Here is a 56,467-nt window from a genome sequence, read left to right as displayed (position 1 = left end):
CGAGGCCAGCGTGCCGCTTTCCACGGTGCGCCCCGACCTGATGATGGTCACCCGCTCGCACAGCACCTCCACTTCCGACAGGATGTGGCTCGACAGCAGGACCGTGACCCCACGTTCGGCGGCCTCGGCCACGCAGTCACGGAACACCTGCTCCATCAAGGGATCCAGGCCCGAGGTCGGCTCATCGAGCAGCAGCAGTTCGGCGTTCGACGAGAACGCCGACACCAGCGCGACCTTCTGCCGATTGCCCTTCGAATAGGTGCGGGCCTTCTTACGCGGATCGAGTTCGAATCGCTCGATCAATTCGGCGCGCCGAGCGGTATCGATACCGCCGCGCATCCGCGCGAGCAGGTCGATCGTCTCGCCACCGGACAGCGACGGCCACAACGTGACATCGCCTGGCACATAAGCGATCTGGCGGTGCAGCTCGACCGCGTCCACCCACGGATCGCGGCGCAGCAGCCGAACCTCACCGGAGGTGCGCGCCAGCACACCGAGCAGGATGCGGATGGTGGTGGATTTGCCGGCACCGTTGGGCCCGAGGAAGCCGTGCACCTCGCCCTGGTTCACTTCCAGGTCCAGCCCGTCGAGCGCACGGACCTGGCCGAAGTGTTTGTGCAGATCCCGGACGTGGATTGCCGATGTCATGGGAACTCCTGAGGAGATCTAGGTATCTGGACTCGGTTGATCGAGCAGGGCGTCGAGCATCATCGGGCCGGTCAGCAGTCCGTTGGTGAACAGCTCGACGCCGGGGAGAAGCATCTGATCGGCGTAGGCGCGCAGAGCCTTGCCGTAGTCGAGGGGGCCGTCGTGTTCGGCGGCATACAGTTGCAGGAAGAGCATCAATCCGCCGCCGTTGTTCAGCGCCAGATAGCGGGCCGTCGCGTGCAGATCGCGGGGGGCGCGGATCGTGCCCGCCGCGATGCCGACGCGCAGATACTGCTCGACGTCGGACACCATGTGCTCGAACAGCAGGCCCGCCAACGCGCCGCCCGCCTGAAAACTTCGGACGATATAGGCGATGACCGGACCGAAGCTTTCGATCTCGGCGAGCTGACCGAGGATGTTCGACGGCGCCGGACGCTCGACCGAATCCAGCTTGGCATCGCGGATGACCTTGCGTACGTAGTCGTCACATTCCTCGCGCAACCCGTCTTTCGATCCGAAATGGTGATTGACGAGGCCCGGCGAGACGCCGGCTGCGGTGGCGATGGCACGTACTCCGACGTTGAACCCCTGCTCACCGAAGACGGTGATGGCGGCGTCGCGAATGCGTGCACGAGTGCTCAGATCCGGGGCGGATCCTTCCGGTACGGCTGGTCGGTTAAACACATGTTCAATATACTAAACACTCGTTCAATCGGCCGTCAATGGCTCCCTAGCCACGGGAGGCGCAGAGCAGCCCGTCACCCACCGGAATCAACACGCTGGTCAGGTTCGGGTCCTCGGCGATGGCCCTGGTCGCCGCGCGCACCGCCTGCGTTGCCGCGTCGCGCTGCGCCGGATCGGGCACCCGCCCGCCGAGCAGTGCGTTGTGCAGCAGAATCGCTCCACCCTCGCGCAGCAACCGCACCCCTTCGGCGACGTACTGCGGATGCTCGACCGGCGCGGCATCGATGAACACCAGGTCGTAGGCGCCGTCGGCCAGGCGCGGCAGCACATCGAGGGCGCGGCCGTTGATCAGCCGGGTGCGCGCGAGCGGGATATCGGCGGCCCGGAACGCCTCTTTGGCCGCGCGCTGATGCTCCGGCTCGGAATCGATCGTGGTCAGCGTGCCGTCCTCGCGCATACCGTCCAGCAGCCACAGGCCGCTGATCCCCGCGCCGGTGCCCACCTCGACCACGGCCCGCGCGCCGAGCATCTGGGCGTACATGCTCAGCAACGCACCCACCGACGGAGCCACCGGCGCGGCGCCCAGCTCGGTGGCCCGTTCCCGGGCGCTGACGAGGATCTCGTCCTCCACGACGGATTCCTCCACGTAGGCGAGATTTCGCTCCAGATTCGATGCCACGCCCATGAGGCTATGCCAAACCGTGACCAGCGGCCCGAAACATTCTCAGGTGTCCCTCAGGATCTCCATACACAGGCCATATCGCGACAGGAAAGAGTAGGCAGCACGCAAGACCAGCCGACCGGCGGCGTCAGAGCCAGAACACCGGGTCGGGAACAACCGGACACCTTCTATCGGTTGTACCCGACAGCGACGGTCCGTGGACCCGGACCGCTGCTCGAACTCCGACGCCTCGGTCCCGAGTAGGAGGTATTTCCCATCCACATGGTCGATGCGGCGCGCGAGTACGCCACCCTGCCCGAGCTGCCGACGCAGCGCGAGGTCACCGCACTGGAACTGGCCGAGGTCGCGGAGGTGGCCGAGGACGAACTGACCGGCACCGCGGCCTTCGATGCCACCGGCGATCGCTCCGTCATGCCCACCTGGGACGAACTGGTCCGCGAACACGCCGACCGGGTCTACCGGCTGGCCTACCGTCTCTCCGGCGACGCCCAGGACGCCGAGGATCTCACCCAGGAGACCTTCATCCGGGTCTTCCGCTCACTGTCGAACTATCAGCCGGGCACCTTCGAGGGCTGGCTGCACCGCATCACCACCAACCTGTTCCTGGACATGGTCCGCCGCCGCAGCCGCATCCGGATGGAAGCGCTGCCCGAGGACTACGACCGGGTGCCGGCCCAGGGCCCAGGACCCGAGCAGGTCTACCACGACGCCCGCCTCGACCCCGACCTGCAATCGGCGCTGGACGCGCTGGCGCCGGAGTTCCGCGCCGCGGTCGTGCTGTGCGATATCGAGGGGCTGTCCTACGAGGAGATCGGCGCCACGCTCGGGGTGAAACTGGGCACCGTCCGCAGCCGGATCCATCGCGGCCGTCAGGCACTGCGCGAGCACCTTGCGCATAATGGAACCCAGGACCGGTTCGCCGACGCGGCGAGCGAGTCCTGAACCAGCAAGAACGGGTGATCTCCGGCCGTGGCGCCGCGCCCGGCCGTGATCGAGTCGGTTGGAAGGATGAGCACCGAATGGTTGGCGACTCCGGTACGTCAGGTCGTTCACCGCGTTTCCGTTCCACCGAGCATCTGGCGAGTGAGGCCGTCGCCGCCTATGTGGACGGCGAACTGCGGATGAACGCGTATCTGCGTGCCGCCCAGCACATTTCCGTCTGCCCCGAATGCGCGGCCGAGGTCGAAGCCCAGCAGCAGGCGCGCATCGCATTGCGCCGGGCCGCCCAGATCTCCATCCCGCACGGACTGCACGACAGCCTGACCCGCATTCCGCTCGGCGAACTTCCCGGCACCGATCGTTCCGCCGCCGCGGCGCGCAATTCCCGTGACGAGGCCGTTTCCGGTTTCCTCGGTGCGTCTTTCGCGGCGAGCTTCGACAGTAGGCGGTGGACAACGTGGTGGCGCAAGTAGAGTTTGGCGCGTGACCACCGAATCGACGAACACCGGATCGGCCGACACCTCGGATTCGGCGGCCAACAGGGGGAACCTGCGGCCGCCGGACGCGCCCGTGCTCGGGCCGCGCCCGGTATACCGCCCGCACGTGGATACCCACACCGCTCGCGCCTTCCGCCGCCCCAACGGCCAGGCCGGATCCTTCGCACCGCGCCCCGGAACGGCCACCGCCGCCCAGGGCCCCGACCCGGTGCAGAACCGGCCGCCGGACGCCGTGCTGGCCGAGGCGTTCGGCCGCCCGGAAGGCTCCGACGAACTCCTCCAGCGCGATCCAGACGCCGTCACCGGCCAGACCGAGATCGCAGGCCCCGCCGATCCGTGGCGTGACCCGGAATCCGGCGCCCGCCTCGGTGCGCCCGCCCTGCCCACCCCCGCGGCCCGGACGCAGGCCGAAGCCACCAAGCTGTCGGCGCGCGAGGTGCTGTTCGGTTCCCGGGTGGCACCGCGCGCGCTGGCGCTGCTGGCCGCCATCGCCTTGGTCATCGGCCTGATCGGCGGCCTCGTCGGCCGGCTGACCGCGGAGACGGCCTCCACGCTGACCTCACGCAAGGTCGCCCTCGAGCAGACCGGAGATCCCGAGCAGCCGCACGGTCAGATCGCCCAGGTCGCCGATGCGGTGCTGCCCTCGGTGGTCTCGATCCGCACGACCGTCGGCGACAACGGCGCCACCGGCTCGGGTGTGGTCATCGACGGCAACGGCTACATCGCCACCAACAATCACGTCATCTCCATGGCCGCCCAGGACGGTTCCGGCAACGCCAAGATCCAGGTGATGTTCTCCGACGGCACCCGGGTGCCGGCGAACATCGTCGGCCGTGACACCAAAACCGACCTCGCGGTCTTGAAGGTCGATGTGAAAAATCTCACTGTCGCTCAGCTCGGTAAATCCGAGGACGTCCGCGTCGGCGACGCCGTGCTGGCGATCGGTTCCCCACTGGGACTGAGCAAAACGGTCACCTCCGGCATCGTCAGCGCCTTGCATCGCCCGGTGAAGCTCGAGGGCGAGGGCAGCGACACCAAGGCCGTCATCGATGCGGTGCAGACCGACGCCTCGATCAACCCCGGTAACTCCGGTGGCGCGCTGGTGGACATGGAGGGCCGGGTCATCGGCATCAACACCGCCATCCGCAGCGAGACCGGCGGTTCGGTCGGCCTCGGCTTCGCCGTGCCGGTGGACGTGGTCACCGACGTCGCGCAGACCCTGATCCGCGACGGCGTCAAGCATCATCCGGTGATCGGCCTGAGCGCCCGCACCAAGGCCGTCGCCAACGAGGCGATGAGCGGCGCCGAGGTGGCCGATGTGGCGCCGGGCGGGCCCGCCGCGCGGGCGGGCATCGTGGAGGGCGACGTCGTCGTCAAGGTCGGCGATCGTGAGGTGACGGGGCCGGAAGAGCTGGTCGTCGCGGTGCAGGCGAACAAGATCGGTGAGACGGTGACGGTGCGGTTGATCCGGGAAGGCCGGCAGGTGGACGTTCCGGTCACCCTGGAATCCGACTGATCCGGCGGCCCCGGCGCGCGGTAGCCTGGTCTGGTGTTCAGCAACATCGGGTGGAGCGAGATGGTGATCCTGCTCGTGGCCGCCCTCGTCATCCTCGGCCCGGAGCGCTTGCCCGGTGCCGTGCGCTGGACCACGCGCAGTCTGCGGCAGGTGCGCGATTACGCCAGTGGCGCGACAGCGCAGTTGAAGCAGGAGCTCGGGCCCGAATTCGAGGATCTGCGTAAGCCGCTCGCCGACCTGAACGAGCTGCGCGGCATGACCCCGAAGTCGATGGTGACCAAACACCTTCTGAACGGTGACGATTCGCTGTTCAGCGATATCGGCAAGGCCATGCCGGACAAGCAGGACCTCTACGGCACCAATAGCGGTATGCCGGGTTACCCAGCGCCGAAGCCGGAGAAACCGTTGGAGCGCAACGAACGTCCGCCGATCGACACCGACGCCACCTGATCTGTCAAGCGAACTAGACACCCGTCCGGCTTACGCTGTCTACACTTCGCACATGTCGGCCGATGACGTGGCGCGGGTGTTCGCGATCGAGGACAAGGTCGAGCGCCTCAAGGCAGCCACTGACGGTGTCGCGGCGGCGCAGCAGACCATCAACGAGCTCACGCGAATTCGTCGCGCGGTGATCCGTGAATTGCATGCCGAGGGCTGGACGTTCGCCAGAATCGGTGCGGCGGCCGGGCTTTCCCGGGCGCGCATCCATCAGGTGAGCACGCAGGGCCCGGCGCCGGAGGGCTTGTTCTTCGGGCACGGCGCGCTCACCGTTCTCACGCCCCGGGTGCGTACCGGCCGGTTGATCGGCGCCCCCGATCCGGCCGCGGCGCCGCGGCTGGCGGATCTACTGCGGGAGCTGGGATTCGCGGTCACCGTCGAACAGTTCCCGCCGGGACATCCCCTCGATCTCAACCGCGACGGGCTGATCGTGCTCGGCGGGCCCGAACTCTCGCCGAGCCTGCGTCAGCTGATCGCCGCCGATCCCCGGCTGCGGCGCTCGGTGGCCCGTGCCGGCGACGGCCGTCGCGGTATCGAGGATCGAGCCGCGCGGCGGGTGTATCGGCCCTCCGGTCCCGACCCGCACGACATCGCCTATCTCGCCCGGCTCCCGCGCCCCGACGGTCAGGGCTCGATCCTGGTGATCGACGGCCTGCATCCGCCCGGCTCGCTCGGTGCTGTCCGGCTGCTGGCGACTCGGCTCGCCGGGCTGCACGAACGCGCGGGCACCCGACGGTTCTCGGTATTGATCGCGGTGCGCTTCGACCGCGCGACCGGTGAACCGCTGGAGGCCGAGATGCTGACGCCGGTGTATCGCCATGAGCCGGCCGAGGTGCGGCCGCAGGCGCTGCGCACCCGCCGCTGAATTCCGCCCGCTGCTGAATCCCGGCGGCGAATCCATCCCGACACAGATCCGGGCACGTCGGTGCATTCGGCCGCAACGGCTTGGCATCCGGCGACGCCTTGTGCTTGAACGCTCACCCTCGACCGCACACCGCACCGCCGCATGCTTAGATAGCCAGGAAGTAACCATTCGACGGCGCCGACCCTGTTCGGTCCCGGTTTTCCGGCAATCACATGACGCGGAGGCACAGGTGAATGTGATGACGATCATTGCGATCGCACTGATCGCAATCGGATTGCTGGTGACCATCGCCATCTTCATCCGCAAGCCCGCCGAGCACCGCCGCGCCCACGTCACGGTGGCCGAATTGCAGGCCCGGCTCGCCGACGAATCCGGGCCCGAACATCTGCGCTCCAACGATGCGTCGGCGGCCGCCGAGCCGAGCGGAATCGCGGACGACGCCGGGGCCGACGCGGGGCCCGGGCACCGTCGACCCGGCACCGGCGAGGGCGACCGTGGCGACTCCGGTAGGCAGACGTCCACCGACACGGACGAGCCGGCACCTGCCGTTACCGGCGGGACATCGCCGGGCGATGCCGAACCATTCTCCGAGCCCAGCACCCAGCCATCCCCCGCACCGCCGACGGCCGACGCCGACGGCCCGGCCGCGGAGTCACCCGCCGCCGACGACGACGAGCCAGGAGCACACTGACGGCTGGACCAACCCACAGCCGCGATTCCACCGCTGACATCGGCAGCGGATTCCACCGCTGTCGTCGGCGGCGACATGTTCGGCGCGAGGAATCAGGTCAGCGGTAGGTCCAGCGCCAGCCCTCGGCGGACAACGATGCCCGGTCTACCGCCGGCGCGAACCGGACAGCCCAACCGCTACCTACCGCTCAGGCCGCGACACTCTCCGGCCGCACCGTGTTCATCGGCGGACGGTCGGTCAGGCACACCTCGGTGCTGTGGGCGGTGAACTCGTCGCCGATCAACGGGAACTGGGTCAGCGCCGCACCGGAATCGCGGACGCCGCTGCGGCCGAGCACGGTGCCGAGGATCTGCCTGCTCATCACGCCGAGGTCGGCCAGCGGGCGATTGCGGTGGGTGCGCACGCCCAGGTTGACCTGGCCGATGGCGTCCAGGCCGAGCCGGTCGTAGGTGTCGAGCAGCAGCCCGATCTCCACGCCGTAGCCGGGGGCGAACGGCACCGAGGTGAGCAATTCCCTGGTGCCGGCGTATTCGCCGCCGAGCGGTTGCAGCACCTCCGAGAGGTCGGGGCGCAGCGCCGCCAGCAGCGGACGGGCCACCAGTTCGGTGACGCGGCCGCCGCCATGGGCCTCGACCGCGTCGCCCTGCCGCAGCGGCCTGCGGTAGTAGGCCTTGACCAGGTGCAGATCGTCCACCGTCAGCAGCGGGCCCAGCAGTTTGGGCACGAAGGCCGGATCGGGATCGATGAGGTCCGAGTCGACGAAGGCCACCAGGTCGCCGCTGGTCACCGCCAGCGAACGCCACAGCACCTCGCCCTTGCCCGGCACCGGATCGAGTTCCGGGACGGCCTGTTCCCGGCTGACCACCCGGGCGCCGGCCGCGCGGGCCCGCTCGGCGGTCGCGTCGGTGGAGCCGGAATCGAGCACCACCAGCTCGTCTACCAGACTGCCGAGCAGCGGCCGGATACTGGCCACCACCGCGGCAACGGTGTCCTGCTCGTTCAGCGCGGGCAGCACCACCGAGACGGTGCGGCCCGCCTTGGCGGCGACGAGTTCGTCTACCGCCCACTCCGGGGCATCCCAGGTATTCGTCATCGCCCAGCTGGGCTCACGGTGTTGGATGTTCATACCAGACCTCGCAGGGTTCGTGCGGGGGGCCGGATACCCTGTATCGCGGCAATCATGTCCACTACGCGCCGGGTCGCGGCGACTTCATGGACGCGGAAGACTCGAGCGCCTGCCGCCGCCGACCATGCCGTTGCTGCCAATGTGCCCTCCAGCCGCTCGGTGAGATCGACACCAAGAGTCTCTCCGATGAAATCCTTGTTGGAGAGCGCCATCAAGACCGGCCATCCGGTATTTACAAGATCGTCGGCTCTACGCAACAGTTCGAGCCCGTGGTAGGTGTTCTTTCCGAAATCGTGGGTCGGGTCGATCAGGATCGAATCGCGCCGCACCCCGGCGGCCAGCGCCGCCTCCGCCGCCCGCACCACCGTGGCGGTGACCTCGGCGACCACGTCGGAGTAGCGGACCCGGTGCGGTCTGGTGCGCGGTACGGCGCCGCCGGTATGGCTGCACACGATGCCCGCGCCCAGTTCGGCGGCGACCGCGACCAGATCGGGATCGGCGCCCGCCCAGGTGTCGTTGATCAGATCGGCGCCCTCGCCGATCGCTGTACGCCCCACCTCGGCGCGCCAGGTGTCTACGCTGATCAGCAGGTCCGGGTAGGCGGCGCGGATGGCGGCGACGAACGGGACCACCCGGCGGGTTTCCTCGGCGGCATCGACCACCTCGCCAGGCCCGGCTTTGACACCGCCGATATCGACCAGATCGGCGCCCTCGTCGACCGCGCGGGCCACGGCGTCCATGGCGGCGGCATCGGTGAAGGTGGCGCCCCGGTCGTAGAACGAGTCCGGGGTGCGGTTCACAATCGCCATGACCAGCGCCCGGTCCGTCGCCACCGGGCGTCCGCACAGGGTCGGCGACGGCGCGTCGGGGCGGAACATGGGGTCGACTGTACCGACTCGTGTAGTAACCGGTTTCGGGCGCGGACCCCGGTCAGTCCCGGGGCGCGCGCCCGGCCGCCACATCGGCGGCGTATCCCGGATAGGCCGGGATATAGCCGTCGGCGCGGCCGGCGAGAACGAACACGTCGGAATCATCGTCGGGCGAATACCCTTGTTTGCGCAGTTCTACCTTGCGGCTCTTGAACGTGGAGGTGGTCTCGAGTTCATCGACCACCCGGATGAACAGCGGCACCGCGTACCGCGGCAGCCGCTCATACGCCAGCTCGGCCAGCGCTGTTCCGTCGAATTCGGCGCCGGCTGCGAGGGTCACCGCCGCCATCCCGGCCTTGCCGTCGGTACCGGGGATGTCCACGCCGAACACCACGGCCTGGGAAATGGCCGGCGAGGCGCTCAGCGCCGCCTCGACCTCGGTGGTGGCCACGTTCTCGCCCTTCCAGCGGAAGGTATCGCCGAGCCGGTCGACGAAGGCGATATGGAACCAGCCCTGATCGCGCACCAGATCGCCGGTGTCGAACCAGACATCGCCAGGTCGGAAGCCGTCACGCACGAGTTTGGCCTCGGAGGCGGCCTCATCGGTGTAGCCGTCGAACGGCGTGCGGCCGGTGACCTTGGCCAGCAGCAGTCCGACGCCACCCGAACGCACGCGACGCAACCGGCCGTCCGGGCCGCGCTCGGGCTTTCCGGTGTCCTCGTCGTATTCCACGATGGCGTAGGGCAGCGGCCCGAAACCGGCGGTGCGGTCGACCCCGAAGGCGTTGACGAACGCGATATTGGCCTCGCTGGCGCCGTAGAACTCCACGATCCGCCCGATGCCGAAGCGCCGCCGGAATTCGTCCCACAGCTCCGGCCGCAGACCGTTGCCGACGGCCAGGCGCACCCGGTGCGTACGGTCGGTCGGCCGGGCCGGCTGGTTGAGCAGATACCGGCACAGTTCGCCGATGTAGATGAACGCGGTGGCGCGCTCGCCGATCACCTCGTCCCAGAAGCGGGATGCCGAGAACTGCCTGCCCAGCGCGAAGGTCGCACCGGCCGCAAGCACCGACGACAGCGCCACCGTGAGCGCGTTGTTGTGGTACAGCGGCAGACAGCAGTACATCGTGTCGTCACCGCGTAGCCGGACGCCGAGGCCACCGAGCCCGGACATGCTCTTGGACCAGCGCAGATGCGTCATCACGCTGGCCTTCGGCAGGCCGGTGGTGCCCGAGGTGAAGATCAGGAACGCCCGCTCCCCCGCGGTCACCTCCGCGCAGACCGGCGGATCGGACGGATCGCCGAGCTGGGCTTCGGCATGCAGATCCTCGGCGTACAGCAGCCGGGCCGGCGGCTCGGCCAGCGAATCGAGCGCCTCCTGGCATTCCGCACCGACGACGTTCACGACACTGCCGAGCAACCCGAAGCTGTGCGCGAGCACCCGATCGCGCTGATGGTGATTGAGCAGGCCGACGGTGGCGCCGAGCTTGACCGTGGCCAGCACCGTGAACAGGGTTTCCGGGCGGTTGGTCATCAGCACACCGACCACGTCACCGCGGCCGACGCCGTGCTCGGCCAGCACGCTCGCGTAGCGGTTCACCAGCGAATTGGCTGCGCCGTAGGTGTATTCGTGGCCCTCGAACCGCAGGAACGCCCGATGCGGATGACGGTGCGCCGCCCGCTGGAAATACCGGCCGACCGACGCCTTGTCACCGGGGCCGACCAGCATGCCGAAGGCATTGCGCAGCATGCCCGGCGCGTCCACCGCCATCCCGGGCAGGCTCTTGGCCAGGTCGAACACGCTGATGGTGGCGTCGTTGCGCACGGAATCAGTACTCCTCGATCGGATGCTGCTGGGCGGCAGCGGGATTGCCCACCGGCTCCGGAGTGCCGGGCTCTCGTCGCGCCGTACTCGGAACGAGTGCCTCGAATGCATCGTCGAAGTCGGCGACGACGCGCACCCGATCCAGCGCGGGCTGCGGGACGAAACCACGCGCGTGCAACTCGTCCACCCAGGCGAACAGCCCGCGATAATGCCCGTCCGGATCCAGCACGACGACGGGTTTGTCGTGTACGCCGAGGTAGGCCCCGGTCCACGTCTCGAAGAATTCCTCTAGCGTGCCGATGCCGCCGGGCAGGGTGAGGAAGGCATCGGCGCGGTCCTCCATCACCTGCTTGCGCTGGCGCATGGTGTCGGTGACGACGAGTTCGTCGGCGTCCACATCGGCCACCTCGCGGTGCACCAGATGCTTCGGGATCACGCCGATGGTGTTCGCGCCGCCGGCGCGGGCGGCCGTGGCCACCGCGCCCATCATCGACACGTGGCCGCCGCCGGACACCAATTGCCAACCGCGCCGGGCGATTTCGGTGCCGACCCGCGCCGCCAGCTCCAGCTGCGCGCCGTCGATGGTGCTGGCCGAGCAGTAGACGCAGACGGCGTGGGCGCGTTCGGCCGCGCTCACCACTTGTCCTCCGTGCCCATCGTTTCCAGATTCTCACGTTCGGCGGTGGCCTGCTCCAGAATGCGCACCACGTCCTCGACGCTGTCGGTGACGTAGAGCAGATCCACATCGCCCGGCGAGATCTTGCCCGCCCCCAGCAGCGAATCGCGGATCCAGTCCACCAGCCCGCCCCAGAACCTGGTGCCGAACAGGATGATCGGGAACCGGGTGATCTTGCGGGTCTGCACCAGCGTCAGGGCCTCGAACAACTCGTCCATGGTGCCGAAACCGCCCGGCAGGCAGACGAATGCCTGCGAGTACTTGACGAACATGGTCTTGCGGACGAAGAAGTAGCGGAAATTGATGCCGAGATCGACCCATTCGTTGAGCCCCTGCTCGAACGGCAATTCGATACCGAGCCCGATCGAATAGCCGCCCGCCTCACACGCGCCCCGGTTGGCGGCCTCCATCGCGCCGGGCCCGCCGCCGGTGATCACCGCGAACCCGGCGTGCGCCAGCGCGGAACCGATGGCGCGGGCGGCCTCGTATTCGGGATGATCGACCGGCGTACGCGCCGAACCGAACACCGACACCGCGCGCGGCACCTCGGCCAGCGCCCCGAAACCCTCCACGAACTCGGCCTGGATGCGCAGCACCCGCCACGGGTCGGTATGCACCCAATCGCTGTCGCCACGCCGATCCAGCAGATTCCGGTCGGCGGTGCCGACGCCGGGCTTGCGATCCCGGCGGAACATGATCGGCCCGCGGAATCTGGCTGTCGACTTCGGCTTGCTGTTGAGTGGCTCGGCGGCGTCGGTGGACATGGGGCTGAGTCTATTGGCGCCGCCTGCGGCGTCGCGGTTCGGTCTCGCTTCCCTCGAAAACGATGCTGACCAGCCTTTGCCTCGGTTCCGTCGGCCATCAGTGGTGGTCCGGCGGCGTCACGCAGCGCCGGTGAGATAGCTCCGCAGCATCGCCGTGACCTGGGTGATCTGGGCCAGCGGGACCCGCTCGTCACGTTTGTGCGCCAGGTTCGGATCGCCGGGGCCGAAGTTCACCGCGGGTACGCCACGGGCGGCGAACCGGGAGACGTCGGTCCAGCCGTACTTGGCGCGCACACCGGCGGCACCGTGCGCGTGCACGGTGGTGATCAAGTCCTTGGCCGCGGGGGCGGTGAGGCCGGGCAGCGCGCCGGGCGCCGCGTCGGTGACCTGGAAATCGAGCTCGAGACCGGCGAACACCTCGCGGACGTGCTCGGTGGCGTCGGCGGCGCTGCGGTCGGGCGCGAACCGGAAGTTCACGTCGACCTCGGCGGCGTCGGGTACCACATTGCCCGCCACCCCACCGGCGACCCGCACCGCAGACAGACCCTCGCGGTACACACAGCCGTCGATATCGACCTGGCGCGCCCGGTAGTCGGACAGCCGCTGCAATACCGGCGCCAACCGGTGGATGGCGTTGTCGCCCAGCCAGGCCCGCGCCGAATGCGCCCTGGTGCCCGCGGTGGCGAGCCGGACGCGCAAGGTGCCCTGGCAGCCGGCCTCGATCCAGCCGCCGGACGGCTCACCGAGGATCGCCAAGTCGCCGTCGAGCCATTCGGGGCGTTCCCGCTCGATCCGGGCCAGGCCGTTGAACTCGGCGGCGATCTCCTCGCAGTCGTAGAAGATCAACGTCAGGTCGTGCGCGGGTTCGGCGACGGTCGCGGCCAGATGCAGGAACACCGCGTCACCGGATTTCATGTCCACGGTGCCGCAGCCGTACATCACCGGCTCGCCGTCCTCGGTGTCCATCCGGCTCGGCACATTGTCGGCGATCGGCACGGTATCCAGATGCCCGGCCAGCACCACGCGGGTCGGCAGGCCGCGATCGGTGCGCGCGAGCACCACATTGCCGTCGCGCACGATCTCGAAGCCGCTGGTCTGGGTCCGCAGCGCGGCCTCCACCGCGTCGGTGACGGCCAGCTCGTCCCTGGACACACTCGGGATGTCGACGAGGGCGGCGGTGAGGGCAATCGGGTCGGCGCGCAGATCGAGGGTCACCGGTTCAGGGTAGTCAGCGGGTCTCCGGCGGCAGCAGCGACGAGGCGCAGGCGGCGCCGTGGGACGAGGCGAAGGGCCCGTGGATCGAGGCGAAGGCGCCGTGGATCGACGCGAAGGCCCCGTCGACCGACGCGAAGGCCCCGTCGACCGACGCGAAGGCCCCGTGGGGTCGACGCGAAGACGTTGGCGAGACAGTGCCGGCCCAGGGTGACTGGACGCCGACGCCGGGGCAAGTCGGTGCGACGGCGACAGGACGGCGGGCAGCTACCACGGGAACCGGCGACGGCCACGCACCGAATCACCCGCCGGCGATGCCGTGATCTGCGCGGCAGCCGGTGACGTGGCTGCACCACGGGAGCCGGACGGTCGGTAGGCTCTGCTGACGTGAGCATTCAGGGAGCAACTGCAGTCGGTATCGCCAATGTGACCGCGGACGGCACCGTCCTCGACACCTGGTTCCCGAATCCCCAGCTGGGTGAATTCGCCGAGACCGCGACCAAGCGGCTCGACGAGGTGCCCGCGGAATTCGCCGCGCTGGTCGGTCCCGACGAGGCCCGCGGCGTCGAGGTGATCGCGGTGCAGACCACCATCGCCGACCTGTCCGCCGCGCCCGTCGACGCGCACGACGTCTACCTGCGGCTGCATCTGCTCTCGCACCGGCTGGTTCGTCCGCACGAGGTGAGCCTGGAAGGCCAGTTCGGCCTGCTCAGCAATGTGGTATGGACCAACCACGGCCCCGCGGCGGTTGAGGGTTTCGAGACCACCCGCGCCAAGCTGCGTGCCCGCGGCCCGGTGACCGTCTACAGCGTCGACAAGTTCCCGCGCATGGTCGACTATGTGGTGCCCTCCGGCGTGCGCATCGGTGACGCCGACCGCGTGCGCCTCGGTGCGCATCTGGCCTCGGGCACCACCGTCATGCACGAAGGCTTCGTCAACTTCAACGCAGGCACCCTCGGCGCCTCCATGGTCGAAGGCCGCATCTCCGCGGGCGTCGTGGTGGGCGACGGCTCCGACATCGGCGGCGGCGCCTCCACCATGGGCACCCTCTCCGGCGGCGGCACCACCGTCATCTCCATCGGCGAACGCTCCCTGCTCGGCGCCAACTCCGGCCTCGGCATCCCGCTCGGCGACGATTGCGTCCTCGAAGCCGGCCTCTACCTCACCGCGGGCACCAAGGTCACCACCCCCGACGGGACCACCGTCAAAGCCGCCCAGCTCAGCGGCCAGAACAACCTACTGTTCCGCCGCAACTCCGTCACCGGCGCCGTCGAGGTCGTGCACCGCAAGGGCACCGGCATCGAACTCAACGCGGACCTGCACGCCAACGACTGACCGCGGTCGCGCGGTAGCCGCCCGGGCACTCGCGGCAGGTCCTGTCGGCCGTGAGTCCCTGGGGCGACACCATCGATGTGCGCCACCAGGCGGCCGACAACGCGCTGCTGGCCAAGTCGGTAACCGCGCTCGTTCGGCGCGGCGCCGCATCAGCCGAGCAGCTTCTTCTGCACCTTGCCCATCGCGTTCCGCGGCAACGTGTCCACGATGCGGATTTCGCGGGGGCGTTTGTGGATGGAGAGTTGCTGGGCGACGTGGTCGATGAGGTCGGGTTCGGCCGGTGCTTCCATACCGGCGCGAGGCACGACGAAGGCGACGATGCGTTGGCCGAGGTCGGGGTCGGGGAGGCCGACGACGGCGGCTTCGGCGACGGCGGGGTGGCCGAGGAGGGTGGTCTCGACTTCGCCGGCGCCGATGCGGAAGCCGCCGGATTTGATGAGGTCGACCGATTCGCGGCCGACGATGCGGTGGAAGCCGTCCGGGTCGATGACGGCGACGTCGCCCGTGCGGAACCAGCCGTCTTCTGTCCAACAGCCGGACGTCGCGTCCGGCCGGTTGAGGTAACCGTCGAACAGCATCGGCCCGCGGACCTGGAGTCCGCCGATGCTTTCACCGTCGTGTGGGACGGGGGCGCCGGATTCGTCGCGCAGCCGGGTTTCCACACCGCGCACGGGCAGGCCGACCCAGCCGGGGCGGCGTTCGCCGTCGGCGCGGGTGGACAGGGTGATCATGGTTTCGCTCATGCCGTAGCGCTCGACGGGCGCGTGGCCGGTGAGTTCGGCGACGCGTTCGAAGACCGGCACGGGCAGCGGTGCGCTGCCGGAGACCAGCAGCCGCGCGTCGGCCAATTGCTTCGCCGCGTCCGGGTTTTCCGCGATGCGTGACCACACCGTCGGCACCCCGAAGTACAGGGTGCCGCGAGCGGCGGCGTAGGCCTCCGGCGTCGGCTTGCCGGTGTGGACGAGCGGGCTGCCGACCCGGAGCGCGCCGAGCACACCGAGGATGAGCCCGTGCACGTGGAACAGCGGAAGTCCGTGCACCAGAACGTCGTCGGCGGTCCACGACCAGGCTTCGGCGAGGGCGTCCAGACCCGCGGCGATGGCGCCGCGACTGAGCATCACGCCCTTGGGCAGGCCGGTGGTGCCGGAGGTGTAGAGCACGAAAGCCGTTGCCGCCGGGTCGGGTTCGGGATAGGTGTGCCACGACCTGGCATGCAACCGGACCGGGACCACCGGAAGGTCGGTACCCTCCGGCGCTTCGCCGAGCCAGGCCTGCGCACCGGAATCGGCTAGGATATGGGCGGATTCGGCGGCGCCGGCATCCGGTGGCACCGGCACGACCGTCACGCCTGCGATCAGGCAGCCGACCACGGCCAGCACGGTGGTCGCGGTGGGCCGGGCCAGCACCGCCACCCGGTCGGCGCGGGCGATGCGCTCGGCCACCGACGTCGCGGCGCCGAGCAGATCGCTGCGCGAGAGGGTGACGCCGTCGATGGTGACGGCGTCCGGGATATCCGCGCCCGCGGCGACGGCGAGCGGGTCCAGGGAGCGGAGCAGCAGCGGCGGACCGTAGGGCATCCGCTCACGCTACCGCGCCCGGTCCGAGCGACGCGTCCGGAGGAGGCACCTCGGCGTCACCGCCGATGCACCGGGAGGGCCGCCCGAACCCACGGGTCCGGAGCAGGCAGCTCGCCCAGCAAGGCATCGGGAGCGACGCCCGCGTGCGGGGCGGGCGGCAGAAGCCGGCGTAGCGTCACCACAGCGGGCGGCGAAGCGTTGCCAACCCGATCCCGCGATGGGCCGGGCACCGTTGACACCCCCGATGACGCGGTGAGAAAGTAGTTGTACAACCTTCTCAACGGCGAGACGGGGTCCACGATGACCAGCACTGCACGCGCGAGCATCGACTCGCGCACCGGCGAATTCGATATCCGCCGCCATATCGACGGTTCCGCCGCGCTCTTCGGCGCCGCCGCCAACGTCATCATGCAGCTGAGCCACCCGAGCGTCGGCTACGGCGTGCTGGAGAGCCCGGTGGACAGCGGCAAGATCCTGCTTCATCCGGTCAAGCGAACGCGCACCACGCTCACCTATCTGGCCGTGGCGATGCTGGGTAGCGAGGACGAACGCGCCGCCTACCGCGCGGCCGTCAACGGCTCACATCGCCCGGTGCGCTCGACCAAGTCCAGTCCCGTGCAGTACAACGCCTTCGATCCGCGCCTGCAACTGTGGGTGGCAGCCTGCCTGTACTGGGGCGGGCGCGATCTGCACGACCGTCTGCACGGCCCGATGGACGACGCCGCCGCCGACGCCTTCTACCGCCACGCCGCCCGGTTCGGCACCACCCTCCAGATGCCGGAACACCTGTGGCCGCCCGATCGCGCCGCCTTCGAGCGGTACTGGACCGAGAACCTGGCCGCCACCTCCATCGATCCGCCGGTGCGTGCGATGTTGAACGCCATCGTCGACCTGAAGATGTTCCCGCGGCCGATGCGGTTGCCCGCGGTGCTGCGCTTCCACCGCTTCGTCACCGCCGGGCTGCTGCCGCCGCATCTGCGCGAACAGATGGGCATGTGCTGGAGCGAGCAGGATGAGCGCAGGCTCGGCCGTTTCCTGCGCGGGGTCGGCGCGATCGAAGCCAGGCTTCCGGTGGCGGTGAAGACCTTCCCGGTCAACGCTTTTCTGGCCGATATGCGGCTGCGCCGCCGCCTGGGGAGGCCGCTGGTCTGAGCGTTCAGGGAATTCGGAACGACACCACCACGTGGTCGCGGGCGAATTCCCGCGCCGCCGCGTCGTCATCGAGCGGGATCACCGTCTGCGGAGTGAGCGCCAGCGACAGCGCGGTTCTGGCGATCATCTCCGCCAGCGGCAGCGGGTCGTAGTCGGGCAGTTTGCCCTCACGCTGCAATCGGGTGATGAACTCCGCGACGTAATCGCGGCCGAGTTCGATCACCGGCGCACCCTTCACCGTCAGGTACGGCAACACGATCTCGGGTTCGGTCTGCAACAGCCGATCCAGCAGCTTGTTGCTGCGCAGGCCGGCGAGGAAGGCCACGAACAGCTCGACGATCTGATCCTCGGCGCCGGCGTCGCGCTCGATCTGGCGCTGCACCGCGGCGTCGACGCCGTCGATGAATTCGCGCGTCTGCTGTAACCCGACGGCCTGGATGAGGTCGGTTTTGCCCGCGAACCGCCGGTACAGCGTCGCCAGCGACAGTCCGCCGCGCCGCGCCACCTCACCCATGCTGGTGCGTTTGATGCCGAAGTCCAGGAACGCGAGCAGGGCCGCGGACAGCACGGTTTGATCCTGATCCTTGCGCTGGGTACGCACCAGCGGCAGCAGATCGGCCAGCGCCGCCATATCGGCACCTCCGCGAGAGTCGGCGAAACAATGACTGACCAAGCATTGCACAGTTTCATCGTCGATTGACACATAAGGTGAGCGAGTGAGAAGGTTTCCGCGTAACCTTCTCATCGGAAGTGAGGTCAACGATGACCGCTGTCGCGCCCGCCACCACCGGCGGACCCGTCCCGGCGCCACCGGCGGACTTCGTCGTCGAGGACTACATCGACGGCGTCTCCGCCTTCCTCGGCGGCACCGCCAACGTCATCATGCAGCTGGGCCTGCGCCCGGTCGCCTACGGCGTGCTGGAAAGCGATGTCGACAGCGGCAAGGTGATGGTGCATCCGCTCAAGCGGCTGCGCACCACGCTCACCTACCTCGCGGTCGCGATGATGGGCAGCGAGGCCGAACGCGCCGCCTACCGCGAGGCCGTCAACGGCTCGCACCGCAGCATCCGCTCCAAGCCGTCGAGCCCGGTGAAGTACAACGCCTTCGACCCGAACCTGCAACTGTGGGTGGCGGCCTGCCTGTACTGGGGCTTCGCCGACATGCTCGACAAACTGCGCGGCGGCATCGACGAGGACGCCGCGGACGCCTTCTATCAGCACAGCGTGCGCCTGGGCGCCACCCTCCAGATGCGTCCGGAGATGTGGCCCGCCGATCGCGCGGCCTTCGCCGAATACTGGGAGACCAACCTGGCCGCCACCGCGATCGACCCGGTGGTGCGCGACTATTTCAACGATCTGATCGACCTGAAGATGATGCCGCGGGTGGTGCAGGTGCTGTTCGCGCGGTTCCAGCGTTTCGTGGTCACCGGTGTGCTGCCGTGGCATCTGCGCCGGGAGATGGGCATGCGCTGGTCGGCGCGGGACCAGCGGCGTTTCGATCGGCTGATGCGGCTCATCGGCGCGATCGTCACCCGGCTGCCCGAGCCCGCCAGGATGTTCCCGTTGAACTTCTATCTCTGGGATCTACGCCGCCGCATGCGCAAGGGCCTGCCGCTGGTGTGAGCGGGCCGTGTCGCCGGCCGGTCAGCGTCCGGCCAGGGCACGCAGGAAGAAGCCGAGGTTGGCCGGCCGCTCGGCCAGCCTGCGCATGAGATAGCCATACCACTGGTCGCCGTAGGGCACGTACACCCGCATGGTGTTCCCGGCGGCGGCGATCCTGGCCTGTTCGTCCTCGCGGATGCCGTAGAGCATCTGATATTCGACATCGCCCGCACCGCGCCCGGTGTCGGCCAGCAGCCAGTCGGCGGCGGCGATCATCTCCGGATCGTGCGAGGCCACCATCGGATAGCCCTCGCCGCGCATGAGCACATCGAGGCAGCGCCGATAGGAGGCGTCGACCTCGTCGCGGTGCTGATAGGCCACCTCTTCCGGTTCTCGATAGGCACCCTTGCACAACCGGATCCGCGAACCGGGGCCGGCGAAATCCCGGCAGTCGGCCTCGGTGCGGCGCAGATAGGCCTGCAATACCGTGCCGAGCCACGGGAACTCCTCGCGCAGTTCGGACACGGTCGCCAGGGTGGCATCGGTGGTGGTGTGGTCCTCGGCGTCGACGGTGACCCAGATGCCCGACTGCACCGCTTTGGTGCACAACGTCCGCAGGTTCTCGGTAGCAATGGCGGGTCCGTCATCGGGCAGCGCCTGCCCCAGCGCCGACAGTTTCACCGATACCTCGAGCGGCGCCGCACCCGTGGGACCGAGCGAAACATCCAGTGCGGACAGGTCATTGAGCAGCGACAGATACTCCGCGACCGCCGCGTCGGCCTGCGCGCGGTCGGTGGTGTTCTCGCCGAGATAGTCCACGCTCACCGCGCGCCCGCTCGCGAGCAGCTGCCTGGCCACCGGGATCAGCTCGGCCCTGGTCTCCCCCGCCACGAATCGCCGCACGATGTCCGCGGTCACCGGCGTGCCGGTGACCAGCCGTTTCAGCCGCGGCGACCCGGCAGCGGCGAGGATGGCGGGCCGTAGCGGATTCACGCCTGCTGTCCCATATGCGGGTACCGGTGATCGTCGGGTGGGACGAAGGTCTCCTTGATCACTCGCGGCGCGACCCAGCGCAGCAGATTCAGCGGCGAGCCGGCCTTGTCGTCGGTGCCGGAGGCGCGCGCCCCGCCGAAGGGCTGCTGCCCGACGACCGCGCCGGTGGGCTTGTCGTTGACGTAGAAGTTGCCCGCCGCGAACCGCAACGCCGCCGAGGCCTGCTCGATGGCATGCCGGTCCTGGGCGAACACCGCGCCGGTCAGCGCGTAGGGCGCCGCCGACTCCACCTCCGACAGGATCGACGAATAGGCGCCGGGCTCGCCGTCGTCGTAGACGTGCACCGACAGGATCGGGCCGAAATACTCTGTGGTGAAGGCCTCATCGCGCGGATCGTCGGCCAGCAGCACCGTCGGCCGGACGAACCAGCCCTCACTGTCGTCGTAGCCGCCGCCGACCGGGATGCTCAGCCCGGCCGAGCGGGCGCGTTCGATGGCGGCCACGCTCTTGTCGTAGGCGCGCCGATCGATCAGCGCGCCACCGAAATTGGACAGATCGGCGACGTCACCGTAGGCGAGGTTCCGGGTCAGATCCAGGAAGTCGTCGCCCATCTGCCGCCACAGGGAACGGGGCAGATAGGCGCGGGAGGCCGCCGAACACTTCTGGCCCTGATATTCGTAGGCCCCGCGGACGAGCGCGGTGGTCAGGGCCGCGGGATCGGCCGAGGCATGCGCGACGATGAAATCCTTACCGCCGGTCTCCCCCACCAACCGCGGATAGCCGTGGTACTTGCCGATATTCGCGCCGACCTGACGCCACAGGAACTGGAAGGTCGTGGTGGAGCCGGTGAAGTGGATGCCGGCCAGCCGCGGGTCGGCCAGCGCCACCTCCGACAGATCGACGCCGTCGCCGGTGACCATATTGATCACCCCGGGCGGCAGACCCGCCGCTTCCAGCAACCGCATCGTGTAATACGCGGCCAGCGTCTGGGTGGGCGACGGCTTCCACACCACGGTATTGCCCATGAGCGCCGGCGCGGTAGGCAGATTGCCCGCGATGGCGGTGAAGTTGAACGGGGTGATGGCGTAGACGAAACCCTCGAGCGGCCGGTAGTCCATCCGGTTCCACACACCCGCGCTGGATCGGGGTTGCTGTTCGAGGATCTCGCGCGCGAAGGCGACGTTGAACCGCCAGAAATCGATCAGCTCGCACGGGGCATCGATCTCGGCCTGCTGCACCGATTTCGACTGGCCGAGCATGGTGGCGGCGGCGATGGTTTCCCGCCACGGCCCGGACAGCAGATCGGCCGCGCGCAGCAGCACCGCCGCGCGTTCGTCGAAGGGCAGCGCGCGCCAGCCGGGTGCGGCGGCGATGGCGGCATCGATGGCGCCGCTCGCTTCGGAATGGGTGGTATCGGTGTAGGTGCCCAGGATCTGGCGGTGCCGGTGCGGGGCGACGATCTCGTGCCTCGCGCCGATGCCCGGCCGGTGTTTACCGCCGATCACCAGCGGTATCTCGACTCTCTCGGCGGAGATGGCGGCCAGCTTGCTCGCCAGCCGCTCCCGCTCGGGACTGCCCGGTGCGTAGCTGTGCACCGGCTCGTTCGCAGGGGCAGGGACAACCGTGACAGCGTCCATAACCCAGGCTAACTCCGGTGTGGCGCGTGGCGCAGAAACCACGCCCACCTGCACCGAAGCAGTTTGCCGGTAGTGCAGGGAGCAGGGACGGGTGCGGCAGGCGCGCGGCGATGCGGCCGGGCCCGGCCCTCAGCCCGCGGCGAGCCGGGTGGCCGCTTCGGCGATCCGCTCGTCGGTGGCGGTCAGCGCGATGCGCACATGCTCGGCGCCGGCCGGACCGTAGAAATCGCCGGGGGCGGCGAGGATGCCGCGTTCGGCCAGCCAGTCGAGGGTGTCGCGGCAGGGTTCGTCACGGCTGGACCACAGGTACAGGCCCGCCTCGGAATGGTCGATGCGGAACCCCGCGGCCAGCAGTGCGGTGCGCAGCGTGTCGCGGCGGGCGCGGTACCGCTCACGCTGCTGGTTCTCGTGGGTGTCGTCGCCGAGCGCGGCCGTCATCGCGGCCTGGATCGGGAACGGCACCATCATCCCGGAGTGCTTGCGCACCTCGAGCAGTTCGGCGATGAGTGCGGCGTCGCCGGTCACGAAACCCGCACGGTAACTGGCCAGGTTCGACGTCTTCGACAGCGAGTGCACCGCGAGCAGACCGGTGTGGTCGCCGTCGCAGACCTCGGGATCGAGCACCGACACGGCCCGACCTTCCCAGCTCAAACCCAGGTAGCACTCGTCGGAGGCGACGATGGCCCCGCGTTCGCGGGCGAACGCGACGACCTTGCGCAGATGCTCGACCCCGAGCACCTTGCCGGTCGGGTTCGACGGCGAGTTGAGGTAGATCAGCGCGGGTGACTGCGGGCCGAGCTGGGTCAGCCCATCCGCGCGGGCGATCCGAGTACCGGCCAGCAGGGCGCCGACCTCATAGGTCGGGTAGGCGACCTCGGGGATCACCACCAGCTCGTCGGCGCCGAGGCCGAGCAGCCGCGGCAGTCCGGCGATCAGCTCTTTGGTGCCGATCACCGGAAGTACGGCCGCCGGATCGATCCCGCTGATCCCGTACCGCCGCCGCAACGCCGCCACCGCGGCCGCACGCAGCGCGGGGGTGCCGTGCGTGGTCGGATAGCCGGGAACCTCGGCGACCGAATTCAGCGCCGCGCGGATCAGCGGATCGACCGGATCGACCGGCGTACCGACCGAGAGGTCGACGATCCCACCCGGATGCGCGGCGGCTTTCGCCTTGGCGCCCGCGATGGTGTCCCACGGGAAATCGGGAAGCAGCGAACTGACCCGCACCCGGGCCGCGTGACCGGTACTCGACAACCCAGCGCTCACTCAGCAGCCATGGGCGGCAGTTCCTTGATGAACGGCGGGTCGTAATCGACCTTGCCCACCTTGGTCGCGCCGCCGGGCGAACCCAGCTCGTCGAAGAAGTCCACGTTGGCGTTGATGTAGCCGCTCCACTGATCCGGGGTGTCGTCTTCGTAGAAGATCGCCTCGACGGGGCAAACCGGCTCACACGCACCACAGTCCACGCACTCGTCGGGTTGGATGTACAGCATGCGAGCGCCCTCGTAGATGCAATCCACGGGGCATTCCTCGATGCACGCCTTGTCCTTCACGTCAACGCACGGTTCAGCGATGATGTACGGCACTGCCGTTCTCCTAGTCTGTCCTCACCTCGGGGGTACTGCGCCCGGCACAAGTATCCCTGGCGCCTCACACGTTACCCTCGGTCAGCCTGCCCTAACTTCGAGCGGTGGCTCAGTGGATGGATAGTTCGAGTCCCGCCACGGGCCCACGACCCGCCGGAACACCATAGGTGGTGGTGCGTTCGCGGACCGGGCGGCCGATGCCCGCGGCGATCTCGGCGAGTTCGGCCACGGTCTTGGCCGACCCGTGTTGCGAGCCGGCCATGCGGGAGATGGTCTCCTCCATCAGCGTGCCACCGAGATCGTTGGCCCCGCTCTCCAGCATCACCCTGGTGCCGGTGGTGCCCAGTTTCACCCAGCTGGTCTGGATGTTGTCGATGCGCCCGTGCAGCATGATCCTGGCCAGCGCGTGCACCGCCCGATTGTCCCGGTTGGTCGGCCCCGGCCGCGCCGCGCCCGCCAGATACAGCGGGGCACTCTGATGCACGAACGGCAGCGGCACGAACTCGGTGAAACCGCCGGTGCGATCCTGGATATCGCGCAGCACCCGCAGGTGCCCGACCCAATGCTTCGGGTTGTCGACGTGGCCGTACATCATCGTCGAACTCGACCGGATTCCGACCTCGTGCGCGGTGGTGATGACGTCGATCCAGGCCGAGGCGGGCAGTTTGCCCTTGGTGAGCACCCAGCGCACCTCGTCGTCGAGGATTTCCGCGGCGGTTCCCGGAATGGTGTCGAGCCCGGCTTCCTGCAGCGCCACCAGCCAGTCGCGCACGCTCTGCCCGCCGCGCGAGGCGCCGTTGACGATCTCCATCGGCGAGAAGGCGTGCACATGCATCGACGGCACCCGCGCCTTCACCGCCCGCACCAGGTCCGCGTACCCGGTGACCGGCAGATCCGGATCGATGCCGCCCTGCATACACACCTCGGTGGCGCCGTCGACGTGCGCCTCCCAGGCCCGGTCGGCGACCTCGTCGGTGCTCAGGGTGAACGCGTCGGCGTCGCCCTTGCGCTGGGCGAACGCGCAGAACCGGCAGCCGGTGTAGCAGATATTGGTGAAGTTGATATTGCGGTTCACCACGTAGGTGACCTCGTCGCCGCAGACCTCGCGGCGCAGGCCGTCCGCGAGTGCGGCGACCGCTTCCAGGTCGGCGCCGTCGGCGGTGGCCAGCGCCAGGTACTGCGCGTCGGACAGGCCGGCCGGATCGCGTTCGGCGGCGCGCAGCGCGTCGAGCACGTCGGCGTCGAGGCGTTCTGGGGTCGCGGCCAGGTCGCGGGCCTGTTCGCGCACGGTGTCCCAATCGCCGAAGGCGCTGCCCAGATCGCTGCGGGTATCGGTATTGCGGCCGTCGGTGTCGATGGCGGTGTTGAGGTCGACGCGCCCGGCCGACTCCCAGGATTCGTCGGGTTCCTGCCAGGGCAGTCCGACCGGAATGGTGTCCGGCCTCGCCAGGCCGGTTTCCGGATCGGTCAGCGCGGCCACGTGCGCCCCGATGCGCGGATCCACCCACGGGTTGCCCGCGAGCACGTACTTCGGATGCGCGGAGGTGCGTTCGACCAGCTCGAATCCGGCGGCGGCGGTGAGTTCGGCGAGGGTGTCGAGGTTGGGCCAGGGGCGTTCGGGGTTGACGTGATCGGGTGTCACCGGCGAAACCCCGCCCCAGTCGTCGATGCCCGCGCCGAGCAGCGCGGTGCACTCGGCCTGCGAGACCAGGTTCGGCGGGGCCTGCACGGGGACATCGGGGCCGAGCAGCAGCCTGGTCACCGCGATGGTGGCCAGGAATTCGTCGATGTTCGCGTCGGGGGCGTCGCGCATGGCGGTGTCGTCTTTGGCGCGGAAGTTCTGCACGATGACTTCCTGGATATGCCCGAATGCCTTGTGCTGCTTGCGGATCGCCATGATCGACTCGGCCCGCTCGGCCATCGTCTCACCGATGCCGACCAGAATGCCGGTGGTGTAGGGCACCGAGAGCCGGCCCGCGTCGGTGATGGCGCGCAGCCGCACCGCCGGATCCTTGTCCGGGCTGCCGTAATGGCAGTTGCCCTTCTCGGTGAACAACCTGGTCGCGGTGGTTTCCAGCATCATGCCCATGGACTGGGCCACCGGCTTGAGCCGCGAGATCTCCTCCCAGCTCATGACCCCTGGGTTCAGGTGCGGTAGCAGGCCGGTCTCCTCCAGCACCAGGATCGAGACCGCGCGCAGATAGTCGAGGGTGGAGTCGTAGCCGCGTTCATCGAGCCACCGGGCGGCCTCCGGCCAGCGGTCCTCCGGCCGATCACCGAGGGTGAACAGCGCCTCCTTGCAGCCCAGCTCCGCCCCGCGCCGCGCGATGTCGAGCACCTCATCCGGCTCCAGGAACATCCCGCGGCCCTCGGCGCGCAGCTTGCCGGGCACGGTGACGAAGGTGCAGTAATGGCATTTGTCCCGGCACAGGTGGGTGAGCGGGATGAAGACATTGCGCGAATAGGTGATCGTCCGGGGCCTGCCCGCCGATTCCAGGCCTGCATCACGCACCCGGGCCGCGCTGCGGCACAGATCGGCGAGGTCGTCGCCGGTGGCGTGCAGCAAGACCGTGGCCTCGTCGACATTCAGGGTCACCCCGTCGCGGGCCCGGCGCAGGGCCCGGCGCATGGCCGATGAGCTCGGCGGTGGGGACGGAACGGTCGGCTCGGGTAGGTCGATCACGCCCTCGATCATGCGCCACACATCCGGAACTGTCTCCCTCCAGGCTTGTGAGCGTTGACAACTCCCCGGCCTCGCGGGCTATTCCAGCCACGGCGTGCCACGATGGCAATCATGTCGCAGCCGCGCACGATCATGGCCGAGCCGGCCTGGCGTCCGAGTCCCAAAGCGAAACTGCTCTGGACCCTGCAATCGGTACTGGCCTGGCTCATCCCGCTGGTGGCGCTGCTGGTCTGGGCGGCCTTCGACTCGGCTCATCGTTCGCTGCAGGGCACGGCCACCGTGCTCGTCCTCGTGATCGCGGCGATCAGCATCGCCGTGGTGCCGTGGTGGCGCTACCGGGTGCATCGCTGGGAAGTCACCGATCAGGCGGTGTACACGCGGGTCGGCTGGCTGACCCAGGAGAGCCGGGTCGCGCCGATCTCGCGCATTCAGACCGTCGACACCGAACGCGGGCCACTGGAGCGTCTGCTGGGGCTGGCGACGGTCACCGTCACCACGGCGTCCTCGGCGGGCGCGGTGGAGATCAGCGGGCTGGAACAGCCGGTGGCCGAGCAGACGGTGACCCGGCTGACCGAGATCGCGGCGCTGCACCGCGGAGACGCGACATGAGCGCAGCACCCGGCGGTGGGCCCGGCGCCGACCAGTCGGGGCCGCAGGCCGAGCTATCGAGGCCGCAGGCCGAACTGCCCTGGCTGCGGCTGGACAAGCGGATGCTGCTGGTGCATCCGGTCAACGAAGTCGTCCGGTTCATCCCGGTGCTGCTCGGCACGCTGATCCTCGGCACCAGCAGCGGCAACCACGGGTGGAGCGTCATCCCGTTCGTCGCGATCGTCGGCTACGCGCTCACCCGCTGGTTCACCACCACCTACCGGGTCGGGCCGACCCACGTCGAACTGCGCACCGGCTTACTCCAGCGCAAGAAACTGGCGGTGCCGCGTTCCCGGATCCGGTCGGTGGATATCGAGGCCGACCTGCTGCACCGGATCCTCGGGCTCGCGGTACTGGCCATCGGCACCGGCCGGCACGCCGAATCCGGTGAGAAATTCCAGCTCGACGCCCTGGACGCGGACGTGGTGCCCGCGCTGCGCACCGAACTGCTCGCGCACACCAGGGATCCACACGTCGACGCCGACCGGCCCGAAGGTCCACCGCCGCAGGCCGAACTCGACGCCACCGGGCTCACCACCGACGCCGCCCGGGTGGATCGTGGCCGCGAGATCGGGCACTGGCGCGCGGCCTGGGTGCGCTACGCGCCGCTGTCGCTGACCGGTTTCGCCATCGTCGCGCCGATCGTCGGCGTCGGGTTCCAGTACGGCCTCGGCGAAGTGGTGTTCCGCTCGGACGCGGTGCATTCGGTCGAGGGTCGCGGCACGCTGCTGCTGATCCTGTTCGGACTCGGACTGCTGATCGCGGTCGTCCTGGTGACGAGCCTGGCCGCCTGCGCGCACTACCTCGCGACCTATTTCGGCCTACGGGTCACCGATAACGGCACCACCCTGCATCTGCGTTACGGCCTGTTCACCACCAGGCAGGTCACCCTCGATCTCGCGCGGTTCCGCGGTGCCACCGTCAACGAGCCGCTGCTGCTGCGCCTGGCCGGCGGTGCCGCGCTCGAGGCCATCATGACCGGGCAGAACCCGCGTCAGAAGATCCTGCCGCAGGCGCCGCGTGCCGCCGTCGACCACACTCTCGCGCACCTGCTGAGCCCGCATGCGGCGAAGTATCCGGCCGGGACCTCCCACGCCCGCGCCGCCGGGATGAGCGCTCCCGCGATCGTCGCGGCCGCGGCACCCGCGCGGGTGGAGCTCACCCCGCACGGCCCGGCCGCGCGGCGCCGCCGCTACACCCACGCCATGTGGCCGGTCCCCGTGGTCGCCGCCGTGCTGCTGCTCTCCGCCCTGACCGGTGCATCGATCTCCCCGTGGTGGTGGCTGCTTCCGGCCGCCCTGATCCCGCTCACCGCGGCCCTGGCCGAGGATCGCTACCGCGGCCTCGGACACGCCGTCCTCCCCGCCACCGCGACCGCACCCACCTGGCTGATCACCCGCTCCGGTTCCCTCGACCGCGACCGCGACTGCCTGGAAGCGCCCGGCATCATCGGCTGGACCGTCCGCCAGACGTTCTGGCAACGCCGCGCCGGCCTGGCCACCGTCACCGCCGCCACCGCCGCAGGCAAAAAGCGCTACCACGTCATCGACCTACCGCTCGATCAGGCATGGGCTCTCATCGAGACGGTGACACCGGGCCGGCTGGGAACGAAATAGCCCGAGACTCAACATAATCGCGCTACCGTGCGGAGTAGCCGACCCACCTGAGTCCCCGATACGATGTGAGGGTCGACACAGCACACCGGAGGGGCAGTGGCTGTTTTCATCAGCTATCACAGCAGCAAGCGCGCTGTCGTCGAACATATGGCGAACTACTTTGCCCGCCACGACATCTCCACCTGGTACGCGCCGCGCGATGTTCCGCCCGGTTCGAGCTGGGATGAGGCTATTTCACACGCAATCCGAGAGTCCACCGCACTTGTTCTGTTGTTCTGCGCCTCCGCCGATTCCAGTGTTCACGTCAAGCGGGAGATCCATCTGGCCGACAAAGCCAAGATCCCGATCTACTGGGTCCGGTTGGAGAAGGTGCAGCCCGAACGACTCGGGTACTACTTGGCCCCGACCCAGTGGGTCGACTGGCTCGATCAACGTGACAGCACGCTCGACGCCCTCGTCGGCGACCTCAAACGTCCGTCAGCGGAAGGCCGTGCCCTCGAACCGAAACGGGGAGCCACCCCCCACGAGAACGAGACTGTCAGCCCATGGCCTGCGACCACGATTGCCTTCGACAACGATCGGCTGGCTGCTGAAGCCGCAGCACACGTCTACTTCCGGATCGCACAGGATTCACCGGACCGAAGCCTGGTCCTGCCAACCGGCCGAACCGCCACACAGCTCTTCCGCGCAATGCACCGGACGGCACAGCAGTATGCACCGGATCCCTTCGGCGAGGCGAGAATCATCACCGACACGGAGACATTCGGTGTCTTCGAACGCCATCACACCTCGCGTACCAGGCATGTACTGGAGACGTTGATCGAACCACTCACCGAACGTGGGCTCGGGCCGCGCCCGGAGCAGCTGCATCTACTGTCCGGGCAGATCACCGACCGCGATCCGCTGGTCCAGGCGCAGCGGGTGATTCGGGTGTGGCCACCGGCTGTCCACGCCATCTCGATATCGCCGGCCGGTGAAGTACTCGGGTACGAGGTCGGGATGTACACCGACCCCGAGCACATCGTCGGTGACGGGTGCCGCATCGTCGAACTGACCGAACACGGGCGTAGGTATATCGATCCCAACCAACCCTCCAGGTCCGTATTGACGATCGGACTCGCGGCGGCGCTGGAATGTCCCGGGCTGATGGTGCTGGCACTGGACATGAGCAAGGCCAGAATCCTGCATCAGATGACACATCACCCGGAAACAGCGGGTGTGCCCGCAACTCTATTGCGCCGCAACACAACCGCGGCGATCGTGACCACACGATCGATCGCCGAGGCAGCAGCAATACGGGATTTCCGGACCCCGACATCGGCGGAAGAAGGTAGTGAATGGATTCTCGGCAGCTTCAACTGAAAGCGTCCCCCCGAATAGTGGTCGCCGGCATGGCCACCATCGATTACCTCTACGTGCTGGACAGTCATCCACTCGAAGACACTGAGAATCCGGTGCGACGACACTCGGTAGTCGTCGGCGGACCGGCCGGGCGGGGCGCCATCGCGGCTGCACGCCTCGGCATGGGCAACGTCCAGCTCAGTGCCATGTGTGGTGTGGGCGTGCACGCTGAAGTATTGCGGCAACAATTGGCGGAGGAGCCGATTGATACCACCTTTCACGAAACCGAGCAGCCCAGTCAGCATTCAAGCGTAATCCTGGCCGCGGACACCGGTAGCCGGACTACCATTTGGACCGCGCAGCCGCGGGCCGATGCGGCCATGCTGGCCTCATTACCCGACCTGTTCGTCGGCGCCGATGTCGTCCTGCTGGACTGCACCGATCCGGTTCTGAGCAAGTCCGCAATCTCAACGTGCCGCGCGCTCGGCATTCCAACTGTGATCGACACCGGCGGGTACAAAGAGTCCAGCGAGGAATTCCTCGCCGACGTGGACTACATCGTCTCGCCCGAGAAGTTCTTCACGCGCAGACATCCCGACCTCGATCTCCAGAGCAGTATGGCCAAGGCGTTCGCTGATTTCCAGCCGAAAGCGCTGGTATCGACTCGCGGGGCGGCGGGCGGTGTGTACCTGGATGGCAGGGGCACCGCCGAATACGACGCGCTGGCGGTCGATCCTGTCGATACCTGCGGCGCGGGCGACACTTTCCATGGCGCGTTCGCATGGGCGGTCGGCGCGGGCGCGGATATCGAGTGGACATTGCGGATTGCGGCGTGGTCGGCAGGGCGCAAGTGCGCGGTTTTCGGCAACGACGGCATTCCCGGGCGCGCGGAGCTGACCGAATGGCTGAACGCCGGCAACGTCCGGGTCGGGGAACCATGAGCGCAGCCGACGATCCGGTATGGGCAAGGCTGACCGATCAGATCAGCTGGTACAGCACGAGGAGCTCGCAGGCTCAGCGCGCCTACCGTCGGGTGAAGTTCGGCCAGATCGTCGTGGGCTCGACCGTGCCGGTCCTCGCGGCGCTATCGGCCCCCGCGACGGTCACCGCTGCGGTCGCGGTGACCGTCGTCGTCGCCGAGGGCGCGCAGCAGCTGTTCCAGTGGCACACCAACTGGATGCTGTATCGGTCCACTGCCGAAGCACTGAAACACGAGAAGTTCCTCTACCTCGCGAGTACTGGACCATATGCGGGTCCCGACGCTCGGGCAGTCCTCGCGGCGCGGGTGGAGAGTCTCGTATCCGACACCAACACCACATGGGCTGCTGAACACGAGCGGCAGGCTGGTAGCTCGGGCGGCCCGCCGGTGACGATTCCCGAGAGCCTCTGATTCTGGAGCCCGGGTCGGGTACCGACTGTGCGCGGTCGTCACCTCGACGGTGACGTCCGGGGTCGATTCGTCTGTAGATAGACATAGATCAGGGGTGGGGCCAGGCCGAACAGCATCAGCAGGAGGGTGCGGGCGTCGCTGCCGAGGGGGACGTCACCTCCCGGGCCGGAGCTCGCGGCGGCGAGGAACGACAGCGTCCACGCGACGATGGGGATGAGCATGACGATCGGGCGCGGGGAGACGGTGCGGGCGCCGAGCACCAGCAGTACGTTCACCACACCGGCGATGGGAGCCGCGATCGGGAAGGCGACGCTGCCCAGATACAGCGGCAGATAGAGCACCTCCAGAATCAGCGTGATCACCGCGTCGACGACCAGCGCGAGCATGATCAGCGCGCCGAGGGCGGCGTACACGGGCCGGGGCAGGCGCAGGCGGGACCGCGACGGGGCCGGCTTGCCCGCCTGGTCGTCCACGGCGGCCGTCACGCGACCGGCGGGTAGCCGAGCAGCGTCAGCAGATGGCTCTGCATATCGGCGAACGCGTACAGCACCGACATGTAGAGCTCGTGCTGATGTTGCGCGCCGGGACGCAGGCTTTCCACGAATGCCACGATGGCGTTCTGGAGCTCCCAGTTGTACATGCGATCGAGTTTAGGCGGGCGCGGCGAACAGATCGTGCTCACGCCCATCCGGGCCGAGCGGCCCGCGGACGCCGCGGACCAGCACGAAATGTTCCTCCGGCAGCACCGGCTGGGCGATGTTGTTCGACAGCGCGAACTCGCGCCCGGACGGCGCCACCGTCACCTGAGTGGCGTGCGCGCGCAAGGCCTCCCGCTTGGCCGCCAACACGTCCGAGACGTCGACGGTGGTGGTGACGGTGCTGCTCGGCACGCAGGCCAGCTCGCCTTCGGCGGGCAGGCGCCACCCGGCGGGCAGCGCACCGGGCAGCCCGTCCACCGTCCGGCGGGCCAGCGCCTCGGTGTGCAGTGCCAGCAGGTCGGCGTCGGTCACCGTCCAGTAGAACTTCGGTGTGTCCCAGCCACGTTCGGCCGCCGCATGCACCGCTTCGGTGGTGATCTGATGGGCCCGCACATGGTCGGGATGGCCGTAACCGCCCTCCGGGTCGTAGCCCACCACCACCCTTGGCCGCAGTTCGAGCACGATCTCGGTCAGCGCGTCGACCGCTTCCCGGCCCGACCGGACGAACGCGCGCGGATGCTCGGCGCTCGGGGTGCCCGCCATCCCGGAATCCCGCCAGCGTCCGGCGCCGCCGAGGAAACGCGGCGGCGCGGCGTCGAGCGCGGCCAGCGCCCTGGTGAGTTCGAGGATGCGGTAGCCGCCGAGCTGATCGGCGTGCTCGGCGCTCAGCTGCGCCCACTGCGCACCGATCACCTCGCCCTCTTCACCGAGGGTGCAGGTGACCACGGTGACCGGGATCCCCCGACGGCGATAGTGGGCGATGGTGCCGCCGGTGGTGATCGATTCGTCGTCCGGGTGCGCGTGCACCAGCAGCAGGCCGCCGGTACCGGTGGCGGGCCCGCTCATCCGACCCGCCGCCAGTTCGCCGCGTCGCCGAAGATGCCGACCTGGATGGCGCCGCTGAGCGAGGCGCCGTCCACCGACGGCCCCGAGGCCGCGACCACGTTGTCCTGCACGATCGGCAGTACCGTCGCCGCCGCCCACAGGCGTGGTTCGGCCTCGGCGAGCACCCGGGCGGTCTCGATGCCCACCAGCGCACCGTCGACGGCGGGCTGGGCGCCCGGATCGCAGATGCCCGACAGGTTGCTCGGCGCCAGCCGGACCACTTCGGCATCGGGGTCGGGATCGCCGTCCGGGCCGGGCGGTGTCACCGGCGGGCAGCCGTACCGGGAAGCCAGCACGGTGGCCGGGTCCGAACCCGCCACCTCCCAGCCGACGATGGCGTCGATGGTGCCCTCGACCAGCTCCTTGCCGTACAGCTCGTCACCGGCGACGCTGCGCACGCTGGCGTCGATACCCGCGCTGCGCAGCTGGTCGGCGGCGGTATGGGCGACGGCGAGCGCCGTGGGGTCGTTGGCGACGGCGCCGATCCGAATGGTCAGCGATTTGCCGTCCTTTGCCACCGGGCGCGGGCGCGGCGCGGGCGAGGTGGCCGAGACCACGGGCGGTGGTTCCGGGGCCCGCCCGTACCCGGATTCGGCGAGCAGGGCGAAGGCCTCGTCCTGGCTCGGGCGCGGCGGCGCGGTCGGCACATAGCCGGGATCCGACGGCGAGAGCACCTGCGCGCGCACCGGTTCCACCCAGCCGCCGGTCTGCGCGCCGACGGTGGCCAGCAGCGCCGGATCGAGCAGGGCGAGCACCGCCGTGCGCACCCGCGGGTCCACCAGATCGCCGCTACGGCCGTTCAACACGAATTGCAGTTCCCGCGCCTGCGGCATGATCGCCGTGCGCACCGACGGGATGGCCGCCAGCTGCGCCTGGGTCGCCACGCCGCCGTGCACCAGCGCCATCTGCGCGTCGCCGGTGCGCAGCGAATCCGCCACCTGCGCGGGAGTTCCGCCGCGGCGCAACAGGATCTGATCCGGCACCGCGGGCTTGCCCCAGTACCGGTCGTTGCGTTCGAGCAGGATCTCGTCCCGGCCCTGATCGGCCGATTTGATCTTGAAGCTGCCGCCGGACACCGCGATGCCCTCGGTCAGCGTGCGCTGGAAACCGCCCGGCGAATCCTTCACCAGATGTGAGGGCAACAGATTCGCGAACAACTGCCGCCACGCCGGATACGGTGCCGCCATGGTGACGGTGACGGTCTTACCGCCCGCCGTCGATGCGACGTCGGAGATCAACCGGTAGCCTGCCGGGTCCACCACACCTGGCTGGGTGATCATCTGCCGCCACAGGAACCGGAAATCCTCGGCGGCGATCGGCGCACCATCGGACCAGTTGGCCTGATTGCGCAGCTTGTAGGTGATGGTGAACGGTTCGTGCGAGGTCACCTCGGCCTGCTCGACCAGCGCCGAATCGGGCACCCACTGCGTGCCGCCGGGCACCGCGGGATCGGGCACCGGACGGAACGGGCTCGGCAGCACCATCGAGCTGACCGCCGCCGTCGCAGGCGACTGATCCGAGCGCAGATGCGGATTGAAGCCGATGCCGATGTCGTCGATGGCCACCACGACGGTGTTCTTGCCCGGCTCGGCCGGCGTCGTCTTCGGACTGTCGGTGCTCTCGATCGGCGGCGGCGGGTTCGCGGTGCACCCGGCGACCACCGGCAGCAACGCCGTCATCACAACCAGCATCGCGCGCCACATCGCGCGCCGTCGCGCCCCCGAATTCACCCTCGGCACTCTACCTCGCCATGTCGTGCTCGGCCGTGTACGCGAAACCGCCGAGCACGGGGCCCGGCGGTTTCGCGGCACGGCGTGGGATCTCGCCTGGTCGTCGGCCTACTGCGCGGCCGCGCGGTCGCGGGCCTTGCGCCGGGAGGTCTCCCTGGCCCGGTCGGTGGCGGACAGGGTCACCTTGCGCACCCGTACCACCTCGGGGGTGACCTCGACGCATTCGTCGGCGGCGCAGAACTCCATGGCGCCTTCGAGGTCGAGCTGCAGCGGCTTGGCCAGGGTCTCCATCACGTCGGCGGTGGAGGAGCGCATATTGGTGAGCTTCTTCTCCCTGGTGACGTTGATGTCGAGATCCTCGGCGCGCGGGTTGATGCCGACGACCATGCCCTCGTAGGTGTCCGCACCCGGCTCCACGAAGAACTGGCCGCGGTCGGCGAGCTGGATCATGGCGAACGGGGTGACGGTGCCCGCACGGTCGGAGACCAGCGAACCGGTGTGGCGCGCGCGGATCTCACCGGCCCACGGCGCGTAGCCGTGGAAGACGGCGTTGGCGATGCCGGTGCCGCGGGTCTCGGTGAGGAAGTCGGTGCGGAAACCGATCAGGCCACGCGAGGGCACGATGAACTCCATCCGCACCCAGCCCGCGGCGTGGTTGTTCATCTGGACCATCTTGCCCTTGCGGGCGGCCAGCAGCTGGGTGATGGCGCCGAGGTACTCGTCGGGGCAGTCGATGGTGAGCTCTTCGTAGGGCTCGTGCACCTTGCCGTCGACGGTCTTGGTGACCACCTGCGGCTTGCCGACGGTCAGCTCGAAGCCCTCGCGGCGCATCTGCTCGACCAGGATGGCCAGCGCCAGCTCACCACGGCCCTGCACCTCCCAGGCGTCGGGGCGGCCGATGTCGAGCACTCGCAGCGAGACATTGCCGACCAGTTCCTGATCCAGCCGCGACTTGACCATGCGCGCGGTGAGCTTGTGCCCCTGCACCCGGCCGACCAGCGGCGAGGTGTTGGTGCCGATGGTCACCGAGATGGCGGGCTCGTCGACGCTGATGCGCGGCAGCGCTACCGGGTTGTCCGGGTCGGCCAGGGTGTCGCCGATCATGATGTCCGGGATGCCCGCGACGGCGACGATATCGCCGGCCACGGCCACCTCGCCCGGCTGACGCTCGACGCCGATGGTCTGCAGCAGCTCGGTGATCTTGACGTTCTTGACGCCGTCGGCGTGCATCCAGGCCACGTTCTGGCCCTTGCGCAGCTCGCCGTTGTGGATGCGCACCAGCGCGAGCCGGCCCAGGAAGGCCGAGGCGTCGAGGTTGGTGACGTGCGCCTGCAGCGGCGCGGTCGGATCGCCCTTGGGTGCCGGGATGTTCTCGAGCAGCACCTCGAACAGGGCGTCGAGGTTCTCCGCGTCGGGGGCCTGCCCGTTCTCGGGGGCGACCTTCGACGCCTTGCCCTCTCGGCCGGAGGCGTAGAGCACGGGCAGATCGAGGGCGAGTTCGGCGGCCTCGGCGGCGTCGTCGTCCAGGTCGGAGGCGAGGTCGAGCAGCAGATCGTGGCTCTCCTCGACGACCTCGGCGATCCGGGCGTCGGGGCGGTCGGTCTTGTTGACGACCAGGATCACCGGCAGCGAGGCGGCCAGCGCCTTACGCAGCACGAAACGGGTCTGGGGCAGCGGACCCTCGGAGGCGTCGACCAGCAGCACGACGCCGTCGACCATGGACAGGCCGCGCTCGACCTCACCGCCGAAGTCGGCGTGGCCGGGCGTATCGATGACGTTGATGACGGTCACGGAGCCGTCGGCGTTGTGCCGGTGCACCGCGGTGTTCTTGGCGAGAATGGTGATGCCCTTCTCGCGTTCCAGGTCGCCGGAGTCCATGACCCGGTCGACCAGCTCGGCCCGTTCGGCGAAGGCGCCGGATTGGCGCAGCATGGCGTCGACCAACGTCGTTTTACCGTGGTCGACGTGGGCCACGATGGCGACGTTGCGAAAATCGCGTGCAGACGACACGCTTGTTCCTCCTGCTGTTCGGTAGATGGTGGCGACGGTGCTCACTGTCCGGCGCCCCAAGGTTCCTGACGCTCGCGCTGTACTCGATGCCGGCGCGAGCGGGACCCTACGTGGTTACGCAAGCTGCCGCCTACGGGTCCTGACCCTCGCGCCGGGGCTCCCTGTACAAAACAGGTGGAGAATGGAACTCACCGGGCATCGCGGCCAGATACACCCTACCGGCACCCAGGTGCACCTGGGACTCCACATTCGACTAAGGGTAGGCTTACTCGCCATGGGCAAGGTCAAGGCAAAGAAGGTTTCCAGCCTCAAGCCGAAGAAGAAGTGCTGCCGCAAGAAGACGCGGTGCATCAAGTGCCCTGTGGTCATCATGCGGATGAAACGCCTGGAAGCGGCGGGTGTGACGGGGAAAGAGCTGAAGAAGGGCTTGAAGAAGGCGCGCGCCGCCTGATCCGTCAAGGGCCCGGAAGCGGCAGCGGAGCGTCACCATGCAGGGCCTCCGGAGCAGGCGACATCCAACACCGACTGATCCTGCGAGGTTTCATGGACTGCGCTCATGATCATGCGCAACCGGGGTACAACGAGACAATGACCACTACCCCATTACTGTCCGACGACGAGATATCGGCGGTCCTGACCTCACTGCCCGAATGGACCCGCTCAGGGGATTCGATCAGCCGCACGATCAAAGCCGCGACGTTCCCCGCCGGTATCGAATTGGTGCGCCGGGTCGCCGTCGCGGCAGAGGCCGCCAACCATCATCCCGATATCGATATCCGCTGGCGCAATGTCACCTTCACCCTGTCCACGCACAGCGAGGGCGGGCTCACCGCGTCGGATGTGGCGCTGGCGCACGAGATAGATCGGCTGGCCGCGCAGTCCGAGTGAGCAGCCGCGGCGCGCAGATGATCCACACCAGCATCGCGAGCACGCCGGCGACGTCGACCGTCCCCAGCCAGGACAGCACCCACGGCCGGGGAATGGTCCAGATCGAGTCCTGGAAGAACGACAGCACCCACGGCGCGCCGACCAGCGCGGTCACCAGCCAGTAGCCGGCGAAGACGCGCGCGCCCGGCACCTCGCGCAGCGGCCCGTACAGCAGCCACAGCACGGTCGGCAGCAGCCAGACCCAATGGTGTGACCACGAGATCGGCGAGATGAGCAATCCGAACAGCTGCACCATCAGCAGGGTGCCGAGCCGGTCGTCGGGCCCGAGCGTGCGCCAGGCCAGCAGCGCCAGCACCGCGACGAGCACGACCGAGGCCACCCACCACGGACCCGTCTCCACGTCGTAGCCGAGCAGTCGGCTCAGCGCGCCACGCAGCGACTGGTTCCACACCGATCCCACCGGCCCGATCCGGTCGGCGTCACCGAGCAGGGTGCCGAAGTAGCGCCGGGTCTCGCCCGCGGAGATGAGGAAGCTGAGCCCGACCGTCGCGCCGAAGACCGCCGCCGACCACGCCACCGTCGCCCAGCGCCTGCGCGCGAGAAAATACAGGCCGCTGATCGCGGGCGTCAGCTTGATACCCGCCACCACGCCGACCAGCGTGCCGGAGATCCACCACCGCGCACTGCGCACCGCGAGCATCACCGCGAGCACCAGGAAGACGTTGACCTGTCCGTAGTCCATGGTGGTTCGCACCGGCTCCAGCCAGAGTCCGATCGCGGTCCAGGTGATCGACGCCGTGCGCCAGCCCGGCTGCTGCGCGGTCTCGGCGCCGAGAATCAGTTCCAGCGCGATACGCACGATCGCGTACAGCGCTGCCGCGATGGCCAGCAGCCAGGCGATCGCGACCACCGTGAAGGGCAGATAATGCAACGGGAAGAACACGACGGCGGCGAACGGCGGATAGGTGAACGGCAGCGGGAAATCCGGGGTCTTCTCCGCGTAGGTGAAGTCGTAGAGCTTGTCGGTGAGCAGGGCCGCCGAGCCGTCGACGTAGACGTGCAGGTCCACCAGGTTCATGCCGTTCGGCGCGAACAGCATCCACAGCAGCCGGGCGAGCACGCTGGCGGCCAGCGCGGCCACGGCCCAGCGGGTGTGGGTGGCCCAGCGATGCGGTGCGGCCGATCGGGCGGGCACGACCGGCGGGCATGCGTCCGTCCGAGCGCTCTGCTGGTTCAAATGCGGGACTTTCGATTCGGGCCGGGGCCGGCCGGATCGCGTCGTTCGGGCGATTCGGCGGCCTGGAATGGAAGGCTCCGACTACATTAACCGCAGTGCGGGCGGCGACCACGCTGCCCTGGCATACACATCCCCCGAACCACAAGTAACATTTGCATCAACTTTCACACCAGTAACACTGAACGGCGCTACCTTCTGATAACACGTTCGTCCACGGCGCGCATTTCCGGCACCGCTGCTGTACAACATGCGGCGTTGTCCTTAGAGTGACCCCCGAAACGACGGCTTTTCAGCGTCGACCAGATGTACCCGAGGTAAGGACGGCAAGACCAGTGCTTCGCACCCGAGGATCGCGGATCGCCTTGTCCGCGCTCGCCATTGCGGCGAGCGCCATGCTCGCCGCGCCCGCGACAACCGTCGCGGCTCCGGCCCCGGCGCCCGCCGCGGCGCCGAACAGCGTCCCGATGGTTCCCGAGGGCGTTCCGGTGGACGCGCTCGCCGCCCTGACGCCTGCCATCGTGGGCCAGATCGCGGCCGCCGAGACCGCGAGCCCCCAGGCCGCCCTGCTGGACCAGGCCAAAGCCCTGCTGGCCACCCTGAATCTGCCGCCGCAGATCAAGTCGACGCTGGAACGCATCATCAAGTTCCTCGACGGCAGCGGCGGCGGTGGCCCCGACCTACCGGAGCAGGGCCCGGCCATCGCGCAGTTCCTGTACCCGACCATCGGTAAGGGCTGCATCTCCGATTCCGCCGACTCGGTCGGCACCGCGCTCGCGGTGCCCGGCCCGGCCCAGCTGCCCCCGCCCGGGCCTGCGGCAGGCCAGACCGGGTTCGTGTTCACCGCGCTCGGCACCAAGTCGCCGACCGATGTGCAGAACCCGCCGATGACGGTGCAGTGGCTCAACCTCGACACCCGCCAGTCCGGTGTCCAGGCGCTGACCAACGAGGCCAAGATCAACCCGGACGGCCCGGCCACCCTGTCGGCCATCGCGAACACCGGCTCCGGCCGCATCGTCGCGGTGATCGGCGGTTCGCTGACCACGCAGGCCGCCGACGCAGCGCCGCGCACCTGCAACTTCCTGCCGACGCTTGGCTTCTTCACCGTCGGCTGATCCGCCTCTCCGCGTTTTTGCCGGGAGTTGGGAGCCGGGCTGGTAACTCACCGGGCCGCCGGTTGGTACGCACCAAGTTTTTGGCGTACCCGGTGAGTTACCCGCATCTCGCGAATTCAGTTGTTGCGTAAGCAAGCGGAACAACTGGTTCGCTGTGATGCCATTCGCGAAATCACGCTGGTGTTCTCCCCCGCAGCGCCGCGCCGCTGTGGTAGACCGAACCCATGGCGACTGTCGAACGTTCGATGAAGTCCCGCGATTCGGTCCGCAGCCGGCGTTCGCGCCGGTCGATTCTGTCCATCCGCTCCGAAGGTTCGATCCTGTCCATCGGCTCGGCGTATTCGATCCTGTCCATCGGCAGTGTGGGATCGATCCTGTCGATCGGCTCGGTGGGATCGTTCGCCTCGGTGATCTCCTCGGGATCCTTCGCCAGCCTCGGTTCGGCGCTGTCGGGGCTGTCGCGGTGGTCGCTGCTGTCTTGGATGGGCAACCATGAGGCCCCGGAGTCCAGGCCGATGCTGCGGGTGGTCCCCGATGACGAGCCGGATCTGCGGGTCGACCCGGCCTGCCACTGCCAGACCTGAGGCCTACCAGGCTCCGTATTCGGCGGTGAGGATGTTGTTGAGATCGACGCCGACGCCGTCGATGGCGCGGTCGTCGATCTCGAACTGATGCAGATGCGCCGCCGGGTTCACATAACCCTCCGGCGTGCCCCAATCGTGCTGCCAGTACCAGGATCCCAGGCCCGCGGCGACGGCGAGATCGATGGTGGGCGAGTTCGCGTAGACGCCGGTGTTCTCGCGCCCGAGCACGGCGTGCCAGCCGAGCAGGTAGGGCGCGATCATGGTGGCGAAATCAGCGGCGGAGGGGTTGTCGTCGATCGAGGCGTAGATCGGCACACCTTCCGGTCCGCCGGCCGCCAGATGCAGTTCCAGGCCGCGTTCGGCGTGCCGCTTGCCGGCTTCCAGACCACCGCGCCAGTCGGCGGTCGGGCCCTTGCCGAACTGGTAGCACGACACGATCGTCAGCCCGGCCGCGTTGAGATCTTCGACCTCCGCGGCGAGCAGTGGTTTGCCCGCCATCCATTCGGCGCCGGGACGGCGGTCGGAGACGTAGCGGATGACGCCGGTATGGCCGGCGTCGCGGATGGCGGCCGCCGACGGTACTCCGGCGGCGTAATCGACGAGTGTGCCGAGCGATTCGGCGCGCGCACGCGGCAGGCTCGCGGTGGCGCCGATCGAGCCGACCACGGCTGCGGCAGCCGCGTAGCCGAACAGCTCACGCCGGGACAGAGACGAACGCATCACTGGACTCCTTCGCCACCCCCGACGACACCGACCACTGAGTAGCGGCCCGGCGCACCTTCCCCAAGTGTCACTCGTGCGCCGGGAGCCTCGAACGTGAACTCATTCCACCACATTCACATGGGAACCGCCAGACCCACTGGGCACTCTGATCACTCATGCCACAGCGGGGTGTTCACACCGTCCCATCGATGCGGGCACCCACGTCGATGGTGCGCCCGGCCGGGTCGGCCAGTTCCTTGCGCACCACCTGCGCGACCTGCGCGATCACCTGTTTGCGAATGCCCGCGAGCGCGCCGAGGGTGGCGGCCCGCAGGCCGACCGCGCTGAACTCGAGCCGGATGTCCTCGCGGTCCGGCGGCGGCACGTCGATGACGATCAGCAGCGGATCGGCGGCCCGCGCGGTGAGCACCAGTGGTATGCGGACGTCGGCGCGGTAATGGTTGGCCTTGAGGACGTCGACGGTGATGTCCAGCCAGACCGGCAACAGCAGATCGAAGCCGACATCCGAACGGCCGGGATCGGGGCGTGGGCGTTCGGTGAGTTCGGGCAGCCGGACCGCCCCGCGCACCGTCACCGTCGCCGATTCACGCGGGCCGGTGCGGAACGGACCCACCTCGATCGCCCGGCCGGCGAGCCCTTTGACCACCTCGAAGACCCGGTCCCTGGTGACGATCAGCGGAAAGAACCGATGGCCGAACTCGTCGTAGCCGATCCAGTCGAACTCGCTGTCGTCGCGATGCGGGGACGGCGTGCCCGCGACCATCGCCGCCACGTCGAAGACCCGCGAACGGCGTGCCTGCGGATCGGCGAGCATCGTGTTCACCCGCTGGGCGACCTCGCGTTGCACCACCCCGGCCACCGGATCCAGCAGCCATTCCCCTGCGGTGTCCACGGCCTGCGCGCGCAGCACGACGCTGACGTCGGCGGGTTTGATCGGCGGGATATCGATGACGATGAGCAGCGGCGCGGCGGTGCGCGCGTGCAGCGTCATATCGATGGCGACGACCGTCTCCAGCCGCAATTTCTTGCCGCCGAGCAGCACTTTCACCGACAGCGAGACCGGAACCCGCATCTCGAAGGTGACGTGCGGGCCGCTGCGGACCACCACCGGCCGGCCCACCTTGCCCTCGGCCACCAGCCCGGCCAATCCGGCAGGCCCCACCGAGAAGGGGCCGAACTTCATGCCCTTGCCCGCGATTCCGGCGACCGCCGCCTCGATCCGGTCGGTCGTCACCGCGTGGGTGACGAAACGTTCGCCGAATTCGGCGTATTCGATCCATTGCGGATCGTTGTGCGCTTGCTCTATCGGCTGCATCAGACGTTCCGAGACCCTCACCTCCAACGGACTGTTCGACACGGTACGCGATTCGGGTGTCGATCAGACCGCATGGCGGTGACGGCCATGTCATGTCATGAAAAGAGTGATCCCCGTCCTGCCGATGAGGGGACAGCAGGACAGGGATCGGTGGCGGCGCTGCCGGGCGCCTCCGAAGTACATGCTAGGCGTCGATATCCCGTCCGACGAGCCCTTTGTTCGCTCGCCGGAACATTCACCTCGTCGGGTGTGGTTCAGATCCGGCCGAACCCGACAATGCCGGGCACCTCGGCGAGGGCGAACCGATGGATCCGCACCGTGCCGAATTCGTTGCCGCCGATCGTGGTGACGGTGCCGTTCTCGGCACCGAGCACGACGTTGGTGTGCTGGGTGAACGGACTGCTGTCGCTGTAGAGCAGCACATCTCCGGTGCGCGGCTGGTAACCGGCGCCGATCGGCACGAACCGCCCGGCGGATTCGTAGTACTCCTGCAGGGTGTACACGCCAGGGATCCGCCATGATCCCGAGTTGGGGTTCGACAGCGGCAGGCCGGCCTCGCGCATGACCCAGCTGACGAAGTCGGCGCACCACGGCTCGGTGACACCCTCCGCGTACTTCGGCCCCTCGCCCGGATCGGCGAATTCCCGCTCCAGCACGGCAACGATCGCCGCCTGTTCGGAGCTGAGCGCGGCGGCGTCGATCTCCGGGAACTGTCGCAGCGATTCACCCACCACGGCCGGATAGGCGTCGCGCTCCTGCCACCAGCGCACACCGACCACGCCCGCGACGACCACGGCGACGACCAGCAGTCCCGCCATCAACCATCCACCGGCACCGCGCCCCTCCGCTCGCATCGTCGTCGATGCGGCTCCCCGCTGCGTCATCCCGGCTCCGTTCATCCAGGGGCTACCCGCGTTGCCCTACCTCATTGGACGTTCGGCACGGCCGAGTGGTTCCCGCCTCAGTCGGATACAGCCGCGGGCTCCTTCTTCCCCATCGGAATCAGGCTGGTGAGCACGATCGCCACGACCGCCGCGGCCACCGAGATGAGGAAGGCGGTGTGGAAGCCGTCGCGGGAGGGCAGCGCGTGCCCGGCCAGCGAGATGGTCATATGCGCGAGCACAACGCTCATCACCGCCGCCGAGGTGGACGTGCCGATGGAGCGCATCAGCGAGTTGAGGCCGTTGGCCGCCGCCGTCTCACTCAGCGGCACCGCGCCCATGATCAGCGCGGGCATCGCGGCATAGGCCAGGCCGACACCGCCGGCGACGATCACGCCGGCCAGCCCGATCTGCCAGACGCTGTTCATCAACACCAGCGCGCACAGGTAGCCGATGGCGATCACGCCGGAGCCAACCGCGAGGGTGAACTTGGGTCCGCGTGCCGCGGACAACCGCGCCGATACCGGCGAGAGCAGCATCATCACCAGTCCGCCCGGCGCCATCACCAGACCGGCCTGCACCATGGACAATCCGAAGCCGTAGCCGGTCGCCTCGGGGGCCATGAGCAGCTGCGGGAACGTCAGCGACATGCCGTAGAGCGCGAAACCGACGGCCACCGAAGCGATATTGGTGAACAGTACGCGCGGCCGCGCCGACACCCGCAGATCCACCAGCGGCGAACGCTGCCGCAATTCGAAGTAGCCCCAGCCGAGGAACGTCAGCACCGAGACGGCGAACAGGGTCAGGATCGACGCGCTCCCCCATCCCCAGTCCGCGCCCTTGCTGATCGCGATCAGCAGTGCGAGCAGTGCGATCGAGAGGCCGACCGCACCGCCGAAGTCGAAGCGGCCGGGCGTGCGCACCGGCGATTCCGGGACGAACGTGACCACGGCCAGCAGGCAGAGCAGGCCGAGCCCGCCCGAGATCCAGAACAGCATGTGCCAGTCGGCGTTCTGCGCGATGAAGGCGGCGAACGGCATGCCGATCGCACCGCCAACGCCGAGGGTCGCGCTGATCGTCGCCATGGCCGCACCCACCCGCTCGGGCGGCAGCTCGTCGCGAATGATGCTGATGCCCAGCGGGATCGCCCCGACCGCCATGCCCTGTAGCGAGCGGCCGACGATCGCGGGCAGCAGCGCGGTGGACAGCGCGCAGATCACCGAGCCCGCGATCATCGCGCCCAGGTTCACCAGCAGCACCCGCCGCTTGCCGAACATATCGCCGAGCCTGCCGCTGATCGGGGTGGACACCGCACCGGCCAGCAGCGTGGCGGTGACCACCCAGGCGGCGTTGGACGCGGAGGTGTTCAGGTAGCCGGGCAGCGACGGAATGATCGGGATGACCAGCGTCTGCATCAGCGAGACGACGACACCCACCGTCGAGAGCGTTGCGATGAGAACGGCGGGCGCGGGTGTGCGCCGGTTGTCGGTCGTGTTCGAGGACACGTCGGCTACAGCGGTCATGAATGTGTACGATACATATCATGTGTATGGTGCACAATTTGGATTTCGAGTGACGTGCGCGACATAGTGATGGCCATGTCCGATTCGGGTGATTTCGGTTCGGCGGCCGAGAAGCCGCTGTCACGGCTGTCGTTCGAGCTCACGCTGCTGTCCCGCCATACCCCCGCATCCAGTCGTCATCCCCGTTTTCAGCTGGACCGTTCGGCGTACCTGATCCTCACCCGGCTCGACGTCGGATCGCCGTTGAGCCTGCGGGAACTGGCCGAAGCGCTGCGGCTGGACATCTCGACGGTCAACCGCCAGGTCGGGGCGATGCTCGATCAGGGCTTGGTGGAGCGGGTCCCCGATCCGGAGGGCGGGCTCGCGCGCAAGGTCCGTCCCAGCAACAAGGGAATGGAGCTGCTCGCCGCCGACCGCACCGTCGGCCGCGACGGGATCGGCCGCGTCGTCGCCGATTGGCCCGCCGAGGACGTCGAACAGCTGCACCGGCTCATCACGAAGTTCAACCAGTCGGTCGAACGGCTCGAGGGCAACCCCTGGCCGCGGCCCGGCAGCTGAGAGCCGGCCGAATCACCCACCGAGACCGCCGAATCCCGTGCGCGACGCCGTCGGCTCGATACACTGACCCGCGACGGGCGAGGGATCGGGGAGGCGGAAACTCTGGATACGCTGTGGACTTTCGTCGTGAACCGGCGCCACCAACTGCTCACCGACTCCTATCTGCACGTGTCGGCGGTCGTGCAATCGGTGGTACTCGGCGCCCTGGTCGCCGTGGCCATCGGCGTACTGGTCTACCGCAGTCCGCTCGGCTCCTCGGTGGCCACCGCCGCGGCGAGCACCATTCTCACCATTCCGTCATTCGCCCTGCTCGGCTTGCTGATTCCACTGCTCGGCCTCGGCGTCGCCCCCACCATCACCGCGATGGTGCTGTACGCACTCCTGCCGATCCTGCGCAACACCATCGTCGGGCTGGCTGCCGTCGATCCGGCGATCACCGACGCTGCGCGCGGCGTCGGCATGAACCGGCTGCGGGTGCTGGCGCGGATCGAACTCCCGCTGGCCTGGCCCGCGATCCTGACCGGTATCCGGATCAGCACCCAGATGCTGATGGGCATCCTCGCCATCGCCGCCTACGCCAAGGGGCCCGGGCTCGGCAACCTGATCCTCACCGGCCTCACCAGGCTGGGTACTCCGAATGCCGTGCCGCAGGCCTTGACCGGCACCGTGCTCATCGTCGTTCTCGCGCTCACGCTGGACGGACTGCTGCTGCTCCTCGGCCGATTCACCACGTCGAAAGGGATCCGTGTCTGACTCCGAACCCGTGTCCGGCGTCGAGATCGTCCTCGACTCGGTCACCAAACGCTATGGCGACCAGCAGCAACCGGCGGTCGACAACGTCAGCCTGACGATTCCGGCCGGTGAGATCGTGGTCCTTGTCGGGCCGTCCGGCTGCGGCAAGACCACCACGATGCGGATGATCAACCGGTTGATCGAACCGACCTCGGGCACCATCACCATCGGCGGCAAGGACGCACTGTCGATCGACCCCGACGAGTTGCGCCGCGGCATCGGCTATTCCATCCAGCAGGCCGGCCTGTTCCCGCATATGACCGTCGCCAAGAACGTCGCGACGGTGCCTGGGCTGATCGGCTGGGACCGCAAGCGCATCGCGGCGCGCACCGACGAGATGCTCGAACTGGTCGGCCTCGACCCCGATACCTATCGGCACCGGTACCCACGCCAGCTCTCCGGCGGGCAGCAGCAGCGCGTCGGGGTGGCGCGGGCGCTGGCGGCGGACCCGCCGGTGCTGCTGATGGACGAGCCGTTCGGTGCCGTCGACCCGATCACCCGCGGGCTGCTCCAAGACGAACTGATGCGATTGCAGGCGGAGCTGCGCAAAACCATCGTGTTCGTCACCCACGATTTCAACGAGGCGGTCAAGCTCGGCGATCGAATCGCGGTGCTGGGCAATCGGTCCCGCATTCTGCAATACGACACTCCGGCCGCGATCCTCGCCGATCCGGCCGACGAGACAGTGGCCGGATTCGTCGGCGCCGACGCTTCGCTCAAGCAGCTCACACTTACCCGGGTGCGCGATGTCGAGCTGGGCAGTTGCCCGACCGCCACGGAGGACGAGCCGGTCGAGCGGGTACGACAAGCGCTCGACGGCCTCGACTGGCCGTGGGCATTGATCCTCGACAGCAGACAGCGGCCGCTGCGTTGGGTCTCGGCGCCGCAACTCGCACATGCCGAGGCGCTGACGAACGTGGGACGCCCGGTGGGCGAAGTGGTTTCGCTGCAATCGACCTTGCAGGACGCGTTGGAGGCGCTCCTGGCCGAGAGCACCGCGACGGCGGTGGTCACCGGGCAGCGAGGCGAGTACGCCGGGCTGATCACCATCGACACCCTGGTCGGGCACTTGTCGGCGCTGCGTGCCGAACACGCGGGAAACGGTAGTGATTCGCCGGCACGGATCGGTGCGCCGGCGGCACGCGAGCACGCGGAGCTCGGGGGTATCGCGGGCGAGGCGCCGGAAAAGGGCGGCACGCCATGATGAACCGACCGCCGTCCGGTGGGATCCGCGCAGCGTCGCCGACGGAGGCGACGCGCACCGGGAGCCGCCTATGACCGCGACAACGGCTCCCACCGCACGCACCGCCGCCCCCGCCACCGCGCGCCGGGCCGAACGGCTGCGCCTGCTCGTCCAGCCCGCGCTGGTGCTGATCCTTGCCGCCGGTGTGCTGATCTGGGCGTTCGATCGCGACCTGACGGTGACGCAGCAGGCGAGTTTGAACGCGTCCAATATCGCGAAGGTCACCTGGCAGCATGTGCTGATCACCGTGACCGTTGTGCTGATCGTGGTCGCGCTCGCGGTCCCGCTCGGGACGCTGTTGTCGCGGCCGCGCTTCCGCAGGCTAGCGCCGTTTTTCGTCGGCATCGCCAATATCGGTGCCGCCGCACCCGCCATCGGCCTGATCGTGCTGTTCTATCTGGTCACCAAGACCACGGGTTTCTGGATCGGTGTCGCGCCGATCGCCTTCTATTCGCTGCTACCCGTGCTGCGCAATACGATCCTCGGCTATCAGCAAGTGGACCGGACGCTCATCGACGCCGGTCGCGGGCAGGGCATGTCGGCCTCGACGGTGTTGCGGCGCATCGAGTTCCCGCTCGCCGTGCCCTACATTCTGGCCGGTCTGCGCACCTCGCTGGTGCTCGCGGTGGGGACGGCCACTCTGTCGTTCCTGGTGAGCGCGGGCGGGCTCGGTATCCTCATCGACACCGGATACAAGTTGCGGGACAACGTGACTCTCGTCGTCGGCGCCGTCCTCGCCGTCGCGCTGGCGCTGCTGGTCGACTGGCTGGGCGCGCTGGCCGAAGAGTTCCTCGGGCCGCGGGGGTTGACATGAACTCGGCGCGCGCAGCCACCGAACGCGCGGATTACCGGCAGCCGGCGGTGACTGCGCTGCTCACCGGGTCGGAGAGTTGCCGGCGGCGCGCCCGGTCCCGTTCCCGCCGGAAGCCGGGCAGGGCGCTCCTGCTGGTTCTCGCGGGCCTGCTGCTGCTCACCGGCTGCGGTTTGGAAGCCGGTAGCGCTGTCCCGCTGCGGGTGGGGCCGGGCAGCATCCGGCCGGTTCCCGAGCTGGCCGGCGTGCCGATCACGGTGGGCTCCAAGGATTTCACCGAGCAGAACATCCTCGGCTACATCATCGAGTTCGCCATGGTGGCGGCCGGCGCCGAGGTCCGCGACCTGACCAATATCCAGGGTTCCAACAGCTTGCGCGACGCCCAACTGCACGGCCAGATCGACATCGCCTACGACTACACCGGCACCGGCTGGATGAACTACCTCGGCAACGAGACCCCCATCCCGGACGAGCGCGGCCAGTTCGAGGCCGTCCGCGACGCCGACCTGGCCGCCCACGACATGGTCTGGGCCGCGATGGCGCCGATGAACAACACCTATGCCCTGGTCACCAATGCCGCCACCGCCGCCGAAACGGGCGTGCGCACCCTGTCCGACTACGCCCGCCTGATCGCCACCGATCCAGGCCGAGCCGCCACCTGCGTCGGCACCGAATTCAATGTCCGGCGCGACGGATTCCCCGGCATGGCAGCCAAATACGGCATCGACGAGGGCGCGGTGCAGAAACGCCTGGTGCAGGACGCACTCGTCTACACCTCCGTCGCCGACGGCCGCCAATGCAGCTTCGGTTCCGTCGCCGCCACCGACGGCCGCATCCCCTCCCTCGGCCTCCTCCTGCTCGAAGACGACCAGCGCTTCTTCCCGAAATACAACGCCGCCCTGGTCATGCGCCGCGATTTCGCCGAAGCCCACCCCGAGGTCATCACCGTGCTGGAGCCCATCTCGGCACTCCTCACCAACGAAACCATCACCGAGCTCAACCGGCAGGTGGATGTGGACGGACGCGAGCCGTCCGAAGTCGCACGGGACTGGCTGGTAGCCGAAGGGTTCGTCACCGAAGGGTGACGGCCTGCCAGCTCGAGCCGCCTCCGTCGGCTCATCACGGCGACACACACGTCGTTGTCCGACCGAGTGCACCGGCCCGGGCACGGCTGTCACTCCGGGTGAGTATCGGGCGCGCCTCGGTTCGGCATTCCGGCGACGAAACGCGTGAGCAGGTCCGCGAATCGGTGTCGTTCGGTATCGGTCCAGTCGCGCATGGCCGAGGCGAAGGCGTCGATGCGGCGCTGATGAGCCGAGCGGAGCGCGGCCCGGCCCGCCGGCGTGACCGCCAACAGGGAACGGCGGCCGTCGGATTGGTCGGCGATGCGCTCGATATAGCCGGCGTCGACGGCGGCGGCCACCAGGCGGCTGGCTCGGGGGCGGTCCACGGCGAGGGCATCGGCGACGGTGGAGACGGTCGGTTCCGCCGTGGCGGCGACTATGTCGAGAACGTCGAAGGCCTGGCCCGCGGGCTCACCCTCGGGCGCCAGGGTGCGCCGGGTCTGCCGGCGGCGGATCTCCACCATGGCACGTTCGACTCGCTCGACGTCGTTCATGAGGGAATGGTAGCGCCGGACATCTAGTTGTACTATTACAACTAAATGCCAGTCGAGAGGACCCCGTATGCGCTACTTGCTCTGCGCCCTTGCCGTACTCACAGTGACGGCCTGCGCATCCCCGCCACCCGAACCCGCCTCGTCCGAAATACACCCGCCTGCCTCCGGCTCCGGCCCGACCTCGGGGTCGGGCTCGGATCCGAATGCCGGATCGGGCCCGGATTCCGGGTCGGACTCCGGCTCCGGCTCGACGCCCGCCCCCGGCTCCACCTCCGGCTCCGGCTCTCGGCCTGGCGCGACGTCCGGCTCCGATCAGGACCGCATGATCGGGTTCCGGCTGAAGCGGCTCGATCAGCTGATCGAGACCACCTTCGACCGCTTGCTCGGCAATGCCGGACTGAGCCGCCGGGAATGGCAGACGCTGAACACGATCAGTCGCGGTCTGGTCGACGAAGCACAGCTCATCGATGCGCTGCGTCCGTTCTGGGAAGCCAACGGTGAGAGCGTCTCCGATGTGGTCGGCGGTGTGACCGCCCGCGGCTGGGTCGACCGCGACGGCGACGGACGCTACACCCTGACCGCGTCCGGCCGGTCGGCGCACCGAGCCGCGGCGGCCGAGGTCGGAAGCCTGCGCGAGCGGATGACCGAGGGCGTCAGCCCACAGGAGTTCTCGCAGCTGATGGACGTCCTGCACCGCATGATCGTCAATCTGGAAACGCCGTGATGCGGCAGGACCACCGGGCTCCCGCCGGTCGTTCGCGGGCGCGGTCCCGGGACGTCCGCCGCCGCTTCCCGTCTGCTCGCGCCCGAGTCGCCGAGCCTCGGCGATACGCTCGCCGGGAATGATCACCGCAGGCTGCCGCCCGGTCGGCCTGCCCGGACCGGCAAGGAGCTGACACGTGCCCGAACCGGACGGCCCGAATTCTCCGTCACCGGAACAGGGCCTCGCACGGCCCGAGGCGAACGGTCCGCATCTCCCGTCGCCCGCGCCGGCACGGGCCGTGCTGTTCGGGGTGCCGCCGGCGGGCCGGCGGCTGCCCGGTGCGGCCCGTACCGCGCTCGCGTTCGGTGTGCCCGCGCTGATCGCCGCGCTGCTGGGGCATGAGCAGCAGGGGCTCATCGCGGCGCTCGGTTCGTTTGCGGTGATCTTCGGTGAGGGTCGGGTGTACCGGCAGCGGTGGCGGGCGATCGGCTGGGCGGGGCTCGGATTGATCGCGGCGGCGTGCGCCGGTGGGTTCACGGGGGCGGCGATTCATCGGCATACCGCCGCGGGTGGTGCGCATGCGTGGCTACTTGTGCTGGTCGGGCTGATGGCTGTGGTGGCGGTGATAAGCACGTTCGTGAACTCCGCGTTGCGGTTGGGCCCGCCGGGCGGGTTCTTCTTCGTGCTCGCCGTCGGGATCGGTGCGACGGTGACCGGCGCCGGGGTGTCGCCGGGCGCGGTCGCGCTGTGGGCCTCGGCGGGCGCGGTGAGCGCGTTGATCGTCGGCATGTCGGGCGCGCTGCGGTATCCGCATGCCCCGGAGGAGAACGCGGTCGCGGCCGCGGTGGAGGCGGTGCGCGCCTACGACGGCCTGACACGCGACTCCCCCGATCTCGCCGCCGCCCGCTACACCGCGGGCATGAAGATCCAAACCGCGTGGACCATGCTGGACGACGCCCGCCGCTCCGAGCTCGGCCATCCGCCCGCGCGCACCCTGGCCGACGCCCAGTCGCGTTTCGCGGACGCCCTGCATCGCAACGGCGTCGACGATGCCGATGCCCTGTTCGATACCGGGCGCCCCGCGCCGACCCCGTACCCATCGCTACGTTTCCGCCTGGCCCGCTCGCTGTCGCCGGACAGTCACGCCGCCGTCGCCGCCCACCGCATCGGACTCGCGGCGATTCTCGCCGGATCGCTGACCGTCGCGTTGTCCATCGGCCGCCCCGACTGGGCGGTGATGACGGTCGCCGTGCTGCTGCATCAAGGCCCGGGCCGGGTGCGCGGCACCTACCGCGGCATCCACCGGGTGGGCGGTACGGTGCTCGGGCTCGCCGTGTTCACCCTCATCTACGCGTTCGAACCGCGCGGCGTCGCCTTGGTACTCATCCTGATGGCGCTGCAGTTCTCGATCGAATTGTTCGTCGCCCGCAACTACGGTCTGGCGGTCGTCTTCATCACTCCGCTGGCACTGCTGATGGGTGGCGGCGGGCACTACGGCGATCCGCTGCCGGTGGCGTTCGATCGGTTCCTCGAGAGCATCATCGGGGTGGTGATCGGGCTCGGTGTGCTGTGGTTGGTCGATCGCCATTCGCACCGCCGGGTCCTGCTGCGCAATGACCGCCGCGTCCTCGAATCGCTCGACACACTGTTGCTCGCCCTGCGGGCGGATCCCGGCCGGGTTCCGATGATCCGCAAGGAACTGGAGTTCGAGCTGATGGGCTCGACGCTGGCCGAAATCGATGCCGCGCATAACGAACCCACGTGGGCGCGCGCACAGTGGGTGCACCACGAGCGCGTCCGCCGGCTCGGTCATCGCATCCTCGCCGCCACGTGGAATGCGGGGCCGGGCCGCCCCGGTGATCCCGGTCAGCTCACGCGCTGGGCCGAGAGCGTCGCCGAATTGTCTTGAGCAAGAAGGGAACCGGTGCAGCGCCTCTCTGACAGCACGCGGCTCGGGAGCACGGAGGCTGTCCGGAAGTAACGGCCGAGCAGGTTCGAGCCGCGCGCCATACCGCGCTGTGTATCAGTGGGCCCGCTACCTCCAACAGTTTCCCCACCAACGACAAGGTCCGTCCGCACGGCCCCTCTCGATCGAAGAGAAAGCTGCGCACCCCGAGTCCTGTGCTGAGCTAACAGGACTCGGGATGCAGCGGGTTGGTTCTCTGGTGTCGGCCCATGGCATCTACCTCCTTCGGTGTCGTCGTGGTTCATGGCCGGATCAGCTGTAGAGCCGGTCGATGAACGCGGCCAGATTCATCCGCACGCGTTCGATCTTCTCCTCGAGACCGAGATCCTCGCGGTAGCGGCTGCCCATCGCGGGCCGCTTCTTGCCGCGCGTGTACAGCGAACATGCCAGGTCGGTGCACATGTAGGTGCCCACCGAATTGCCGCGCCGCCCGGATTCGCCGGCCTTGTGCGCGGTCAGCAACGACACCCCGCCGCCGGTGTGTGTGGTGAGGCAGATCGTGCACATCTGCGCGCGACCGGAACCGCCGGTTTCGTACCGGAACGCGACACCGATGAGGCGATCGTCACCCGGCGCGACGAGATAGCAGCGGCCGGGAAACGACGGATCGCTCCAGCCGAGGAAATCCAGGTCTTCCCAAGGGCGCTGATCCAGGTCGCGCGGGACCGGTAATCGCTTGGCGTCTCCTTTGGAGCAGTTGATGAACGACGACCTGATGTCGCGTTCGGTAACGGGTTGCACGGTGGTGTTCCCTTCGGTCGTTGATGGACAAAACCGAAGAGACGTTAGGGGACCGCTCTGCGGCGGACAACCGATTTTCACACCGGATGGGCCCTGTTCGCCGGGTGGCCGACATTCGTCTGCGGGGCGCCGCCCCGGGTGCGCCGGCCCCGCGAAAACGCCTGGACCAGGAACTCCGCTGGCTACACTCGAGCGGCACGGGTATCCACTGATGAGGCGGTAGCTCATGGCGTTCGCGAGGTCGATATCGGTGGTCGGCGCAGCGCTCGCGCTGACGCTCACCGGCTGCGGATCCGACGACGACTCCGGTCCCGCCACCCAGTTGTCCACCACCACCCAGGCAGGCCCGGCGGCCGAGGACCCACCCGCGAGCCCAGCGCAGCCCACCGTGACCACCGGCGAGCCCGAGCCCACCGAGGTCGTCTCGCTCGCCGCCGTCGACGCCGCGGGCAGGCCCGCCGACGGATTCACCGTCATCGACCCCGATCCCTACGGCACCCTGAACTGCCGTAACGCCGCACCCAGTCACTCCGCGACCACCGCGGGCATCTATCACTGCGGTGCCTCCGCCGACGCCGCCGACGTCTGCTGGCCGACGCCCTCACGCACCGAACTGCTCTGCGCCGACGACCCGTGGGACCGGGAACTGCGCCGATACACCGTCGATCCGCCGCTCGAACCCATCGCCGCCACCGAATCCCCCGAGCCGTGGGCGCTCGAACTCGCCGACGGCCGCCAGTGCCGGATCCGGATCGGTGGCGCGTGGGGCGGCCGCTCCGACGGCATGGTGGGCGCGTATTCGTGCACCGGCGGCTCCGAAGTCGTGCTCCAGGCCGCCGATGCCCGCACCGCGATCGATACATCGTCGGATACCTGGCAGGTGGCGATGGGCGAGCTCGGCGCCGGCTCACCCGATTTCCCGCCGCCCACCATGGTGGATGTGCGCACCGCCTATTTCGCCGCCGCCGCGAAGTGAGCCGATCTCGCTGCGTCGAGCGGGACAGGTTGGGTAACGTCGCCCTGCAGGAACAACCGAGCACCACGGATGCACCGACCACGAACAGGCGGGATATCAGTGAAGCTACGAATCCGCACCATCGTCGTCACCGGTTGTCTGGCCGCCATGACGGCCATCGCCCCGGTCGGCGCGCAGGCCACACCGTCCGACGACCCGATCATCGCCTCGGGCGATCTGCTCGCCAGGCCCGTCGCCCCGAACGGGTCACGGATCACCGACGTCCGCATCGCCGACGACCGCAATGTGAAGCTGCAGGTGTTCTCCACGGCCATGGGCCGCGATATCTCGGTCTCGGTACAGCGCCCGCGCGATGCGTCCCAGCCGCGCCCGGTGCTGTACCTGCTCAACGGCGCCGACGGTGGCGAGGGCACCGCCAATTGGGTGAGCCGGGCACCGGACGCGCTGGCATTCCTCGGCGAGAAGGACGTCAACGTCGTGCAGCCGATCGGCGGCGCGTGGAGCTACTACACCGACTGGCGTGCGCCCGACCCCGTGCTCGGCGTCAACAAGTGGAAGACCTTCCTCACCCAGGAACTCCCGCCGCTGATCGACGGGGCCTTCGGCACCAACGGGCTCAATGCCATCGCGGGCCTGTCCACCTCGGGAACGTCCGTGCTGAATCTGCCCATCGCCGCGCCCGGCCTGTTCCAGGCCGCCGCCGCGTACAGCGGCTGCGCGCAGACCAGCGACCCGTTCGGGCGGGAGGCCGTGCGGCTGAGCGTTGAGGTGTGGGGCGGCGGCGACGTGGAGAACATGTACGGTCCGCCGAACGATCCGCTGTGGGTGCAGAACGATCCGTACGTCAATGCCGAAGGCCTGCGCGGCCTGGACCTGTTCATCTCCTCCGGCAGCGGCCTACCCGGTCCCCACGACACCCTCAACGGCCCGTACGCCCTGCCCGGCGCCTACGGTCTGGCCAACCAGGTGGTGATCGGCGGCATCATCGAAGCGGCCACCAACTACTGCTCACACAATCTCGCCGCCCGGCTCGACGAGTTGAACATCCCCGCGACCGTGGATTTCCCGCCCGTCGGCACGCATTCGTGGGGTTACTGGCGTGATGCCCTGATCAACTCCTGGCCGGTGATCGCGCGCGGGCTCGAACTGCCGGCCTGAGGGCGGCTGATACCGATCGGCGGCATGTCGCGGAGTTTCTGCTGGAACGCGGAGTTTCCGCTAGAACACCGTGGCCCACACCGAACCTGCGCGATGCCAGACGCCATGAAGACGGCAATGTGCTCGAACCGAGCTGCCCGCGCCGTCACTCCCCCGCGAACGACAGCCCGCGCTCCTCGAGCGCTTCGGCGAGAATCCGCGCGGCCTTCGGGCCGAAACCGTGCAGGGCCAGCAGTTCCGCGCGGGTCCGTGTGCTGAGTGCGTCCAGGGTGGTGATGCCCGCGCCGTGCAGGGCCCGGGTGGCCGGCGTGCCGATCGAGGCCGGCAGGTCGCCGGCTGCTCCCGGGGACGCGGTGTCGGCGGCGTTCAGGGCGGCCGCGAGCCGTTTCGGTGCCCGTGCGAACCATGCGCGCCGGACCAGATAGTTCGACGTCTGTCCGTTGATGTCGGCCAAGGCAATCCGGAGTCCGATCCGTTTGCCCGCGCGTTCGATGACTTCGGCGCTGGGGTGGTCCGCCAGCACGCCGTCGATCTCGTCATCGGCCAGCTGCACCTGCAACTCGTCCGCGCGGCTGAGCGAGGCGAAGCTCTTGCCGCGAACTCGATACGCGACTGCCCCGAAATGCGTGCCCTCCTCGACTTCCGGCAGGGCGAGTGCCGCTTTTCGCACCTGGGCCCGCGTCGTCATCGCCGGTCTCTCGGCACGATCGGCAACTCGAGCTCGAGTTCGTCGCGGATCGGAATACCGTCCTGCCCGTATTCGGGGATCTGCGGTTTGGTGCGCCGCGAGGCCGTGACGGCGTCGGTGTGCAGGGCGGTCAGATGGAAACCGGCGCGCTGGTAGAACCGCAACGCCCGGGTGTTGTCATTGGTGGTCGAGACCCGAACCCGCCGGACATCGGCGGTGCGCACCTCCTCGACCAGGGCTCTGATCAGCGCCGCACCCACCCCGCCGGACTCGAACGCGTTGATGGTGACGATATCGGCCACGCCACCGGCGACGCGGTACATGAGCATTCCGACCACCTGCCCGTCCCGTTCGGCGAGCAGCCCGGGCAAGGCGCCTGCGTCGACCAGCCCGCCCAAGGACAGCGACACCACGCGAGTATCACCCCACTCGCGCCGCAGCAGGGTCGCCACGACGGCACGGTCGGCCGGCACGATCTTGCGCAGCGATACCCCATCCGGGAGAGTCACCGCGTCAGACTACCGCCGCGGCCGCGACCACAGTTCACCACCTGTCTCTTATACACATCTCCGAGC

At 68.8% G+C, this 56,467-nt stretch carries 57 protein-coding genes (1 of these 57 cut by a window edge); 27 read left to right on the top strand and 30 right to left on the bottom strand.

The genetic code is table 11. From position 1 onward, the window contains the following. The 3 genes in view from GV790_RS00305 to GV790_RS00295 are tightly spaced (at most 46 nt apart) and all read right to left on the bottom strand, a layout consistent with a single transcriptional unit that may run on beyond the window. Positions 1-648, bottom strand: the 5' portion of a protein-coding gene (locus GV790_RS00305) for an ABC transporter ATP-binding protein (RefSeq protein ID WP_163809226.1). The gene continues 306 nt to the left of window position 1, outside the view; 648 of the gene's 954 nt are visible here — the first part of the coding sequence; its start codon is at positions 646-648; the stop codon falls past the left edge of the window. 18 nt (positions 649-666) lie between these two features. Beyond that, on the bottom strand, positions 667-1,332 hold the full coding sequence (locus tag GV790_RS00300; protein WP_163809220.1) for a TetR/AcrR family transcriptional regulator: 666 nt from the start codon (positions 1,330-1,332) through the stop codon (positions 667-669). Between the two features lie 46 nt (positions 1,333-1,378). Beyond that, positions 1,379-2,017: an O-methyltransferase gene (locus GV790_RS00295; RefSeq protein WP_163809218.1), complete on the bottom strand. Its 639-nt coding sequence runs from the start codon at positions 2,015-2,017 to the stop codon at positions 1,379-1,381. Positions 2,018-2,275: 258 nt separating this feature from the next. On the opposite strand from GV790_RS00295, the gene sigE reads away from it, so the two are divergent. The 6 genes from sigE (at position 2,276) to GV790_RS00265 (ending at position 7,020) form a co-directional block, all read left to right on the top strand. Beyond that, entirely contained in the window at positions 2,276-2,956 is a 681-nt protein-coding gene (gene sigE / locus GV790_RS00290; protein ID WP_228806653.1) for an RNA polymerase sigma factor SigE, read from the top strand. Between the two features lie 77 nt (positions 2,957-3,033). Next, positions 3,034-3,426: a hypothetical protein gene (locus GV790_RS00285; protein ID WP_163809216.1), complete on the top strand. Its 393-nt coding sequence runs from the start codon at positions 3,034-3,036 to the stop codon at positions 3,424-3,426. 10 nt (positions 3,427-3,436) lie between these two features. Further along, the gene (locus GV790_RS00280) at positions 3,437-4,966 is read left to right on the top strand and encodes a S1C family serine protease (protein WP_163809210.1); all 1,530 of its coding nucleotides are present in this window, start codon (positions 3,437-3,439) and stop codon (positions 4,964-4,966) included. 33 nt (positions 4,967-4,999) lie between these two features. Next, complete coding sequence (gene tatB, locus GV790_RS00275) at positions 5,000-5,416, top strand: Sec-independent protein translocase protein TatB (protein WP_163809207.1); 417 nt, start codon at positions 5,000-5,002, stop codon at positions 5,414-5,416. A gap of 52 nt (positions 5,417-5,468) precedes the next feature. Beyond that, positions 5,469-6,329, top strand: a complete 861-nt coding sequence (locus GV790_RS00270) for a hypothetical protein (RefSeq protein ID WP_163809205.1) — start codon at positions 5,469-5,471, stop codon at positions 6,327-6,329. Between the two features lie 238 nt (positions 6,330-6,567). Then, entirely contained in the window at positions 6,568-7,020 is a 453-nt protein-coding gene (locus GV790_RS00265) for a hypothetical protein (protein WP_163809203.1), read from the top strand. Positions 7,021-7,207: 187 nt separating this feature from the next. Here GV790_RS00265 and GV790_RS00260 read toward each other — a convergent pair whose 3' ends face one another. The 6 genes from GV790_RS00260 to dapE all read right to left on the bottom strand — a co-directional run bounded on the left by GV790_RS00260 (position 7,208) and on the right by dapE (position 13,495). Next, positions 7,208-8,146, bottom strand: coding sequence for a glucosyl-3-phosphoglycerate synthase (locus tag GV790_RS00260; protein WP_163809202.1), 939 nt, complete (start codon positions 8,144-8,146; stop codon positions 7,208-7,210). After that, on the bottom strand, positions 8,143-9,024 hold the full coding sequence (folP, locus tag GV790_RS00255) for a dihydropteroate synthase (protein WP_163809200.1): 882 nt from the start codon (positions 9,022-9,024) through the stop codon (positions 8,143-8,145). The genes GV790_RS00260 and folP overlap by 4 nt, the downstream gene beginning before the upstream one ends. 52 nt (positions 9,025-9,076) lie before the next feature. After that, on the bottom strand, positions 9,077-10,840 hold the full coding sequence (locus GV790_RS00250; protein WP_309138967.1) for a long-chain-acyl-CoA synthetase: 1,764 nt from the start codon (positions 10,838-10,840) through the stop codon (positions 9,077-9,079). A gap of 4 nt (positions 10,841-10,844) precedes the next feature. After that, positions 10,845-11,477: an LOG family protein gene (locus GV790_RS00245; protein WP_163809194.1), complete on the bottom strand. Its 633-nt coding sequence runs from the start codon at positions 11,475-11,477 to the stop codon at positions 10,845-10,847. Continuing rightward, entirely contained in the window at positions 11,474-12,280 is an 807-nt protein-coding gene (locus GV790_RS00240) for an LOG family protein (protein WP_163809192.1), read from the bottom strand. Before GV790_RS00240 ends, GV790_RS00245 begins: the two co-directional genes overlap by 4 nt. Before the next feature lie 117 nt (positions 12,281-12,397). Next, the gene (dapE, locus tag GV790_RS00235) at positions 12,398-13,495 is read right to left on the bottom strand and encodes a succinyl-diaminopimelate desuccinylase (protein WP_163809190.1); all 1,098 of its coding nucleotides are present in this window, start codon (positions 13,493-13,495) and stop codon (positions 12,398-12,400) included. A 384-nt stretch (positions 13,496-13,879) separates the two neighbouring features. Between dapE and dapD the strand changes: the two genes are divergently transcribed. After that, positions 13,880-14,827, top strand: coding sequence for a 2,3,4,5-tetrahydropyridine-2,6-dicarboxylate N-succinyltransferase (gene dapD, locus GV790_RS00230; RefSeq protein WP_036539451.1), 948 nt, complete (start codon positions 13,880-13,882; stop codon positions 14,825-14,827). Between the two features lie 149 nt (positions 14,828-14,976). On the opposite strand, the gene GV790_RS00225 is transcribed toward dapD, so the two are convergent. Further along, the gene (locus tag GV790_RS00225; RefSeq protein ID WP_175585754.1) at positions 14,977-16,404 is read right to left on the bottom strand and encodes an acyl-CoA synthetase; all 1,428 of its coding nucleotides are present in this window, start codon (positions 16,402-16,404) and stop codon (positions 14,977-14,979) included. A gap of 300 nt (positions 16,405-16,704) precedes the next feature. Between GV790_RS00225 and GV790_RS00220 the strand changes: the two genes are divergently transcribed. After that, positions 16,705-17,556 (top strand): oxygenase MpaB family protein, encoded by an 852-nt coding sequence (locus GV790_RS00220; protein ID WP_163809188.1) that lies wholly within the window; start codon positions 16,705-16,707, stop codon positions 17,554-17,556. Between the two features lie 4 nt (positions 17,557-17,560). Here GV790_RS00220 and GV790_RS00215 read toward each other — a convergent pair whose 3' ends face one another. Next, the gene (locus tag GV790_RS00215) at positions 17,561-18,187 is read right to left on the bottom strand and encodes a TetR/AcrR family transcriptional regulator (RefSeq protein WP_036539457.1); all 627 of its coding nucleotides are present in this window, start codon (positions 18,185-18,187) and stop codon (positions 17,561-17,563) included. Between the two features lie 131 nt (positions 18,188-18,318). Between GV790_RS00215 and GV790_RS00210 the strand changes: the two genes are divergently transcribed. After that, positions 18,319-19,179, top strand: a complete 861-nt coding sequence (locus tag GV790_RS00210; RefSeq protein ID WP_163809187.1) for an oxygenase MpaB family protein — start codon at positions 18,319-18,321, stop codon at positions 19,177-19,179. A gap of 21 nt (positions 19,180-19,200) precedes the next feature. Here GV790_RS00210 and GV790_RS00205 read toward each other — a convergent pair whose 3' ends face one another. The 5 genes from GV790_RS00205 to GV790_RS00185 form a co-directional block, all read right to left on the bottom strand. After that, positions 19,201-20,151 carry a proline dehydrogenase family protein gene (locus tag GV790_RS00205; RefSeq protein ID WP_163809186.1) on the bottom strand — a complete coding sequence of 317 codons (951 nt, stop codon included), beginning with the start codon at positions 20,149-20,151 and terminating at the stop codon, positions 19,201-19,203. Beyond that, positions 20,148-21,788, bottom strand: coding sequence for an L-glutamate gamma-semialdehyde dehydrogenase (pruA, locus tag GV790_RS00200; RefSeq protein WP_163809185.1), 1,641 nt, complete (start codon positions 21,786-21,788; stop codon positions 20,148-20,150). The genes GV790_RS00205 and pruA overlap by 4 nt, the downstream gene beginning before the upstream one ends. 129 nt (positions 21,789-21,917) lie before the next feature. After that, a complete protein-coding gene (gene dapC, locus GV790_RS00195; protein WP_175585770.1) occupies positions 21,918-23,015 on the bottom strand; it encodes a succinyldiaminopimelate transaminase in 1,098 nt (365 codons plus the stop codon). 35 nt (positions 23,016-23,050) lie between these two features. Then, on the bottom strand, positions 23,051-23,374 hold the full coding sequence (gene fdxA, locus GV790_RS00190; protein ID WP_014352705.1) for a ferredoxin: 324 nt from the start codon (positions 23,372-23,374) through the stop codon (positions 23,051-23,053). Positions 23,375-23,483: 109 nt separating this feature from the next. After that, positions 23,484-26,069, bottom strand: a complete 2,586-nt coding sequence (locus tag GV790_RS00185; protein WP_163809182.1) for a bifunctional FO biosynthesis protein CofGH — start codon at positions 26,067-26,069, stop codon at positions 23,484-23,486. A gap of 99 nt (positions 26,070-26,168) precedes the next feature. Between GV790_RS00185 and GV790_RS00180 the strand changes: the two genes are divergently transcribed. The 5 genes from GV790_RS00180 to GV790_RS00160 all read left to right on the top strand — a co-directional run bounded on the left by GV790_RS00180 (position 26,169) and on the right by GV790_RS00160 (position 31,052). Continuing rightward, entirely contained in the window at positions 26,169-26,666 is a 498-nt protein-coding gene (locus tag GV790_RS00180; protein ID WP_163809180.1) for a PH domain-containing protein, read from the top strand. Further along, positions 26,663-28,321 carry a PH domain-containing protein gene (locus tag GV790_RS00175; RefSeq protein WP_163809175.1) on the top strand — a complete coding sequence of 553 codons (1,659 nt, stop codon included), beginning with the start codon at positions 26,663-26,665 and terminating at the stop codon, positions 28,319-28,321. Before GV790_RS00180 ends, GV790_RS00175 begins: the two co-directional genes overlap by 4 nt. 96 nt (positions 28,322-28,417) lie before the next feature. Further along, entirely contained in the window at positions 28,418-29,683 is a 1,266-nt protein-coding gene (locus GV790_RS00170) for a TIR domain-containing protein (protein WP_163809167.1), read from the top strand. Further along, positions 29,659-30,603, top strand: a complete 945-nt coding sequence (locus GV790_RS00165) for a PfkB family carbohydrate kinase (RefSeq protein ID WP_256672926.1) — start codon at positions 29,659-29,661, stop codon at positions 30,601-30,603. The genes GV790_RS00170 and GV790_RS00165 overlap by 25 nt, the downstream gene beginning before the upstream one ends. Next, entirely contained in the window at positions 30,600-31,052 is a 453-nt protein-coding gene (locus GV790_RS00160; protein WP_163809163.1) for a DUF4231 domain-containing protein, read from the top strand. The genes GV790_RS00165 and GV790_RS00160 overlap by 4 nt, the downstream gene beginning before the upstream one ends. A 38-nt stretch (positions 31,053-31,090) precedes the next feature. Here GV790_RS00160 and GV790_RS00155 read toward each other — a convergent pair whose 3' ends face one another. From GV790_RS00155 to typA, 5 genes are all read right to left on the bottom strand, one after another. Then, positions 31,091-31,537, bottom strand: coding sequence for a hypothetical protein (locus GV790_RS00155; protein ID WP_163809161.1), 447 nt, complete (start codon positions 31,535-31,537; stop codon positions 31,091-31,093). Further along, entirely contained in the window at positions 31,534-31,692 is a 159-nt protein-coding gene (locus tag GV790_RS30475; RefSeq protein WP_165448901.1) for a hypothetical protein, read from the bottom strand. Before GV790_RS30475 ends, GV790_RS00155 begins: the two co-directional genes overlap by 4 nt. Positions 31,693-31,702: 10 nt before the next feature. Continuing rightward, entirely contained in the window at positions 31,703-32,596 is an 894-nt protein-coding gene (mshB, locus tag GV790_RS00150; RefSeq protein WP_163809160.1) for an N-acetyl-1-D-myo-inositol-2-amino-2-deoxy-alpha-D-glucopyranoside deacetylase, read from the bottom strand. Beyond that, positions 32,593-34,338, bottom strand: coding sequence for an ABC transporter family substrate-binding protein (locus GV790_RS00145; protein ID WP_163809883.1), 1,746 nt, complete (start codon positions 34,336-34,338; stop codon positions 32,593-32,595). Before GV790_RS00145 ends, mshB begins: the two co-directional genes overlap by 4 nt. A 135-nt stretch (positions 34,339-34,473) precedes the next feature. Continuing rightward, positions 34,474-36,375: a translational GTPase TypA gene (typA, locus tag GV790_RS00140; RefSeq protein ID WP_163809158.1), complete on the bottom strand. Its 1,902-nt coding sequence runs from the start codon at positions 36,373-36,375 to the stop codon at positions 34,474-34,476. 274 nt (positions 36,376-36,649) lie between these two features. Here typA and GV790_RS30470 point away from each other — a divergent pair, with 274 nt between their 5' ends. Both GV790_RS30470 and GV790_RS00135 read left to right on the top strand, forming a co-directional pair. Further along, complete coding sequence (locus GV790_RS30470; RefSeq protein ID WP_085996247.1) at positions 36,650-36,826, top strand: hypothetical protein; 177 nt, start codon at positions 36,650-36,652, stop codon at positions 36,824-36,826. Between the two features lie 137 nt (positions 36,827-36,963). After that, positions 36,964-37,263 (top strand): 4a-hydroxytetrahydrobiopterin dehydratase, encoded by a 300-nt coding sequence (locus GV790_RS00135; RefSeq protein ID WP_163809156.1) that lies wholly within the window; start codon positions 36,964-36,966, stop codon positions 37,261-37,263. Here the strand turns inward: GV790_RS00135 and GV790_RS00130 are convergent. Continuing rightward, a complete protein-coding gene (locus GV790_RS00130) occupies positions 37,202-38,458 on the bottom strand; it encodes a mannosyltransferase (RefSeq protein ID WP_163809153.1) in 1,257 nt (418 codons plus the stop codon). The two genes, GV790_RS00135 and GV790_RS00130, sit on opposite strands and share 62 nt — an antisense overlap. Positions 38,459-38,892: 434 nt before the next feature. On the opposite strand from GV790_RS00130, the gene GV790_RS00125 reads away from it, so the two are divergent. Together GV790_RS00125 and GV790_RS00120 are read left to right on the top strand one after the other, a co-directional pair. Next, entirely contained in the window at positions 38,893-39,612 is a 720-nt protein-coding gene (locus GV790_RS00125) for an Rv1157c family protein (RefSeq protein WP_178127418.1), read from the top strand. Between the two features lie 224 nt (positions 39,613-39,836). Next, positions 39,837-40,196: a hypothetical protein gene (locus tag GV790_RS00120; RefSeq protein WP_163809149.1), complete on the top strand. Its 360-nt coding sequence runs from the start codon at positions 39,837-39,839 to the stop codon at positions 40,194-40,196. Between the two features lie 3 nt (positions 40,197-40,199). Here GV790_RS00120 and GV790_RS00115 read toward each other — a convergent pair whose 3' ends face one another. The 4 genes from GV790_RS00115 to GV790_RS00100 form a co-directional block, all read right to left on the bottom strand. Then, complete coding sequence (locus tag GV790_RS00115; protein WP_163809147.1) at positions 40,200-40,916, bottom strand: DUF1906 domain-containing protein; 717 nt, start codon at positions 40,914-40,916, stop codon at positions 40,200-40,202. 175 nt (positions 40,917-41,091) lie between these two features. Beyond that, positions 41,092-42,234, bottom strand: a complete 1,143-nt coding sequence (locus GV790_RS00110) for a hypothetical protein (protein ID WP_163809145.1) — start codon at positions 42,232-42,234, stop codon at positions 41,092-41,094. Between the two features lie 254 nt (positions 42,235-42,488). Continuing rightward, entirely contained in the window at positions 42,489-43,118 is a 630-nt protein-coding gene (locus tag GV790_RS00105; RefSeq protein WP_163809143.1) for a CHAP domain-containing protein, read from the bottom strand. A 77-nt stretch (positions 43,119-43,195) separates the two neighbouring features. Further along, the gene (locus GV790_RS00100; protein WP_163809141.1) at positions 43,196-44,638 is read right to left on the bottom strand and encodes an MFS transporter; all 1,443 of its coding nucleotides are present in this window, start codon (positions 44,636-44,638) and stop codon (positions 43,196-43,198) included. Between the two features lie 69 nt (positions 44,639-44,707). On the opposite strand from GV790_RS00100, the gene GV790_RS00095 reads away from it, so the two are divergent. From GV790_RS00095 to GV790_RS00075, 5 genes are all read left to right on the top strand, one after another. After that, the gene (locus tag GV790_RS00095; protein ID WP_375139359.1) at positions 44,708-45,196 is read left to right on the top strand and encodes a MarR family winged helix-turn-helix transcriptional regulator; all 489 of its coding nucleotides are present in this window, start codon (positions 44,708-44,710) and stop codon (positions 45,194-45,196) included. 102 nt (positions 45,197-45,298) lie between these two features. Then, the gene (locus GV790_RS00090) at positions 45,299-45,949 is read left to right on the top strand and encodes an ABC transporter permease (protein ID WP_163809881.1); all 651 of its coding nucleotides are present in this window, start codon (positions 45,299-45,301) and stop codon (positions 45,947-45,949) included. Further along, positions 45,942-47,192: an ABC transporter ATP-binding protein gene (locus GV790_RS00085; protein WP_280212390.1), complete on the top strand. Its 1,251-nt coding sequence runs from the start codon at positions 45,942-45,944 to the stop codon at positions 47,190-47,192. Before GV790_RS00090 ends, GV790_RS00085 begins: the two co-directional genes overlap by 8 nt. A 70-nt stretch (positions 47,193-47,262) precedes the next feature. Next, complete coding sequence (locus GV790_RS00080; protein WP_163809137.1) at positions 47,263-48,045, top strand: ABC transporter permease; 783 nt, start codon at positions 47,263-47,265, stop codon at positions 48,043-48,045. Further along, complete coding sequence (locus tag GV790_RS00075) at positions 48,042-49,127, top strand: glycine betaine ABC transporter substrate-binding protein (RefSeq protein ID WP_256672925.1); 1,086 nt, start codon at positions 48,042-48,044, stop codon at positions 49,125-49,127. Before GV790_RS00080 ends, GV790_RS00075 begins: the two co-directional genes overlap by 4 nt. 89 nt (positions 49,128-49,216) lie before the next feature. Here GV790_RS00075 and GV790_RS00070 read toward each other — a convergent pair whose 3' ends face one another. Then, positions 49,217-49,660 carry a MarR family winged helix-turn-helix transcriptional regulator gene (locus tag GV790_RS00070; RefSeq protein ID WP_163809135.1) on the bottom strand — a complete coding sequence of 148 codons (444 nt, stop codon included), beginning with the start codon at positions 49,658-49,660 and terminating at the stop codon, positions 49,217-49,219. Positions 49,661-49,982: 322 nt separating this feature from the next. Here GV790_RS00070 and GV790_RS00065 point away from each other — a divergent pair, with 322 nt between their 5' ends. Both GV790_RS00065 and GV790_RS30895 read left to right on the top strand, forming a co-directional pair. Further along, the gene (locus tag GV790_RS00065; protein WP_163809133.1) at positions 49,983-50,384 is read left to right on the top strand and encodes a MarR family winged helix-turn-helix transcriptional regulator; all 402 of its coding nucleotides are present in this window, start codon (positions 49,983-49,985) and stop codon (positions 50,382-50,384) included. A 175-nt stretch (positions 50,385-50,559) separates the two neighbouring features. Then, positions 50,560-52,272 (top strand): FUSC family protein, encoded by a 1,713-nt coding sequence (locus GV790_RS30895; RefSeq protein WP_163809131.1) that lies wholly within the window; start codon positions 50,560-50,562, stop codon positions 52,270-52,272. 309 nt (positions 52,273-52,581) lie between these two features. Here GV790_RS30895 and GV790_RS00055 read toward each other — a convergent pair whose 3' ends face one another. Next, positions 52,582-53,070 (bottom strand): FBP domain-containing protein, encoded by a 489-nt coding sequence (locus tag GV790_RS00055; RefSeq protein WP_163809129.1) that lies wholly within the window; start codon positions 53,068-53,070, stop codon positions 52,582-52,584. A 226-nt stretch (positions 53,071-53,296) separates the two neighbouring features. Here GV790_RS00055 and GV790_RS00050 point away from each other — a divergent pair, with 226 nt between their 5' ends. Continuing rightward, entirely contained in the window at positions 53,297-54,046 is a 750-nt protein-coding gene (locus GV790_RS00050; RefSeq protein WP_178127395.1) for a hypothetical protein, read from the top strand. Between the two features lie 147 nt (positions 54,047-54,193). Continuing rightward, the gene (locus GV790_RS00045) at positions 54,194-55,204 is read left to right on the top strand and encodes an alpha/beta hydrolase (protein WP_163809875.1); all 1,011 of its coding nucleotides are present in this window, start codon (positions 54,194-54,196) and stop codon (positions 55,202-55,204) included. A 145-nt stretch (positions 55,205-55,349) separates the two neighbouring features. On the opposite strand, the gene GV790_RS31595 is transcribed toward GV790_RS00045, so the two are convergent. Both GV790_RS31595 and GV790_RS00035 read right to left on the bottom strand, forming a co-directional pair. Beyond that, positions 55,350-55,892, bottom strand: a complete 543-nt coding sequence (locus tag GV790_RS31595; protein ID WP_163809127.1) for a hypothetical protein — start codon at positions 55,890-55,892, stop codon at positions 55,350-55,352. Continuing rightward, positions 55,889-56,401: a GNAT family N-acetyltransferase gene (locus GV790_RS00035; protein WP_163809125.1), complete on the bottom strand. Its 513-nt coding sequence runs from the start codon at positions 56,399-56,401 to the stop codon at positions 55,889-55,891. Before GV790_RS00035 ends, GV790_RS31595 begins: the two co-directional genes overlap by 4 nt. Positions 56,402-56,467 lie beyond the last annotated feature (66 nt).

This window comes from Nocardia cyriacigeorgica (assembly GCF_010858045.1).
Taxonomy (GTDB): Bacteria; Actinomycetota; Actinomycetes; order Mycobacteriales; family Mycobacteriaceae; genus Nocardia; species Nocardia cyriacigeorgica_E.
This window is presented reverse-complemented; position numbering and strand designations above follow the sequence as displayed.

Excerpts from the sequence above, each read along its gene's own strand:
- GV790_RS00295 (WP_163809218.1), bottom strand. The coding sequence starts at position 2,017 with ATGGGCGTGGCATCGAATCTGGAGCGAAATCTCGCCTACGTGGAGGAA.
- sigE (WP_228806653.1), top strand. The coding sequence starts at position 2,276 with ATGGTCGATGCGGCGCGCGAGTACGCCACCCTGCCCGAGCTGCCGACG.
- GV790_RS00285 (WP_163809216.1), top strand. The coding sequence starts at position 3,034 with ATGGTTGGCGACTCCGGTACGTCAGGTCGTTCACCGCGTTTCCGTTCC.
- GV790_RS00270 (WP_163809205.1), top strand. The coding sequence starts at position 5,469 with ATGTCGGCCGATGACGTGGCGCGGGTGTTCGCGATCGAGGACAAGGTC.
- GV790_RS00265 (WP_163809203.1), top strand. The coding sequence starts at position 6,568 with ATGACGATCATTGCGATCGCACTGATCGCAATCGGATTGCTGGTGACC.
- GV790_RS00260 (WP_163809202.1), bottom strand. The coding sequence starts at position 8,146 with ATGAACATCCAACACCGTGAGCCCAGCTGGGCGATGACGAATACCTGG.
- folP (WP_163809200.1), bottom strand. The coding sequence starts at position 9,024 with ATGTTCCGCCCCGACGCGCCGTCGCCGACCCTGTGCGGACGCCCGGTG.
- GV790_RS00240 (WP_163809192.1), bottom strand. The coding sequence starts at position 12,280 with ATGTCCACCGACGCCGCCGAGCCACTCAACAGCAAGCCGAAGTCGACA.
- GV790_RS00225 (WP_175585754.1), bottom strand. The coding sequence starts at position 16,404 with ATGCCCTACGGTCCGCCGCTGCTGCTCCGCTCCCTGGACCCGCTCGCC.
- GV790_RS00220 (WP_163809188.1), top strand. The coding sequence starts at position 16,705 with ATGACCAGCACTGCACGCGCGAGCATCGACTCGCGCACCGGCGAATTC.
- GV790_RS00215 (WP_036539457.1), bottom strand. The coding sequence starts at position 18,187 with ATGGCGGCGCTGGCCGATCTGCTGCCGCTGGTGCGTACCCAGCGCAAG.
- GV790_RS00210 (WP_163809187.1), top strand. The coding sequence starts at position 18,319 with ATGACCGCTGTCGCGCCCGCCACCACCGGCGGACCCGTCCCGGCGCCA.
- pruA (WP_163809185.1), bottom strand. The coding sequence starts at position 21,788 with ATGGACGCTGTCACGGTTGTCCCTGCCCCTGCGAACGAGCCGGTGCAC.
- GV790_RS00185 (WP_163809182.1), bottom strand. The coding sequence starts at position 26,069 with ATGATCGAGGGCGTGATCGACCTACCCGAGCCGACCGTTCCGTCCCCA.
- GV790_RS00180 (WP_163809180.1), top strand. The coding sequence starts at position 26,169 with ATGTCGCAGCCGCGCACGATCATGGCCGAGCCGGCCTGGCGTCCGAGT.
- GV790_RS00175 (WP_163809175.1), top strand. The coding sequence starts at position 26,663 with ATGAGCGCAGCACCCGGCGGTGGGCCCGGCGCCGACCAGTCGGGGCCG.
- GV790_RS00165 (WP_256672926.1), top strand. The coding sequence starts at position 29,659 with ATGGATTCTCGGCAGCTTCAACTGAAAGCGTCCCCCCGAATAGTGGTC.
- GV790_RS00160 (WP_163809163.1), top strand. The coding sequence starts at position 30,600 with ATGAGCGCAGCCGACGATCCGGTATGGGCAAGGCTGACCGATCAGATC.
- GV790_RS30475 (WP_165448901.1), bottom strand. The coding sequence starts at position 31,692 with ATGTACAACTGGGAGCTCCAGAACGCCATCGTGGCATTCGTGGAAAGC.
- mshB (WP_163809160.1), bottom strand. The coding sequence starts at position 32,596 with ATGAGCGGGCCCGCCACCGGTACCGGCGGCCTGCTGCTGGTGCACGCG.
- GV790_RS00145 (WP_163809883.1), bottom strand. The coding sequence starts at position 34,338 with ATGTGGCGCGCGATGCTGGTTGTGATGACGGCGTTGCTGCCGGTGGTC.
- GV790_RS30470 (WP_085996247.1), top strand. The coding sequence starts at position 36,650 with ATGGGCAAGGTCAAGGCAAAGAAGGTTTCCAGCCTCAAGCCGAAGAAG.
- GV790_RS00135 (WP_163809156.1), top strand. The coding sequence starts at position 36,964 with ATGACCACTACCCCATTACTGTCCGACGACGAGATATCGGCGGTCCTG.
- GV790_RS00125 (WP_178127418.1), top strand. The coding sequence starts at position 38,893 with ATGCTCGCCGCGCCCGCGACAACCGTCGCGGCTCCGGCCCCGGCGCCC.
- GV790_RS00120 (WP_163809149.1), top strand. The coding sequence starts at position 39,837 with ATGGCGACTGTCGAACGTTCGATGAAGTCCCGCGATTCGGTCCGCAGC.
- GV790_RS00115 (WP_163809147.1), bottom strand. The coding sequence starts at position 40,916 with ATGCGTTCGTCTCTGTCCCGGCGTGAGCTGTTCGGCTACGCGGCTGCC.
- GV790_RS00110 (WP_163809145.1), bottom strand. The coding sequence starts at position 42,234 with ATGCAGCCGATAGAGCAAGCGCACAACGATCCGCAATGGATCGAATAC.
- GV790_RS00105 (WP_163809143.1), bottom strand. The coding sequence starts at position 43,118 with ATGACGCAGCGGGGAGCCGCATCGACGACGATGCGAGCGGAGGGGCGC.
- GV790_RS00100 (WP_163809141.1), bottom strand. The coding sequence starts at position 44,638 with ATGACCGCTGTAGCCGACGTGTCCTCGAACACGACCGACAACCGGCGC.
- GV790_RS00095 (WP_375139359.1), top strand. The coding sequence starts at position 44,708 with ATGGCCATGTCCGATTCGGGTGATTTCGGTTCGGCGGCCGAGAAGCCG.
- GV790_RS00080 (WP_163809137.1), top strand. The coding sequence starts at position 47,263 with ATGACCGCGACAACGGCTCCCACCGCACGCACCGCCGCCCCCGCCACC.
- GV790_RS00075 (WP_256672925.1), top strand. The coding sequence starts at position 48,042 with ATGAACTCGGCGCGCGCAGCCACCGAACGCGCGGATTACCGGCAGCCG.
- GV790_RS00070 (WP_163809135.1), bottom strand. The coding sequence starts at position 49,660 with ATGAACGACGTCGAGCGAGTCGAACGTGCCATGGTGGAGATCCGCCGC.
- GV790_RS00065 (WP_163809133.1), top strand. The coding sequence starts at position 49,983 with ATGATCGGGTTCCGGCTGAAGCGGCTCGATCAGCTGATCGAGACCACC.
- GV790_RS00050 (WP_178127395.1), top strand. The coding sequence starts at position 53,297 with ATGGCGTTCGCGAGGTCGATATCGGTGGTCGGCGCAGCGCTCGCGCTG.
- GV790_RS00045 (WP_163809875.1), top strand. The coding sequence starts at position 54,194 with ATGACGGCCATCGCCCCGGTCGGCGCGCAGGCCACACCGTCCGACGAC.
- GV790_RS31595 (WP_163809127.1), bottom strand. The coding sequence starts at position 55,892 with ATGACGACGCGGGCCCAGGTGCGAAAAGCGGCACTCGCCCTGCCGGAA.